A 57,671-nucleotide genomic window follows, 5' to 3' on the forward strand; every position below is an offset into this window, starting at 1 on the left:
ATGCACGGACGGGCAGGATTCCACCTCCTCCGCCACCGCATCCTCCTCCCATGACCACCACGGAGAGCTACCACCGAATGTGAGACAGAGCCGTTAGTTTTACAGTCCCCCGCCCGGCCCTCGGCGGTACGTCTGCGCGAACGCCTGGACAGCCTGGCCGAGCGGGGCGGCGGTGGGAGCGTGGTGGTCGTCGGCGACGGGCTGGCCGGCATCGAGACCGCCGAGGCCCGGCCCGGCCTGGCGGTGGCGCTGGCCGCCCGAGGCGAACTGGGCGCCCGGCTCTCCGCCGGAGCCCGGGGCCATCTGCGCAGGGCCTGCGACCGGTCGCCGAGGTTGTCGACCACGAACTCTCGTACATCGTTCCGGACTTCACGAACTCGACGGTGTGTCGGTTGGCGTACGGCGTCTCGTCGGTCAGTCCCTCGTGGACCTCGACACGGCCCTCGGCCACGACCGCGCACAGGTGGGCGATGTGCGCGACGAACTCGCCGCGATCGGCCATTCCCCGTCCGTACGTTGACGGTAGTCGGGGCGAAGTGCCGGTCGGCGGCTTCCTGGAGGCCGAGTTCCGGGGTGAGCGGGAGATCGGTGAGGGCGGCCGTGATGGTGGTATTGCTCATGATCATTCTCCGGGAGGCTTTGGTGCCCTACGGCGTGCGCCGCGCGCGAAGGCGGTGGGAACCGGAGGGGGCTACTTCCACATGATGAGGAGGAAGACCGGGACCAGGAGCAGGAAAACCCACGGTTCGATCAGGATCAGCAGCCCCAGGCCGGTGTACACGGCCGCCTCGGCCACACGGTGCTTGGTGGCCTTGCTCTTCTTAGCCCTGGCCCTGGCCTTGGCCTTGGCCCTGGCCTTGGCCTTGGCCTTGGTCTTTTTGGCCGTGCACTTCCCGGCGTCTTCGCGGGCGGACTCGGTGGATGCCCCGATGTCGTGTTTGGCGAGGGAGATCGGGGACCCGGTCGATGTGTCGGTGTGGTTGGTCATGGCGATCCCCTGTTCGGTGACGGGTGTTGGGTCGACGGTCCGTTTCGGGGCCGGGTTCGTTGCGGGTGGCCGGGTCGGGGCCACCGGCCGGCGGCGTCGGGTGCATCGATCGGCCCCTGCGCGGTGGCTCGACACATCCACGTGGGAGCGGGGGTGCCACCGGCGTTCGGTGCTTCGGGTGCCGAAGCCATCGGCGCAGTGAGTGGTCGAGCGCGTGGCGCAGATCGCGGGATACGGCGGCGACCGGCGCGCCGCTCCAGGGTTCGTCGGTACGGACCGTCATGACGCCGTCCTGCTCGCCCAACGTCCGGACGTGGGCGCCTTCGATGCCTTGCACCGTCGATGTTGCCGTGAGGGAAAACCGCACGACGGGGTCTTCGGCGCCGCCGGCCTCGATCGGAGGGAGGGCGGCGCTGGTCCGGCGTCGTAAACGGTGAGGTTCGTGCCCATGGCGAGAACTCCCGGGTAGGTTGCGGATGGCGGCGGGGTTGCGGGTGTGTCGTCTGCGGGCCGGGTCGAGCATTTCGGTGTGATTGACCACTCACAAGCCGGCGTGGAGCGAGTGGCCGGATGCGGCAGGTGGGCGTGAGCCCTGCGGCGATCCGGGGCCTCCGGGACTTGGAGGCTCTGGCCCCGCGCAGGGTGCCGATCTTCGGCGGACAGCAGACATTCAAGGGTGACCTGCATGTGAGTAGTTAATCACTCAGTAACTCTCCGGTCAAGGGAGGAGCTGCTCGTCGCCGTCGATCGCCAGGCGTCAGGGATTGACGCGATGTCATGTGAGTGATTGAGTACTCACATGAACATGGAACGTCAGAGGCAGCTCTCCACCGCCGACGAGCGCCGCGAGACGGTGCTTCGCACGGCGATCGGGGCGTTCGCGGCGCGAGGTTACTACGGCACGACGACCACGGAGGTGGCCAAGGCCGCCGGAATCTCGCAGGCGTACGTGTTCCGGCTCTTCCCGAACAAGGAGAGTCTGTTCGTGGCGGTCGTCGAGTACTGCTTCGTCCGGGTGCGGCAGAGTCTGGAGCGTGGTGCCGCCGTCGCGACGGACAGTTCGGCGGAGGCGGTGTTGTCCGCGATGGCGGACGCCTACGCTCTCTTGATCCGGGACAACGACCTGATCCTTGTACAGCTTCACGCGCAGGCCGCAGCAGCGTCCGAGCCGGCTGTCCGGGAGGCCGTGCGCGCCGGATACGCGCGACTCGTGGAATACGTGCGTGGCGCGTCCGGTGGCAAGGACCCGGAGGTCCAGCGGTTCTTCGCGACGGGAATGCTCTGCCACCTGGTGTCCGCGATCGGCGCCGACGAGGTCGACGCGCCGTGGACGCGGACGTTGATGACCGGCGTACGGCACTACTGAACGGGCGCGCTCGGGCACGGTTCGTCACGCCCCGCGCGCGGTCCGGTGGTCGGCCCGACCTCGGAGTCGGTGGTTCTCTGCCCACGGAGTGAGTGACTAGCCACTCAGTTTTGGGTGCCGTTGGTGTCGTACGTGCTCCCGTCCGGTTCCCGCGGCGGCCCGATGTGCCACGGCGTGGTTGTCGCTTCTCGGGAGGCACTTACCGGGGCGTCAAGGATGATTGATCAACCACACATGGACGGAGTTCTCATGCGAGACGACGACCGCTGTTCCGAACCCGCCACCGATTCCGCGACGAAGGCGCGCGCGGTAGGTCCCGGGGTGATTCTCGGTGTCCTGGCCTGCGCGCAGTTCGTCGTGGTGCTCAGTACCTCCATCGTCAACGTGGCGCTGCCGCAGGTGCGCGACGGTGTCGGGCTGTCGGGGTCCGGGATGGCCTGGGTGATCAATGCGTACGGACTGGCCTTCGGTGCGCTGCTGCTACCGGGGGGCAGGGCGGCCGACCTGGTGGGGCGCCGTCGCCTGTTGCTGGGCGGGCTCTCGGTGTTCGCGGCCGCCGCGCTGGCCGCGGCCCTGTCGACCAGCGGATGGCAACTGATCACGGCCCGTGCGGTGCAGGGCGTCGGCGCGGCCGCGATTGCTCCGGCGGCGTTGTCCCTCGTCATGCAGGTCTTCCCCCCGGGGCCGGGCCGGGGCAGGGCCCTGGGGGTGTGGGGCGCGGTGTCGGGGGCGGGTGGCGCCGCGGGGGTGCTGCTCGGCGGCGTCCTCACCGAAGAACTCGGCTGGCGCAGTGTGTTCTTCGCGAGCGCGTTCACCGCCGCCGCCGTGCTGGCGGCCTCGGGCCGGCTGGTCCGCGTCGGCGAGGCGACGGGACCGCGGCCGAGTCCGCGCGGCCTGGATCCGTTCGGGACGCTGACCGTCACCCTGGGCCTGGTGGCGCTCGTGTACGCCCTGACCGCAGCCGGGCGTTCGGGCTGGACCGACCCGTGGGTCCTGGCCTCGATGGCGACGGCCCTGGTGCTGCTGGCACTGTTCGCGGTCATCGAACACGGCCACCCCGCACCGCTGTTGGCGCCTCGGCTGCTCGCGGCGGGCAGCGTGGCGCCGGCCAATGCGGTGATGGCGTTGCTGGGCGCGGTGTGGGTGGGACTGTTCTTCTTCCTGCCGCTCTACCAGCAGCAGGTGCTCGGCGAGAGTGCGCTGACGGCGGGCGCCACCCAACTCCCGCTCGCCATCGCGAACATCGCGGGTGCCTCGGCGGCGCCGCGACTGGCGCGTCGATGGGGGCTCTCGAACACGCTCGCGATCGGTATGGCCGTGCTCACGGCAGGCTTCCTGTGGCTGTCACGAGTCTCCGCCGACGGCGGTTTCCTCCGCGATGTACTCGGCCCGACGGTGTTGATCGGGCTCGGCCTGGGAGTTGCGTTCGTACAACTGACCGCGGCGGCGGTCGCCGGCGTCGCGGCCGCGGACGCCGGGCTGGCCGGGGGGCTGGTCAACACCACCCGGCAGATCGGCGGCGCGCTCGGCCTCGCCGTTCTGGGCACCCTCGCCGCGTCCCGCACCGACTCGTTCCTTCCCGGGACGTCTCGCGCGGCGGCCCTGACCGAGGGCTATCGGACCGCCTTCCTGGTCTCGGCGGCGATCACCGCCGTGGGCACGCTGTTCGTCCCACTCGTGGCTGCCCGCGGCCGGGGCGGATCCCAGCCGACGAACGGGGCGGCCAGCGGCGGTGCCGAACCGAGCGTCGAACCACAGCCCGCCGCCCCGGACGGACACCGCAGCACCCATGTCACGACGCCCCCGGGACAGGAGAGCGCCACGTGAGCCGTGACGGAAACGGCGAAAACCCTGGTGGAAGAGGGAAGTCGGAGTCCAGCCGATTTCCCTGCGACGCGGGCACCGACGGTTTCGGACACGACCCCGGGGCCCTCGCAGGACCATCGCGCATCCGAGGCCCCACTCGCCGAGGACAGGCACCGTAACCGGTCCACCACGATCAACACGCCGAAGCCGATATCCCGAAGCCCGAAGTCGGAGTCGAAGTCGAAGCCCGAGAGGACCCACGAATGAACAAGCCCTACCTGGCCGGTCACTACACCCCGGTCACCGACGAGGTCACCGCCACTTCCCTGGTGGTCGAAGGCACCCTCCCGGCCGAGTTGACCGGTCGGCTGCTGCGCGCGAGTCACAACCCCAAGCCGGGCGTTGTTCCGACACACTGGTTCAAGGGCAGCGGCATGGTGCACGGCATCCGGCTGCGGGACGGGAACGCCGAGTGGTACCGCAACCGCTGGGTGCGCACACCGGCCCTGGACGGCGCGCCCTACATCACGGAGCAGGGCCCGGACTTCAGGGTCAGCACCGCCGGCACCCACGTCATCGAACACGGCGGGCGGTTGCTCGCGCTGTGCGAGTCCGCGCTGCCCTACGAACTGACGCCCGAGCTCGACACGATCGGCGCGTACGACTTCGGCGGCCGGCTCCACTCCGCCATGACCGCGCACCCGAAGGAGGATCCGGTCACCGGCGAACTGCACTTCTTCGCGTCGTCGCCATTCCCGCCGTTCCTCACCCACCATGTCGTCGGTGCAAACGGCGCTCTGGTGCAGAGCCAGGAAATCCCGGGCGCGTCGGCCGCGCTCAAGCACGACTTCGCGATCACCGAGCACCACGTCGTCTTCCTCGAGGGGTCGGTCACCTTCGACCCGACCGAGCACTCCGGCATCCCGTACGCCTGGAGCGATGCCCAGCGGTGCCGCATCGGGGTCCTGCCGCAGGGCGACGACGGCGCGGCGAAAGTGCGCTGGTTCGACATCGAGGCCGGCTTCGGCATGCACTTCGCCAACGCCTACGAGGACGTTCTCGGCCGGATCGTCATCGAAGGCGTCAGGGTCGACCGTGACGGCTGGCAGCGCTCGTGGAACTGGTGGGTGGGCGCACCCGGTCGCGGGGCAGAGCCGGTCTCCGGTTCCACCGGCCGCCGTTGGGTGGTCGATCCCGGCGCCGCAACCGCACGGGAGGAGCAGACCGACGACCTGAACGTCGAATTCCCCACCATCAACGAGACTCGCCTCGGCCGTGTCCATCGCTACCAGTACGCCCTCGCCTTCCCTGACGATCAGGGCATCGGCAACCACACCCTGGTGAAGTACGACCGCGTCACCGGGGAGCGCCGGTTGCGCCCCGTCGGGGTCGGCCAACTCCCCAGCGAGGCGGTCTTCGTCGGCGCCGCCGACGCGGTGGACGAGGACCACGGCTACCTCCTGACCGTCGTCAGCGACCTCAACTCCGACGATTCCCGACTCCTGGTCCTCGACGCGCGCGACCTGACCGCGACCCCGGTCGCCACCGTGCACCTGCCGCGCCGGGTCCCGGCCATGATCCACGGATCCTGGATCCCGGACCCGAATTGACGTGCGTCCCGCGTCGGTCGACGCCCCGTCGGCAAGGTCCGGCGGGGCTGGAGACCCGACCCGTCCCGTCCGTCCGGCGACATGGTCGGCTCGCCGAACACGGCCCGCGCACAGGCCTCGCCCTCCCGCCGACCGCACGGCCCGACTCACGTCAGCGGTTGGCCGCTATCCCGCGACGAGGGGCGCGGCCGGGGCGAGTGTCCCCTCGGGGCGGAGGCCGGGCGGATGGGTCATGATCCAACGCGATGCCCGCCGCGGCTTCGGCAGTGCCGGCGGCCGAGGCGCGGTCACGGCGCCTTGCTTGAGTCGGCGGATGCAATAGTTCACGGTGGCGCGGCCGCCGTGGAAGCCTTGGCCCTGGACCTCGCGGAAGAGGAGGCCGGCGTTGCGGTATCCCTGGGTGAACCGCTCGGGGAGGTACGGCTCGAAGTCGTCCGGCAGTGTCCGGCGCCGAGCGACCGAGGGGCCTCGCGTTTTTCGGACACGACTGTGACCGTCGATTCATGCGGCGAGTCGCAACCCTTCGAACTCGCTGTGTACCTCGCTTGGAGGGCGGAATCCCACCCCCTGTCGGCACCGCCCGCGATCTCTCCTGGGGCGGGCTGCAAGATCCGGGTGACCGGCACGCGGCGCAGCACGGGTGGCCGTCGACCACGCACCCGACGACGACACGGACAGTGCGGCCGACGGTGGCGCAGCGGTGGGCGTGGTGGAAGACGGCGCAGCGGCGAGCGGCGTGGGGGCGGGCGGCGACGGGGGTGGTGGCGCGGGGGTCGTGGAGGGCGGGGGCGGGTGGGGAGGTCCCGATGTGCCGGGCGGGGTGTGGAGGTCGAGACGCGGCCGTTTCTGCGGTTCTCCAGCCCGCGTGACCCGGCGGTGGTGGCGGACTTCGTGCGGCTGCGGGTGATCGACCTGGACGAACGCGACTGGATCCGCGGCTACCTCGCCGCCAGGCGCTTCCTCCGCGCGCACGGGCATATGAGGATTCCGCTCGACGCGCGGGACGAGCGCGACCACGACTATCCGATCGGGCAGTGGGCCGCGGTGCAACGCAGGGAGTACGCGGCCGGGCGCCTGGACGCCGGCCGGGTGCGCAAGCTCGTCATGCTCGGGATGTTGTGGTCCCACCCCGACGCGGCCTTCGACGACAGGCTCGCCGTCGCGCGACGGTATGTCGAGCGTGTGGGGCACCTCGCCGCGCCACAGGGCGCCGTCCGGGACGGCGTACGGGTGGGTCAGTGGCCGGCGAATCAGCGACGCCACGGCGTGATGGACGCGTATCCCGAACGCGAGGCGGCGCTCCGGCAGTTGGACCCGTGGTGGCGCCCCGACGGATGGACCACCGCATGGCAGAGAGCCGCCAACGAGGTCCGGCTCTTCCTCGGGCGCGGCGGGGCCCTCGACGAACTCGCCCCCGGGTACGTCGCGGGCGGTGAGGACATCGGCAGATGGGCGCAGCGGCACGCCACGCCCGCGGTCCGGGCCAAGCTGCTGCCCGGACAACTCGAACAACTCGACGCACTCGGCATCCGCCCCGAACACGGGCATGGGCAGGGCGCGGCGGCGGGCGAAGGTGACGCGCAGGGCGGTGTGGCGGGGGCTGTGGGCGGCGGCGTCGAGGACGGTGGGGCGGTGGCGGCCGGCGGCGGGGCCGGTGTGGATGGTGTGTCGGTGGGCGGCAACGTCGACGGGGCCCGGGCGCAGCGGCGTGGGCGGGGCGCGTGGGAGACGGCGTTCGCCGCAGCCGTCGCCTACCGCCAACGCGAAGGCCATCTCGAAGTACCCCGCGCGCACGTCGAGACCGTTCGGGTGGCGGACCGCGGCACGGCCGCGCCGGAAGGCGATTCGGGGACGGGTCCCGGCACGGCCGTGGCCGGCGGCGAGACGGTCGAGGTGCGGCTGGGCAAGTGGGTTAACAACCAACGCACCAGGCGCGGATCGCTCGACGAGGAACGGGTACGGCTGCTCACCGGACTCGGCATGCGCTGGTGAACCGCGGTGTCGGGCGGGGGTGTCCGGGTTCGGCGGGTGTGAGATTCGGAGTGGGATCGAGGGGTGGTTTCGGTGTCGGTGGGGGTGTCGGGTCGCTCCGGTCGGGGGTGGGACGACGTGGTCGTTCATGGGTCGGGTCGCCGGGTGCTACGGGGTGGACACCGATGACGTGTTGCCCGATTGGGTGGAGGCCGCCCGTCGCTCAGGGACGGCGCGCTGAAAGGGTTTGTCATGAGGTCGGACGTCGACGATGATCACCTCGTGACGACCAGAAAGGGCCATGCCGTATAGGCGCCCCGCTCTCCTCTCGGCCGCTCGCGCGCCGCCGACCGCCGCTCACCGCTGCGCCCGATGGCCGTGACCGCCCACCCAGGAGAGCCGGCCCGTGCAGAAGACTGCCCTCGTCCCCTACGCCCACCTTCCCCGAGCCCACCACGACCGCCACGTCCTGACCAGTACCGTCGACGTCCTCGGCGTCGCCCACTGGCTGCTCACCGAACGTGCTCCGCAGCCCGCCGGCGATCTCCCGCCCTTCGACGCGCTGGTCGTCTCCGTTCACCCGGGCGGCAACGTCGAACTCACCGAGCTGAGCGCCGTGCGAGCCCGTTGGCCGCGCCTGGACCGCCTGCCCCACGGCGGATTCGTCGTCGCCGCGCCTCGCGCCCGCCGATACGAGGACGCGAACCAGGTCCAAGTCTTCGACGCGCTCGGCCGCGAGATGTCGTCCTTCTCCGTCGGGGACGCCATCGAACACCTGCTCGTTGACGAGGACGGCTACATCTGGGTCGGTCACTTCTACGAGAACCCGGCCGGAATCCGTCGCTGGAGCGCCACCGGCCGGCTCGCCTGGACGTCGGACGGCGCCCGCATCCCCGGCCTCTTCGACTGCTACGCCCTGAATGTGTCGGGCACCACCGCCTGGGCATGCCCCTATACGGACTTCCCGCTCGTCGAGATACACCCCGACCGCCCCGACCGGGCCGTGCGGGTGTGGGCGAACCGCGTACGGGGCGCCAAGGCGGTGGCCGTCCACCGCGATCGGGTGGTTTTCTACGGCGGCTACGGCGAGGAGCGAGACCGACTCGCCCACGGAGAGCTCACCGAAACATCCGTCGAGCCGACGGACGCCGGTGTGCTCACGCTGCCCGACGGGCCCGCCCCTGGCCGCCGGCGGGTCGTCGGTCGAGCGAGCAGGATCTACGTCCAGGCCGAGCCGTTCACCGCGTGGGGTGTGTTCGACATCGGCGGCTGATCCCCGGCGGCCGGACCCGACGACGGCGCGGTGGAGGGCGGCTTTGGCCTCGGAGCGCAGGCGGCGGGCGCGGAAGGCTCGGGCGTGGAGCAGGGCGGCGAGTTATTCGGGATTGTCCGGTCGGACAGGTGCGCGGTGTCCAGGCGGCGGCCGTCTTGGATGGTGTGTGTTGGCGGATCCGGCGGCCGGTCGGTTGGATGCCCTGTCGGTGGGGCGCCGGCGATTAGAGTGGGGCGGTCGGATCGTCGTGAGGGAGGGGTGTGGGGTGACTGCCGAGCCCGAGTATTCGACTCCGGTGATCGCACGGCCGGAGTGCACGATCGAGGGTGTGCGTGCGGCGATCGCGTTGTTGGCGCCGCACTGGCTTCCCGAGATGGACCGGTCCCAGCGCGAGGCGACCGCGAAGGCGTTGGAGATCAACCGGCTCGACCCGTTGCGGGGCTGGTTGCGGCACTGGGCGGCGATCGCGGAGATCGAGCGTCACCCGGACCTGGCGTTCCGCTATCACCACGCCGAGCAGGTCGACACCGTCAGCGACGACCCCGGGGTGCGGGCCCGCGGTGTTCGGGTCGCCGGCGAGTTGTTGCGGGCCGCCTACGCCGCGGTGGGCGTGTGAGCTGGGGCTGGGAGTACGAACCCGACCAGGCGAGCGTGGTGGGCGGTGCGCCGGAGGCGTTCGTCGCCCTGGTCGAGACCGCGGTCGCGGAGATCGTCCGCGCGGCCGAGGCCCTGTATCTCGACGGGACGCTGTACGAGGGCCCCAATCCGCGTGCGGCAACCGCGTACTTCGACGACGGCATGTTCGTGTACCTGATCGTGGTACGCAGCGAACGCGTCTACGTCCTGCAGACGACGTACCTCCCCGCCCACTGACATCTTTACGTCCACACCCGGACACCTTGGGTGGCTTGTGTGTGGCCGGGCAGGGCGGTGAACAGCATCCGCTCCACGCAGCGGTTGAGGTTCTCGATACCGCCCTTCAGGTGCGGGTTGTAGGGCGGGAGGACGGTGATGTCGGCGTCCAGGGCGGTCAGCGCGGTGGTCACGGTGCGGGAGAGGAAGTCCCTGCCCCGGTCGAACCGCACGTGCTCGGGCAGTCCTCCGAAGGGCCCGTAGAGGTCGGTGCGCACGATCGCGGAACGCAACGCGGCCACGACCGAGGCCCGCGTGGGTAATCGGGCGTGACGGCGACACCGGTGACGACTTTCGTGGTGGTGTCGATGAACCAGGTGACGTACGGGTGGACGAGGTCGCCGTCGGCGGTCACGCGCAGGGAGGCTTGGACGTGGTCGGCCTCCCAGACGTGGTTGCGCCAGGTCGGGGGGCGCTTGGCGAACACGTCCAGCGCCCGGGCGGCTTCCGGGCCCTTGCGGTGGCCGACCCGCTCCCCCGCGGTCAGGTCCCGACGGAGCGCGCGCAGGAACGTCGACAACGACGGGAGTGGAATCAGCAGCGGGACGGCGGCCAGCGGCGCACCGCCCGGGAGCGGCGTCCCGCTCGGCGGGGGCGGTGGTGAGGCGGGGGCGGCGGGGTCGCCGGCCGGCGTCCCCGGACCGGTGGCCGTACGGGCGCGGGCGACGAGTTCACGGTGGACCGCGGAGGCGTTGCCGCGCCCATAGGCCAGCAGCACCCGAATGTCCGGGGTGATCTCGAACCGATCGCCGACGCGGGCGCCCGGCGAGACGGCGGCGGGTGTCGTGGTGGCATCGGCCAGCCAGCGCCACACCGTGCGGTCGGCATCGACCGCGGTCTGTCGGAGACGTTCAGCGGGGGTCCGGTGGTGGGCCTTGGTGCCCGCCCGCATCGGAGATGTCGGAAGTCGTGGAATCGCCTCTGCAGCGTGTCTATAGTGGCGCTATGACGTCGACGACGATCCAGGTACCGAGAGAGACCCGCGACCATCTCGCCGAACTCGCCAGGGAACGCGGACTGAGCATCGGCCAGCTGGTCGAGGCGTTGGCTGCCGAGCAGCCCACCGCCGCGCAGCGGGCCGAGCGCCTGGCCGCCGACCGGGAGACGGTGCGTTCGGTGATCGGTGTTCCGATCACCGACGAGGAATTCGACCAGGCGCCCGACATCCTCGCCAACATCCACCGCATCGCCGCCGACAAAGCCCGGAAGACCCACGCGTGATCATCCTGGACACCGGCGCCGTCAAGGCACTCGCCGCCGGCCACAAGACCCTGGGCCTCCTCGCCGGCAACATGGCCCGCACCCCCGGCGACCACCTGATCGTCCCCGCGCTGTGCCTCGTGCAGGCCGAAGCCGACGCGCAGGGCGCCGCCCATCGGGTCCTGACGCTGTCGAGCGTGACTGTCGACCCCCTCGAGACCGTGGCGTCCGTCGCGGTCGGCACGATGATCCGCGACGGCCTCGGCGGACCCGACACCTGCCACGCGCTGTACTGCGCCCTCCCCCGGGCCGAGTTCACCGGCATGTCCATCCTCCTCACCACCCGCGAGGACGCCTACCCACCCGGCATCGTCACCGTCGACATCGACGCCCCCGGCATGCTCGGCTTCTGACGGCGGGAGAACGACCACGACGGGAAACCGTCCCGGCACCTCGATCGAGGCGCCACATCACCACCACACGCACCGCACCCTCGAGCACGACACGCGCCCCGGAACCCGTCGCCCACCGGTGACCGGCCACGCATCCGGACACGAAGCCGGGCGACCGCGTCCCGCGTTCCCGATTCCCCCGCGCGTTCGCACCACGACGTGCCCGCTCCCGACGAACCGGATGTGAAGCAGTCGCCCCGTGGCTTCGGCCTCGACATGCAGGCGGCGGGCACACCGGGGCGGGCGCGGTGCGGCGACTCGTTCGGGGAGCGGCCCGCTCGGCCGCGGGGTGATGGGGACGACCGCTAGGAGGCACCGGTGGCGGGTTCGGGGGCGGCGGTGCGTCGGAGCGCCGCCGAACACGAGCACACACAGGGCGTTCAGGGCGTCGAGGAGCACGCCGTCGGCCGCGCGGGGGCCGTTCGTCAGGTGGGTGGCCGGCAGGCCGAACGCCGTGAGCAACGCGGCCCGCAGGTGGGGCAGGGCGGGTTTCACCGCGACCAGGGCGCGGTGTACCGGGACACGGCGCAGGACAGACGCAGGGCCTGGTGGAACGCGACCGTCCTGCCGTGTCCGGGGTCGCCGTACACGCACACGAACCCGCGGACGCCACCGGGTGGGCGAGCGCTTCGGCCACAGCGCCGAGTTGGCGTGTCGACACCGGGTGCGCGCCGGGTGTGTACAGGCGCGCGCCGTGGGCGAACGGCGACGGCCGGGTCGCGGCGGGGCCGGTCCCGGCCGCGGCCGGGGTGTGCTCGCCGGTGGGCGGTAGGGTCTCGCCGGTGGGCGGCAGGGTGATCCGGCCGGCCTCGCAGGCCGTGCCCGGGAGCGCGAGTTCGGCCAGGGCGCGGTCGTAGCGGTCCCGGTCGCGTCGGGTGTGCGCGGGTCGGGAGATCTCCAGGACACGGCCCGCGTGTTGCTCTTGCTGCACGGCGCGGTAGAGCGTCGCCGGCGACGGCAGGGGGTTCGTGGTCGGCGACGGCGGGGCCTCGTGCGGGTGTTCCCGCATCCAGTCGTGCAGGGCCTTCACGTTCGGGCCCGGGTCCGACAGGCGCGCCCACACCGCGTCCGTGAGCGTGAAGGAATGCCGCCGGGCGGGTTCCGCCCGTCCGGACTCGCGGGCGATCGCCAACCACCGCCACACCGTGCGCGGCGCCACCGAGGCCGCGGCCGCGGCGATCCGCACGTGCACCGTCTCCAAAGACTTGGCCTCGTCCAGCGCGAGAAGACGGGACACCACCAACCGGCGCGTCAAAGCACGGTCCCCAGACACCGACGCGGGAGACGACGCCTGCGCGGCAACGGCGGACGGCGGCGGCGTGCGGGAGGTACCCGGGACCGAAGAAACCGGCGGCGGAGACGACTTCACGCTCATACCCGCAAGCACACCCCGCCCTCGAGCCGGCCGACACAGGAATGCGCATCCCCACGACAGCCACACCACGCATGTGCCAGCCGCTGTTGGGCAGGCCACGACAGCGGTTCGCTCACCCCGTGACAGCCAACAATCCCGCGATCAGCCGGACAAAGCCCAGCTCAACAAGGGGAAACCGGACCCGGAACCGCTGACACCCAACCCGCTGACACCACACCACACACTCACACGGCCGGTGGCGTTCCGGTGCCGGTGGTGTACGGCGCGGCGGGCCGCAGGGCCGGAGGGGGTGGTTCGGGTGGTTCGGTACGCGGCGCGGCGGTGGGCGGGTGTGCGTGCGGCACGCGCGGTGGGGCCTGGACGCGGACGCCGACGGGGTGCCAGAACACCCGGACTTGCTCGAGGTGGCCGCGGCGCGGCGGCGGTGGGTGTGGCGCGGCGGGCGGCGCGGGCCGGAATCGATGCCGGGGCGGTGTTCGGGGTCGCGTGGGCGGTGGTGTGTCGGTGGCGGGAGTCGGCGCTGCACTGGAAGCGGGGGGATCTGGCCGCGTCGGTTGCGCGCGGTCGCGGGTGGGGACGCCAGGGGTGATTTCGCGTGGTGGCGGGTGGTCGGGGGGGACGCGGCGGTGTTTCCGGAGGTGGTGGCGGTGGTGGACGCGCTGCTGGATCCGGGCATGGCGCAGCGGTTGTGGCGCGACGGCGGTGCCGGGCGTCCTCGGACGTTGCGGGTGGACGGGGCGTTCTGCCGCGAGCTCGGGGTACGGGTCGGACGGCCGTGGCTGGGGCCGGTGATCGCGGTCGACTACGGCGGGCCTTTGATCGCGTGGATGGGCGCCGTCATCCGCAGGCGGCGTGGGGACGCGGGTCCGGGGTGGGGTTCGGGTGGGTGGATGACCCGTGGCGGGTACGGCAGGAGGATCGGCCGGTGTCGGTGGGTGTCATGTCCGGCCGTAGAGCGTGTGGAGGTCGACGAGGAGGATGTGGGGGTCGGCGTGGGCTGCGGCGCGGGCCTTGTCGTTGAAGCCGGCTCCGCTGAAGCAGACGAGTCGGGTGTGGGTGGTGTCGTAGCGTCCGGCGTGGCCGATGAGGGTGCGGATGGCGCGGAGGCGTTCGATGTGGGCGATGCCGATGATGTCGTTCCATTTTGCTTCGCCGATGGCGAGCATGGGTGGTTTGGTTCCGTCGGCGATGCCGATGGCGGCGACGTCGATCTCGTGGCCGGTGCGGGCCTTGGGGTCGTGGACGGTGCCGTGGCCGACTCGGGCGGGCAGGCCTCCGAGGAGGTCGGGGTCGGCGTGGTGCAGGGTCCAGTCCCGGCAGACTTGTTCGAAGTGGGGGCCCAGGACGTTGCCGGCGAAGCGGCGGCGGCTGGCCTGCCAGACCCGGGGGGCGCTCCCGGGGCGCTCCAGTTGGTCCCAGACCGGTCGCATGATGGCGTGGTGGAAGCGGATGAGGGGTTCGGCGATGCGGTAGGTGGGTCGGTTGTCGCGGAAGACGTCGGCGTCGCGGTGGAGGAGTCCGGCGTCTTCGAGGACGTTGATGGGGTGGGCGATGTCGGTGGCCTTGCGTTCGAGGTAGCCGGCCATGCCGCCGCGGGTGGCGTTGCCGTCGGCGACGGCGGCGAGGACGGACAGATACAGGGTGGTGTCGCGCAGGTCGGGTTCCTCGGCGAGGAGGTAGCGGCCTTCGCGGAAGAGGGGTGTCTCGGGGTTGAGGACGGTGCGCACGACCCAGTCGTCGAAGTCGTCGGGGCCGGTGGGGCTGTCGCCGCGGGCGAACTCGCGGCGGTAGGCGGGTGTGCCGCCGACGACGGCGTTGACGCGGAGGGCGAGGTGGGGGTCGGTGATGTCCCAGAAGTCCGCGGCGAGGCGGTAGTCGAGGGGGCGGACGAGCAGTTCCAGTCCTGCGCGGCCGCGCAGGGGGGCGTTGCCGGACAGGAGTTTGCCCATGAAGGACAGGGCGGAGCCGCACAGCAGCAGTCGCGCGCGGGAGGCGGTGCGCTGATCGCGCAGGGGGCGGAATGCCTCCTGGATGACGGACGGCAGTTCCGGATTGGCCTTGGCCAGGTAGGGGAATTCGTCGATCACGACGGGCACCGGCCGCTGCGCTCCGAGGGCGAGGAGCGCGTCGACGACCTCGAACCAGTTCTCGAAGTGGTGCGGGCTGGCGGGTCGGGTGTGGGCGGTGAGGCTCGCGCTGATCCGACGCAACGACTCCGCGTCGGCGGCCTCGGTCGCGCCGAAGTAGAAACCCCCGGCGGCACGGCAGGCGGCGTCGAGGAGGAACGTCTTGCCCTGACGTCGCCGTCCGGAGACCACGCCGAGACTGGCCCCGGGTTGCTCGTCGGTGATGAATCGGGTGAGCGCGGACCATTCGTAGTCGCGATCGAACATCTCGGGGGGCTTGTCCACAGAAGTCCTCACAGAGATAGAAGTACAGTTCTATAAACCATACCTCTATCTAGTATGCTGCGGTTGGAGCCGACCGGAACCCGAGACCACGACGACGCCACATCACGCGCTCCGACGAAGCCCAGCGGGATGAGCGGCCGGTCGTGGCGGTCGGCGCGCAGCGTGTGTTTTCGCGGTGGGTGGTGGCAGGTCGTCGGCTTGGCCGGAGCGCGAATGCACCCGGCCCGAGAGGCCCGGGAGGACGAGGTGGTGCTCGCCGGCTCTCTGTTCGCCGATCCCGGGTTCGCCGTATCGCAGGGCGAGCAACCGCAGGCGCTGCCGCGGTGGGGGCTGTTCGAGACCCCCCCCGGCCGCGGCGCGGGAGAGGGCGTCGGCGTGGCAGCGGCACATCCGCGAGATCGAGACCGGAGTGGCCGGTGTCGGTGGTGGCGGGACGCCGCGGCCGGAGTACGACCCCGAGCGGTGCACCGTGGCACAGCGGGAACGGGCCAAGGCCGAGGAGATGCGGGCGTCGGGGTGGGCGGGGGTGAGTGTGGCGACGGTGCAGCGCATGCGCGGCCGATACCGATGGCAGGGGCTGTGGGGTTTGGTCGACCACCGCGCCACACGCGGCGCGAACGCGACCGGGCGCAGCGACGAGCGGGTGGTGGTGGCCGTGTTGGAGGTGTTGCGGCGGCAGCGGGGGCGGTCGAAGGGCACGGTGGAGGGGTTGCGGCGGTGGGCCGGGGAGATCCTGGAGCAGACGCACGGACCGGGTGTGGTGGCTTTGCCGTCGCGGGCGACGTTTTATCGGTTGGTGAATGCTCTGGCCGATCCGGCGGAGTTGCCGGGGCGGCCGGCGCGGACCGCGAGCGCGACGCCGCCGCCGTTCGCTCCCGTGGGCGCGTCACGGCCGGGTGAGCAGGTCCAGGTCGACAGCAATCCCAGTACATCCCACAACACCCGCGAAACCCGATACGAGTGCGAAAACCCCAGCTCACAACCCCACCCGAGCCCACCCCAACACCCCACACCACACCCCCGAAAACCCACCCACCAACCCCACGCCCGGAACAACCATCCCGACACAACAGCGAAACCCCCGACCCACACACCCCACCACGCCCCCACAACCAACAACCAACAACCACTCACAATCGGGGACCGGCGCGGGTTCCCGAACTCTTCGGTCTTCACCAGGTTCTTCCGCCATCGCACGGGCGAGACCCCGGCCGGCTTCCGGGCCCGCGCCCACGGCAGCGGGACGTAGCGGTACGAGCGCCTCGCCACGACCGGGCCGCGACACCACCACCTCGCGTCCCGCTCCGCACCCGATGCCATCACCGCGATCCCGGCACCACGCCAACCACGACGCCGACGACGCCGACGACGCCGACGCCGACGCCGACGCCGACGCCGACGCCGACGCCGACCAGTGTCACCACCGAGCCCGCCATGGCCCCGAGAGCATGGACGGCGACCCGGGGTAAAACCCGTGGTTCGTCGTCCTTTTGATCGAGATCGCCGTGGTGCCCGCGACCACGGCCCCGGGGTTCGCGTTGACCGTGAAGGGACCTGCGGCAATCGCGGGTGCCTCCCTGCTCACGGGGCCGCCGCCGTCCGAGGTCTTCCCATCCGGACGCACGCGGCGGCGGAACACAGGCTCGCCATGGGCGTTCACAGGCGCATGGCCTCGACGAATGTTCGGATCCGACGATCCGACACATGGAACGGAAACGCCGTGCGACGCATCCTTCTCATCGCCAGTGGCAACAACGGCCTGACCCAACGCGCCGACCTGGCTCTTCGGGCGGCCGGCCACACGGTGCGACTCGCCGTGGTCGCCGATGAGTCGGACATTCTGCAGGCAGTCGCCCCGGCGGATTTCGACGTCGTCATCTGCCCGTTCCTGAAGACGCGCATCCCGTCGTCCGTCTGGAAGGCCTGGCCCACGGTCGTCATTCATCCGGGCGCGGTCGGCGATCGCGGACCCTCCTCGTTGGACTGGGCCATTGCCGACGGTGAGCCGCTCTGGGGCGTGACAGCCCTGTCGGCCGTGGAGGACATGGACGCGGGGCCCATCTGGGCGACGCGCACGTTCGCGACGAGCGACCCTCCGGCACGCAAGTCGGCCGTCTACAACGGGCCCGTCGCCGACGCGGCCGTCGCATGCGTTCTCGAGGTCGCCCAGAAGGCCGGGGATCCCACATTCCTGCCCGTGCCCGCGGAGCGATACCCGAAGGCGGTGCCCTCGGCTCGCCTGCGCCCGGCGATGTCACAAACGGACCGCGCGTTCCGGTGGGACTCACCGGGGCCGGACATCGTGCGATCGATCGCGGCGGCGGACGGATTCCCGGGGGTGCTCGCGAACATCGGTTCCGGGTCCGCCTACCTCTACGACGCGCGCTTGGACGGCCCGGTCGCCGGAGCGCTCCCGGGCACGATCGTGGCACGCCACCACGAAGCCGTGCGCGTGGCCGCCCGGGACTCCAGCGTATGGATCGGACACATGCGCGCCAGGACCGAACGCACGGCCCGTGCCTGCAAGCTTCCCGCACTGCAAACGCTGGCGCGCGGCAGTTACGGGGTGGACGTCGCGGCCCTGCCCGAAGCGACGTACTCGCCGTACACCGATATCGAGTACCGCCGCGAGGGTGACATCGGATACCTCACATTCGACTTCTACAACGGCGCCATGAGCACACGCCAGTGTGAACGACTCCTGTCCGCGCTGCGCCAGGCAACGGCCCGGGACACCAAGGTGCTGGTCCTGCGGGGCGGTTCCGAGTTCTTCTCCAACGGCATCCATCTCAACGTCATCGAGGCCGCCGATCGACCGGCGTTGCAGGCGTGGCTGAACATCACGGCCATCAACGCCGTCTGCCGCACCCTCCTCACCACCACCGGACAGGTCCTCGTCGCGGCGTTCGAGGCCAACGCGGGCGCGGGCGGTGTGATGCTTCCTCTGGGGGCCGACGTGGTCGTCGCCCGGCCGGGCATCGTGTTGAACCCGCACTACGCGACCATGGGACTGACCGGCTCGGAACTGCACACCTACACTCTGCCCCGGCGCGTCGGCGACGCGACGGCCCGACGACTCACCACCGACTGCAGGCCGATCGACGCGCAGACCGCGCTCGCCATCGGCCTCCTCGACCGCATCGGCCCCGCCGGGAAAACCGACTTCGACAGGTGGTTGACCGACCTCGCCCGGGCGGAAGTCGAAACACACGAGCAGACCATCGACACCAAACGCAAGACCCTGTCCGTCGACGGCGCCCTCAAACCGATCGCCGCCTACGAGGCCGAGGAACTCGAGGCCATGGCCCACGACATGTTCGCGGACCGCCAAGGCTTCGCACACAAACGCCACCGCTTCGTCTTCAAGCTCTGAACCCCCACCGACCCACCCCCCACCCCGCCATGGGGGCTGGGGGACCGTGCCTCGTCCAGGACGAGGGCCCGGGGGCGGGCGGGGCGGCGAGTTCGGCCTCGAGGAGTCGGTCGAACTCGCCGACGCAACACGGAGGCCGGCCCGGCAGTTCCAGGGCGGCGCGCAGTTCCCGGCGCACCGCGCGGAGAGTGCGGCGGATGGGGAAGGCGATACGGCGGACGTCCTGGTCGGGCACGAGTTCACGCAGGCAGCCGGCGACCGCCACCGGTGCGCCGGTCGCGCCGGGGCCGGGAGCCGCCCCGGACGACACGAGGGACGACGGACGCACTGTCCGCGGTGGCGTTCGGGGACCCGGATCCGGTGACGGAGTTCCCGGTCGTGCCAGTACGGCGGTGGGGCCGCGAAGGCGTCGAAATCCAAGTGGTCGGCAACCCGCCAGGACCCTCACAACGAAACCGAGACCTCCGCCCGGGCCGGATGCGCACCCGTCACCCCGCCGAGATCGAATGTCGTGTCTGTGGTCTCGTCTTTTCGGTCAGGGTGAGCCGCCCTCCGAGTCGGGGTGGGGATCTTGGAATGTCGGCATCCGCCAAGGCGCCGATGCGGTGCCGTCGGGTTCGATGCCGTACCGACCCACACAGCCGGTCGGTTTCCAGTTGGTGAGGAAGCCATAGTCGATCAGAGCCCGCGCAAGCCTCCATTCCGCAGCGGTGTCGCCTGCGGCCGCCCGTCGGCTGAGCATCTCCTTCAGGGGGCGCGGGTTGCCCAGGTCGGCGGCCCGGTGGGCGAGGCGTTCGGCATCCGCACGCCTGGTGTGCTCGCGTGCGGTCACCAACAGACCCAGTGGGACGTGGTCGTTGGCATGAGCGGCTCGGAGGGCGAGCCCTTCTGCCTCCGCCGACCGTGCAGTGCGTTCCAACAGCAGGCAAAGTTCGCCCGACGCTTGTGGTTCGTGCCGGTCGACGCCCTCGCGCAACAGGTCTTCGACCTCGGCGCAGTCGCCCAACCTCAGCCGGGCTTTGGCCAATTGCACGAAAACATCGTGTTCGCCCAGTTCTGCGGCACGGCTGGCCAGCTCTCGTGCTGTCATCATGTCGTCACGCGCCAGAAAATCCAGGGCCAGATCGACGAGAGCCTCCGGGACGCCGAGATCGGCAGCCGTGCGCAAGACACGGAGCGACGCTTTCCGATCACCCGCCACGGCTCTCAGGTGTGCGTGGTGAGGGAGGACGCCGATGTCGCCGAGTTCCGTCGCCTTGTGGGCGAGGGTCTCCGCCATCGGCCAATCGCCCGCCTGCTCGTGCGCGGCGATCACGTCCCGCAGGGTATGGGTGCCGTGCCGGCGGTCGGTTTCGATGGCCAGGCATCGAGCCGAGGCGAGATCTCCGGCGGCGATGCGGTCACGCACGAGGGTCGCGAGAACCCGGGTATAGCCGTGGTCGGCGGCCTGATGCGCAAAGCGTTCGGCTGCGGCGTGGTCGCCGGCCGCGACACGGGCTTGTGACAGGTCGTCCAGAGCGAGGAAGTCGCCGTTGTCGGCGGCGACGAGCAGGTACTCGTCCGCCCCTGCGCGGTCGCCCCGGTCGAGCCGTGCCCGGGCCAGGTCGCGGTAGGCGTCCGTGATGTTGTGTTGCAGGCCCTGTCGGGCGTAGTCGAGCGCGCCGGCCTCGTCGTCGTCGAGCCTGAAGCGGGCGAGGGTGCCGTAGGACCAGTCGATTCCCAGCTCCAGAGCTTTGCCGACGAGGGCTTCGGCCCGTTTCCAGTCGTCATGGTCGATCCAGGCGTCCACGACATCGTCGATGAGGCCGCCGTTGTCATGGCTGCCCGCCCGGAGGGCGAACTCCTCGGCTTGGGCCACCTCGCCGGCCTCGATGCGTATCCGCACTTGCTCTTCCAGCGCCTGCGGATGGCCGAACTCCGCCGCCGCGGCACGCAGACGCCCTCCGCGCCGACCCCGAGGGGCAAGACACCACAGCGCGGTGGGGTTTCCCCGTGTCGCCGCGGCGAAGGCGAAGCTTTCCGCTTGCTCGGCGTCGCCGATATCCGCGTGTATTCGCGACAGCGCCGCGAGGGCCTCGGTGTCGCCCGCGTCCGCCGCCGGTCGATACAGCAGGGCGGCGTGCCGCAGCCGGCACCGCTCCCGGGCCGCGGCAGCCAGGGCCGAACGGTCGCCCCCTCGGGTATGTTCGACCGCGCTGTCCCAGAAGGACGTGGGTGGGCACACTCCCCGGCGGGCCACCATCCCGTGTTCGTGGAGGACGTCCGCGAGTCGGTACACGCCACGACCGGTTTCATTGCCGGGTCCGCGTGGTCGGATCCGAGCCAGGGGCGCCGTGGCGCCGTGGCAGGAAAGCGCGCACTCTTCCAACGCGCGCTCGTACCAGTCCTCGGGTAGGGCGTCCCACTCGTCGTCGTCGATGTAGTCCGTGGCGGCACGGGCAAGGAAATCGTGGGCCAGGGCGGTGCCGTGGCCCAGGCGCCGTGCGTCGACGGCCGCGTCCAGGACCGCCCGCGTGGCCACGGGGGCGTTGCGGTGGCGCGCCAGCAGGTCCGGGGCGCCCGCCAGGTACTGGGCGATCCGCGTCGGGTCTTCACGGTTCAGGGCTGCCACGAGACGCGGATCGTCAGCGGCTTTGGCCCATGCGCCCTCGACCTCCGCGCCCGTGAAACGGGAGTCCACGCGCAAGGCGGTCCCGGACAGGAGCTTGCGCGCGTGCAGATGACGATCATCGTGTCCTTCCCGGCTCCCAGGCGGCGGGACGGTGAGGCGGGCCCAGTGGTCGGGCCACATCGTCGCCAGCAACAGGACCGGGTGTCGTCCCGGCTCACGGATCAGATCGCGCAGAAGCAGGGCTATGCGTTCGGAGCGCAGGTAATTCTGGGCCTCGTCGAGCCACACGACGGTCCCGGGGCCCACACGGTCGAGCGACTCGGCCGTCGTCTCCCGGTCCAGCGGGTGCCACAGGCGCCAATCGCGGGGAAGGCTTCGAACGGCCTCCCAGCAGGCGCGTGTCTTGCCCGTCGACGACTCCCCGACCAGGGTCACCAGCACACTGCGGCCCTCGACGGCTTCGAGGGCCCGCTCATGCAGCGCGCCGTCGAGCGCGCGAGTGACATAAGCGGGCAGCACCGACAAGGCGCCACGCACGTGTTCCGGCTCCTCGATCGCGGGATGCACGCCGAACACCAAGGCGTCCTCGTCCACCAAGTCCGCGATCGGGCGCCCCGGCGGCGCCGGCCGACGAGGACGCGTCGATGTCGGCGGCGCTCCGCCGGTGTGCTCCCGACCTCCGCCGGACGCGACCCGCTCCTCACCGGAAGACGTGGGCACATACGCGGACACGGCACTCGCCTCGCGGACGCCACGCGCTCGCGTGCCCGTCTCACGTCTGCGCTCCTGTTCGGCCGCCCGGCGCAGCCGCGCAAACGAGGGGCCCTTCCAGCCGGGCGTCCTGGAGGCGGCCGACGCCTCGAGGCACGCGACGAGGAAGGCGAAGGCGTCGCCGTCCTTGGGCACCGTTTCACCCGCGAACCACGTACTGAGCGAGGACTTCGACAATTTCAGCGAGGGCCGGTGCCGGCGGGCGGCGGCACCGAGCATGCCCCAAGACGGATTACCCGCATCGCGACGCAGCGCCGCCAGTGCCTCGACCAGGGCACGGCCACAAGGTCGATCCGCATCGACCACGGTCACCGGCCCCACGTCGTGTCCGGCGTTCGCCGCGAACGTTCGTCGAACGATTCCTTGTTCACCACCCGACCAGCGTAGACGTGCCGTTCGCCCGGAAGCGCCGGTGGCCGAACCCGACGGCGAACCCCCGTACTTGCCCCCATCGGACCACTCCGCACGAGATCGCCGACCCAAGAGGGGACATACCCGTGAACGCAAACCGACCGGACGCGACGAATCCGTCACCACGCCCCGAACGCCACCCGCACCCACAGCTCGACCGAGTCCGAACGGCGGTGGCCACAGCCGTGATCTCGGCAGCCGCTCGCGCACTCCTGAACCGAATCCTGGAGGCCGTCGCCGACAACGGATGACCGAACCGCGCGCCCGGACCACACCGCGCCGCGCCCCTCACCCGACCCAGACGCGGACATCACGACGCGACCCGGCCACGCACAAGGCAACTGCGGAGCGGGCGGGGCCGGCCGACGAGGCCCCGGACCAGACACACGGACCGGGTGCAATGGCCCACGCCTCCGGGACCCCGCCGGCCCCGAAACGGATGTGAGCGGCTCCCGTCACGGCGTATGGGTACATGCCGATACCACCGACCGGCACCGACCACCCCGAACCGGTGCCGGAGCGCCTTCAGGCCGATGGCGAACACGGGATCCGCACCCACCACCACGAGGGTCCCGGGCCCGCTTCGCGGGCACCTCCGGCATCGCCACCCGGCACGGGAAGTCGGAGGTCCATCACAACCCCCACGACGGCCGCCGGGTGTGGATCCGACCGCCCGACGGCAAGTTGACGCAGATCCCCCGGATCCACCGCGACCACACCCACCACCCGTTCGACGACCGCACCCGGCGGTACGTCAAAACGGCCACCGCCCGCCACGCGGACCGCGACCGGTACGAGGCCGACCTCGCCGATGCGCTCGACCGGCTCATGCGCCGCGCCCACACAGGACACTCCACCCGTGCCGAACAACGCCTCCTCACCCGCGGCACACCCACCCGGACTCCCCCGCCGGCACGCGCGGTACGCGAAGAGTGGGAACAGGACCTCGACGACACGGTCTGCGGAAAGGACGAGGACGGCCTCGACGAGCTCGACGACGGTTGCGACGAGTCCCCGCTGCCGGACACCGGCGAAGACGAACTCGACTCCCCCGCCCCGCCGTACCCGGGATACGGGCTCTACGACGCACACGAGGAGACCCTGAAACGGTGAGCCCCGGCGTGCACTCCGGCGACGGCCCAGCCGGCGAGGATGCGGACACGACGGAACAGTCCCGGCCGGTCACCACCTCGCAGGGCTGGCAGAACTTCGCGACCACACACCCCCCGACGCCACCCGACCCCGGCGCACCGCCACGCAGCCGGGAGGAACGCCCGGCCTACCACTCCGCGTTCGTGACCCTCCGCACCCCGACCATCGACACCCACGCCACGAACACACGCACCCCGATGCTCCCGGGCCCGGAACCGCCGGCAAAAGACCACCGCCCGACCGACGTCGATCGCCGGCGGCCCCGCCGCCGCGGGCAAGACCACCACCCTGCACCCGCGCCGGACGCGCCTGCCGCCTCGCGGAGGCCGCCCGACACGGCGCAGGGGGTGGAGGGTTGGAGGAGTGGGTGCCGGTGGCGTACGTCCTCGTACCGCCGGGCGCGACCGCGAAGGCCCTCGCCGCCGAGTTCGCCCGCTATCTCGGCGTCCCCGTCACGGCCCGGATGACGCAGGCCCAGATCACCGAGGCCGTGTGCCACACCCTCGACCGCGCAGACGTCCGCCTGGTCCTCATCGACGAAACCCCGCCGCCCTCGACCCGCGCACCACCACCGGCGCGGAAACCGCCGACCTGCTGAAGGACCTCACCGAACGCATCGGCGCGACGTTCGTGTACGCGGGCATCGACGTGGTGACAACCGCGTTGTTCGGTGGGGTACGCGGCGCGCAACTCGCCGGACGGGCCTCGCCGGTCGAGTGCGGGGCGTTCCCCACACGGCTCGGCACACGCGAACCGTTCAAAGAGTCGATCACCGGAGTGGAAACCGCCCTCGACCCGAACGCACATCGACCCGGGACACTCCCCCGCCTCGCGCCCTGCCTCCACCGACGCACCGCCGGACGAATCGGAAGCCTCACCCGCCTCATCCGCCAGGCCGCCATCACCGCCATCGACGACGGCACCGAACGCATCACCAAAACCGGCCTCGACGCGATCCGCCTCGACCACACCGCCGAAACCCGACACCGCCCCACTACCACCGGGCCCCGCGCACCCGGGCGGTAGACCGCCGTCCCACCTCTGCGACCCAGATCAAAACGCTGTGACCAGCACAAACACGATCCGGGCATTTACACGGACGAGGTATGTGCAATACCCCCGCGAGTTCTCAACGAAACCGCCACACCCCCAGGTCAGGCCCCCACGGAGCCCGCTCGGACGGCCCTGAGACATTCTCACCCAACCCGCGACACCCCAACCCACACCACCACCCACACACCAAACACCACCCCCGGAATCACACCCCAGCCCACCCCTGGCCGTTCTATACCTACGCCCGGAAGTCACAATCCATATTTACCACGGGAGAGGTTCATCATCCGTTGTATTTTCCGAAGCACTGTAGGACTGCCAGTCAATACCGGGCGCTTCTAGCACCCAGGTAAGCTGTTCTGCATGCCTCGCCCCCAAAGTTATGTCGTATTCGACGGACCCTTCTCGGACGGGAGAAACCAGACCGATCCACCGACCTCCCGCGACAATTCGGGAACCTTGAGCAGGCCAGCGCCATTCCTGGTAAAATAGAGCGCATTCTCCGTGAGTCAGAATCCACTCAAGTGGAACATTCGTGGCGGTTGTTGCTTCGGGTGCGCCAAATACAGCCTCCAATACCGTCGCATGAATAAGAAATTCCTCCAATGTTTCGCCCGTTTCTCGCCACGGCGTCGGCTTGCCGGTGGCATCCTGATCGTAGACTGCATGGCCGTCTCCGTTCGGATCGAAAGCCCAACTCCAGTTGCCTTGACTTTCAGCCCAGAATTCGATCAGCCCGCCATTTTTCTGAAGCCGTTCAAGTGGAATAGCATAATTCTGCGGAGTAATTTGCCCATTCCATTTCGAAGAAATCCGATGCCATTCAACAAGCTTTCGAGGAGCGATTTGATCCTCGATCGGCACACATGGGGATGCATTGGGGGTCCCGTACCATTCCTCGAGGAAACGGTCCAAGTCGATCCAATTCTTCGGAATCAAGGTGCTCATGCTCCAATTATGCAGCAAGCTTGGGGCGTGCCGCCAGCATGTCACGCGTGGGTGAGTCTGGCGAGATATAGCCTCGCGCTTTCAGGAACCCGGGCCGCGCACTCCGACAAGGAGGGCGCCAACCCGGAAGAAGACGTTCAGATTCCACACGCTGTGGGCGTTTGCTGACCCCGGGGCGAACGGTGTGGGCCGACCATACCGAGATCACCCGCCAAGCCCTCGCGCAACTTCCGAAACGGCACCAGCGGGGTCGAAACACACCGAAATGGAACGGAATCGGCGGGCGGCACTCACGAGTTCCTCGCTTGCTTCTCCGGGCAGGGTCGGTGGCTGTCGTCCTTGGTCGGGTTCACGATCACCGACCGGATCCACGCGGCGTCCTCCACGCACCGAGGGGAGCATGCACCCGGCGTACGACGCCCACCTCTCCCGTGTGTGGGCGTATGGGTCGCAGACGTCACCGACATGCTCGACCCGTCAGCCTGGCCGAAGGGCATGCGGGTGTTCGTGCGCACGGAACGCCCCCCGGCGCGCAGTCGCGGATATTCACGTCGACGGCAACTGCGGCGTCGCCTTCGTCACCAATATCCGCCGCCCGTCCACACCGGTCGACGTGTCATCGTCCCCCCGCCGAAGCTAAAGCCCTGGGCCCGGCACATCCTCGACGGCATCACCCGGCTCGGGGCTCGAAGGGCCCATGCCATTCGAGCTGTGCCGTAGCAAATCACAGTCGGGAGTTCAAACACGCATCTAACGCTCGACTCCCGATCCAAATCCTTTGCTCGCGCGCCGTCGAACCTCGGCTCTCAACTCCCCCAGCGACGCCGGACGCATCCGGCCAAAATACGGCCGAAAGAACCAACGAATGGCGCTATTCAAGACGTCGTCAAAACCTCCGGCAACTTTCAGTCCGGAAGACCCACGTATCTCTTGGTAATACCTTCGGGAGATACCACCCAGAGCTGAGTCTTTTCCGGCAGCATTGCAGGCAGAGTTCGGTCGCAGACAGTGCAAGCGCCTCCTGGGTAATCCACATAAAGTACCGCTTTGTGAATCCCCGGGTTGATGCGCAGGAATGCAGAAGTATTTCCTTCAACATGTGTTTCAAACCCGGGCCTACTCCCCGGGACACGCACCCCGTTGAAGAGCTTATATTGGTCTGCTTGAGATCGTCCGCCCTGGCTCCCACTGATCATCGGAAGCTGATCGTGACCCACATCAAGAACACCAACAGTGCGATTGGGCTTATCTTTTGGAAGTTGCGATAGAAACGACCCGCAGTTCACATTGTGAACTAGAATCGACGCGCGCCCCGCATATACGTAATAGGTGTGATCGGCATCGACGGTCAAGTCGTGCGTGCGCTGCTGGAGATGGAAAAGCCGCACTGCAGCAACTCCGAGCAGAGTTCCCGTGGAAGACTGCAGCGGTTGGCCGGGTTTGATGTCCCCAGCGTCAACCCACTGCTTCAGGTCCGGCGCCCAGAAGGGGTGATTCGTTGTGGCAATGACGGACGCGTCACCCTGCTCCGTCCTGACTGTGAGGTCGACGAAGTCCTTGTCGTCCTCTGTGGTGACGGCTGCCAGGACACTCCGGGGCTTGGACTCGCCGGTTTCGGGGTCGGTGGCCAGGACTTCGTCGCCGGGTTGGACGTCCTGGATCGGTTTGGACGATCCGTCGGCCATCTGGACTTCGGTGTCGGGGACGAAACTGTGGCAGCCCGCTCGGAGCTTGTTGAAAAGCGCCTGAGTTCCGCCGCCGGTGATGGCCCCGAGGCCCACGTCGGTGAAGCCGTCGATGAGTTGCTGGGCGAGGCTGCGTTTCCCACCCGGGTCCACGGCCTCGCCGACCGCGCTGTAGGTGGCGGCACCGAGGGCCCCGCAGGTCGCGCCGACGGCCACGCCCCCGGCCCCGGCGGTTACTGCGCCCGCGGCACCGGCGGCACCGAAGCAGCCGACTTCCGCGAGGACCGATGCCACCGCGGGTGCCAGCCGCTTCCACATCGGCAGCTCGGGCTTGGGCTTCGGCTTGGGCTTGGCAGCGGTGGGGCAGTTCCCGTGGCACTGGTACGTATAGGTGGGGGCCTCGTAGTCGCTGGTGATCGTCTCTGTGACGGTGATCTCTGTGGTGACAGGGGGCGTGTTGTCCGGGGGCGGGTTCGAGGGGGCGCCGTTCGGTCCGCCGGCTCCGCCCCGGCCGCCGTGGTAGTGCTCGTAGGGGTCGTATTCGGCGAGGCCGGTGGGGTCGCTGGCAGTGGTGGGGTTGTTGCTGCTGTAGGTGTAGCCGTGCATCTGTTGGGCGTCGGTCAGATCCATCAGCGGGTCGACGCTGATGAAGCGGCCCAGGCTGGGGTCGTATTCGCGGGCGCCGACGTGGGTCAGGCCGGTGGCGTCCATGGGCTTGCCGAGGAAGCCCTTGTCGTCGGGCCATTGGCCGTTGGCCTGGGTGGGCTGGGGGCCGCGGGGCTCGCCGAAGGGCTTGGACTGGCGGCGGGTTGCCGTGAGGGTGGCCGCGTCGAGGGTGCTGCCGGGGGTGCCGTGGTGGTCGGCCGTCATGTACACCAGCGCGCCGTTGCCGCTGCGGACGACCGTGGCACCGCCCGCCGTCGGGTAGTGGCGCGTGCCGACGACCGGACCGGACTGGTCGGTGTTGGTGGTGAGTTCGTCGGTACCGAGGTAGAGGGTCGTCTTGCCGGCTTCGCGGCGGATGATGCGGTTGCCGTCGGCGTCGTAGACGTACTCGCTCGTCGTTGTGGCGGAGGCGACCTTGGTGAGCTTGTCCTCTTCGTTCCAGGTGAGGGTCTGGAGGTTGGCGTCGCCGCCGGGGCGGGTCTTGGTATTGCCGGCCGGGTCGTAGGTCAGGCCCGTGGTAATGGCCTCGCGCGTGCCGGTCTTGACCGTGACCGTGTCCAGGCGGTGGGTGCGGTCGGTCGGCTCGGTGCCCGGGCGGTAGCCGTACTCGGTGGTGACGTTCTTCGTCGGGTCGTTGGTGGGGTCGTGCTCGACGAGCTTGGTGCGGTTGCCGACGACGTCGTAGTCGAAGGACTGCCAGTACGGGTCCGGGCCGCCGACCGTGGACGGGGTCGGGGTCTGCGTGGTGCAGCCGCCGATGCCGGGGATGCTGGGCGCGGGAAGCGTGGTGGTACCGGCCGTGTCGGTCCAGGCTTCCTTCAGGCGGCGGTTGGCGTCGTAGGCGAAGCACTGGGTGTCGGTGGTGGTGGCGTCGCGGACGGTTTTGATGGAGGTGACGTCGCCGCTGGGCTTGTAGGTGTAGGCGGTGGCGTCCACCCGCAGGAACGTGGACAGGCCGGTCTGCTTGTCCCAGACAGTGGAGAGCAGGCGGCCGGTGGCCTGGTCGTAGGTGGCGGTGGAGACGGCCTGGCGTGGGCCGGCGCCCAGGTAGGTGCGGATGTTGCGGCCGTGGACGTCGTAGTCGGCGCGGCTCAGGTAGGGGTTCTGGCCGGTGAGGGCGCCGAGTTGGCCGGTGGGCTTGTAGCCGTAGGCGATCTCCTCCTGGGGCAGGCCGCCGTGCGCGGGCAGGTCGGAGTATCTGGGCCTGCCGGTGACGGTCTCGTACTCGGTGGTCGTCTCGTAGACGCCGGCCAGCTTGCCCTCGGTGGCGGGGATGGTGACGCGGGTGCCGGTGGGGCGGTAGGAGTCGGTGTCGAAGCCGGTGATCTCGCTGACGTACCGGTCGCCGGTGGCGCCGCCGACGTAGCGGGTGGAGCCGTCCGGTTGGCCCTTGGCGAGGCGGTCGTAGGACCACGAGGCGAGGAGGTTCGCGGGGTTGGCGGTCTCGCCGCTGTACATGCCGGTCTTGCGGCCGAGTTTGTCGTATTCGTAGTGGAGTTTCTGGTCGCGGGCGTCGGTGGTGCCGACGACGCGGCCGACGTTGTCGTAGGTGGTGTCGGAGGGGCCCTTGTCGGGGTCGGCGGTGTGGATCTTGCGGCCGAGGAAGTCGTAGGTGTAGGTCCAGGTGTTGCCGCCGGCGTCGGTGACCGTCTTCAGTTCCTCGCGGGGGCTGTAGGTGTAGGTGATGGCGGAGAAGTCCGTGCCGGTGGGCTGCGGGGTCCTGTACTCGCGCAGTTCGGTGGGCTTGCCGCGGGCGTCGGAGATCGACAGGGTCGCGGTGCCGCCGGCGGGGGGTGTCACGGCGACCTGGTCGGCGCCCCGGTATGCGGTGCGGGTCTCCCATTGGGGGACGGTGTACGAGGAGAAGGACTCGACGGTCTTGCGGCCCATCCCGTCGTAGGCGACGGAGCTTTGGGCCGGGACCTCGTTGTCCTTGGCGATGAAGAGGGACTTCGTGGGGCGGGTCGTGTCGTCGTAGTAGGGCTGGTTGGTCTTGGTGACACGGCCGAGGCTGTCGTAGAAGGTGTCCGCGATCAGGCGCCCGACGGCGCCGTTGGCGGTGTCGGTCTGGGTCTGGCGGGTGTGCAGGAAGGCGTCGAGGATGTTGTACGACGTCGCGTAGGTTTTGTCGACGCGCATGGTTTTGGTCGTGACGACCGAGGCAGCGGTCTTGTTGACGTCGTAGGCGAATTGCAGGTCGGCGTTGCCGGTCTTGGCGTGTCCGGGTTGCCAGACCGCGATCAGGCGGCCGAGGGCGTCGTATTCCTGCTGGACCACCAAGCCGTTGGCGTCGATGGCCTTGACGGGGAGGTTGCGCGGGCCGGCAAACTCCTTGACCGCCGTCCAGCCGTTGGCGTTGGTGGTGGTCGTGCGGGTGGGCAAGGTGCCCGTGGCGGGCTCGTAGGCGGTGGTGGTGACGTTGTTCTCGGCGTCGGTGGCCTTGATCACGCGGCCGTAGACGTCGTACTCCGACCTACCGGTGACGAGCCAGTGCTGGGCGCCGCCGACCTTGTAGTCGACGACCGCCTCCGTCGCGGTGACGTCGCCGATCGCGCCGACCTGTCCGAACCCGAGTCCGTCGTAGTACGTACGCGACTGGGCGTAGACGGTGTTGTAGGCGGGGACGGTCGCGCAGTCGCCGACGACGGAAACGACCTCCGTGGGTTTGCCGATGATCCACGCGGTGGTGTTGTGCGCGTAGGTCGTGGTGGTGCAGAACGTGTCGAGGTTGTCGGCGAGGTCCGCGACCGTGGTGGGCAGCCCATAGGTGGGGTCGTACGTGGTTTCCTTGCTCGTCTTGCGCCAGCTGTCGTCGGCCAGGAGGCTGCGGTTGAGCGTGCGGTCCGTGCGCGTCATGCGGGCGGTGAGGTCCGGCAGGTTGCGGACGCGTTTGTGGGTCGCGGTGATCGCGGACATCCACGGCCGCGACGAGCTGGTGGCGACGATCTTGTTGCCAACGTCGTTACCGTCGAAGGTCTGCGTCTCGTAGGCGAACCCCGCGAGTTCGTTCGCGTCGGTGATCGCCGTGCCGGCGGCGTCGGTGACGGTGACCGCGCGCTTGGTGCCGTCCTTCTTGACGTCGGCGTCCATGCCGCGCAGGTACAGCGACTTGGACTTCGTCACCTTGTCCGTGCCGGCGCCGGATCGGGTGATCACCTCGGCGTAGCCGCGGTAGTCGTTCCAGGTGCGGCGGTCCTTGGACTTGGGCTTGGACGCCTCTTTGTCCTCGGTGAGTTCGGCGTCGTCGCGGTGCCAGGCCGCGCCGCCGAGGTATTCGTAGGAGGTGGAGCGGGCGGTGGTGTTGGTGGTGGGGTCTTCCTCGGTGACCTGGGCGACGGTGTATTTGTGGAACCAGTGCTGGACGGGTTCGGAGTCGCCGTAGCTCCACCAGACGGGGTAGCAAGCCTTGGTGTTGCTGTCCGGGGTGGGCAGCGTGCTGGGGGCGCATTCGGGGTCGTTGTAGCGGAAGGTGGTGTTTCCGCCGGTCTCGTTGACGATGTGGGTGATGCGGCGTCGGTTCATCGGCGGGGCCATGTCACCGCCGGCGTCGACGCGGTTGGGCATGAAGGCGCCGGTGAAGTCGACGGAGGGCATGTCGATCTTCTTGGTGCCGTCGTAGCCGGTGTGGGTGATCGAGTTGAGCCACAGGGTGGCGGTGGAGCCGTCCTGGGGGTCGGGGTAGTCCTGGTCGAGCGTGTATTCGTCGACCGTCTGGTAGGCGGCGCCGACGCGGGCCTGGGTGACGATCTTGGTGAGGCGGCGGGTGGAGAAGAACGTCTGGCCGTACTGCTCGCAGGTGCCGGTGGCGGCGCAGACCTTGTCGACGGGCACGTCGGGCCATTTGGTCGCGTTGGCCTTGGTCATCTTGGCCGGGTCGCAGTCGAAGCCGTCCTTCTTCAGGCAGCGCTCGGCCGTGTCGAAGAGGACCTGGGCGGTGGGTTCGGTGGTGTCGGTGGTCTTGGAGCCGTAGGTGATCCTGGCGAGGGTGCCGCCACGGGTGTAGGGGGTGAGGGTGCCGGAGCCGACGAGGACTGCGCCGCGGGTGTAGTTGTTCTTCTCCTCGTTGTAGATGAAAGTGACCAGGCCGCCGCGGGCGTCGACGACGTGGTCGAGGTTCCAGCGCCAGGCCTGTTGGCACCAGGAGGCATCGAAGCCGGAGGGCTTGTTGCAGGGTTCGCCGGTGTCGTTGCCGTAGACGGGCGCGGTCCAGGTGGCGTTGGTGGCGGGGCCGGTGTTGTTACTGCCGGGCTTGTGGCCGGCGCCGAAGTGGTACTGGACGCCGTCGGTGGTGATCAGGCGCCAGTGTTCGCCGTCGTCGTCGCCGTTGTTCGCGCCGGTGAGGAGTTCGATGCGGGAGCCGTCGTCCTCCTGCAGACGCCAGGTGTTGGCGACGTCGTCGCGCAGGAGGGTGGAGGAGCGGCCGTTGAGGGACAGGGTGAGGGAGTTCTGGTTCGACCAGCACTTCTCACCGGACTTGTCCTGGCCGTCCTTGGCGCACGCCTGGTAGGAGCGTTCGACGAAGCCGGGCGAGTAGTCCCAGCCCTCGCCGACCCACGACGCCTGGTTGTTGGTGGAGGTGCCCTTGCCGTCGACCGCGCCGGAGTTGTAGGCGAGGCTGACCTGGGGGGCGGTGCCGCCGATCGCGGGCGGGACCGGGATCGGGTGACTCCAGTTCATCGAGCCCGAGTTGCCGCCGGCGGTCCACGAGCCCGAGGGGGTCAGGGACGTGGCGGTGAAGTCGCCGGAGGGGGCCGCGTCCGCGGCGGCGGCGGCCAGCACCGTGCGGCCCGCGGCGGGCGCCGCGCCCGAGCGGGCGGTGGGTGCCGCGGTCGCGGCGAGGTCGACGTCGGCGGCGACGGTGTGGGCGCGGGCGTCGTTGCGGGATGTGGCGAGCGGGGTCCTGGTGCGGCACTGCGGGAGCTCGGGAGTGGTCAGCGCGCACTCGGGCAGCGCGAACAGGGCCAGGCGCGTGGACCAGTCCGCGCCGAAGGCGTCCCGGAACGCGGCGTAGTCGAGCGAGACGGTGACCCGGCCGGTGTCGGTGCGGCCGTCCGCGCGGGCGACGCTCAGCAGGACGCCGTCGACGCCCGCGCGGTCGGTGGCGGTGCGGTCGGCGACGGTGACCTTGACCCTGGCCGGCGCGGCGGCGGTGTTCGGCGCGGCGGGGGCGCGGGTGCGGAACGGGGCCGGGGCTGCGCCGGGGGTGGTGATCCGGATCGGGCCGCCGTCGACGCGGCCGTCGGAGGGGGCCGCGTACAGGGCCGCGATCGCGGACGAGCGCGGGGTGGTGGTCTCGGTGGCGGGGACGGCCTCGGTGTCCAGGGGTCTGGGCCACTGGGTCTTCGCGGGCTTCCATGCGGCGTGTCCGTCGCCGGCGGGGGTCTGGATCCGCGGTTTGGGGGCGGTGGTTCCGGAGACGGGTTTGGTGTGGGGCAGTTCGCCCGGGGATGCGGTGGGCATGGAGTCGTCGGTGACGATCCAGGAGGGCTGTGCCTGCGCGGGGCCGACGGCGGCCAGGAGGGCGAACACCGTGCCGACCATGACCGCGCCTCGGGTCCTCCTCCACGCGTGTCCGGTCCTGCCGCCGGTCCCCCACGTCCGTACGCCCATGCCAGCCACCCTGCGTCCCGCCGTTCCCGCCCCCGAGGAACGGGCGAAAGAGCAAATGAGAGGCGCAGGCTATGGGCCAAGTGCTTTGTTGACAATGAGAGTTCCGGATGTGGAAGTGATTTGGATCACTACAACGAAAAGGTGCTGCGGATGGTCGTGGGGCCGTGAGAAGTCGCGATCATCCCTTGCATCCGAAACGCATGCCAGCGCAAATGACGGATGGTGATCGCTCGATTGCGAGCGGGGAGCGTGTGAGTCGGGTCACAGAAACTTATTGGTTGTGATCACTCGCCGTGACCCGCTACTTTCCCTCCGCCTATGCGCAGTCGCGCCGGGCTCCCCGGCCTTGCAAGGAGCAGCCGCGATGGGGCTTCCACCCCGCCACGCCCGAATACGTCCCCGAGTCCCGGCCGCCGTGTGCACTCTGGTCGGCCTCGCCCTCACGTGCGGCGTGCTCGCCCCCGCCGCCGGCGCCGCTGCCCCCGGCGCCTCCGGGAACACCCGGGCCTCCGCCGCTCCCCGGGCATCCGGGGCTGCGGGGGGCTCGTCGGGGGCGAATGCCGCGGGCACTTCGACGGAGCCCGCTCCGCCGGGCAGGCCGCCGGCGCAGGCCGAGGAGAGCGCGGCCGCGTTGGCGCAGCGCACGGGAACACCCGTGGCGGTCCCGTCCCGAACCACCGAGACCGACACCGTCACCGCGATGCCCGACGGCACGTTGTCGCTCAAGCGCACGGTCGAGCCGTCGCGGACGAACAAGACCGGGGCCTGGGTCGACCTGGACCCGACGCTGAGGGTCTCCGCGGACGGGAGGGTGCGGCCAGCCTCCACCACGGGGGACCTGGTCCTGGGTGGTGGCGGGGACAACGTGCTGGCGTCGATGACCAGCGAGGGGCGCATGCTGGCGCTGACCTGGCCGACGATGTTGCCCCGTCCCGTGCTGGCGGGGGCGGGGGCGCTGTATCCGGGGGTCCTGCCGGATGTGGACCTCCAGGTCACCGCTACCGGGCAGGGCGGTTTCTCCCACACGCTGATCGTCAAGACCGCCCAGGCCGCGGCGAATCCCCTGCTCGCGTCGCTCAAGGTCGGTACCTCCACCCGGGGCGTCGCCCTGGTCGCCGACGCCGACGGATCCCTGGTCGCCCGCGCCGACGACGGAAGCGCCGCGTTCCGCGCCCCGACACCCACCATGTGGGACTCGCGCACCACCCCCACCCCCCACTCCGGCTCCGCCTCCGGCTCCGGCTCCGGCTCCGGCTCCGGAAACACTCCCGCGGCCGGGTCCACGCTCGCCGCGGGGGCGGGGGGGGACGCGCCCGAGGGCACGGCAGGCGTTCCGCAGATCGACCTGGTGTCCACGCCCGGGGGCCCGGGCGTGTTCGCGCGCACCGCGGACCTGGGCACGACGGTGGGCCCGGGATCGCTGACGTTGACGGCGAACGCGAGCATGCTCGCGTCGGCCGAGACCGTCTTCCCCGTGTTCATCGACCCCAGTTGGACGCCGGTGCGCAAGAACTCCGTCATGTGGAACTGGGTCCAGGAGGCGCACAAGGGCACGCCCGGGCGCAGCAACACCGGCAACTTCCAGCCCGGTGTGGGCTATCAGCAGTGGCCGCCGGACGAGACGGGCCTGGAGCGATCGTTCTTCCGCGTGCCGATCGCTCTGGACGGCAAGGTCGTCAAGTCGGCGACGTTCAACGTCAAGCAGGTGTACTCCGCAGTTTGGGAGTGCGAGAAGAACCCGCAGCCGGTGTACCTCAAGGAGGTCTCCGACACCCTGACCGAGCAGACCAACTGGTACAACCAGCCCGCCGTCGTCTCGCAATGGGCCGCCGGTTCGTTCACCGGTTCCAACACCGACGCCAAGTGCGGGGACAAACTCCTCGACTTCGACGTCACGAGCCAGATCTCCGCGCGCACCCACTGGAGTTGGGTGACGTTCGGTCTGTACGGCAACGAGGCCAAGAACAGCGGCAACAACGGGTTCAAGCGCGTCTCCCGCGAGGCCGCGGACACGTTCCTGTCGGTGGTCTACAACACCCGCCCCAACCCGCCCTCCAACCTGCGCACCGACCCCGCCCCGGCGGGCGACGCCGGGTCCGGCAAGTGCGGGTACATCGGCCGCCTCGACCCCCAGGGGGGCCGGCTGGATCTGATGGCGAATCGCAACGACCCCGACGGCGACGACGGGGACCTGTGGTTCGCCCTCAACGACCTGAGCGACGGCGGAAAGGAGGTGTGGAACAGCGGCTGGGTCGCGTGGGGGCAGAACGGCGCCACCGGCCACGGCTACGTCCCCGCGAGTGTGCTGGTGCCCGGGCACGACTACCGGTGGAGCGTCAAGGGCGGCGACGGCAACGGCGGCATGGAGTCCGCCTGGTCCGACAGTTGCGTCTTCACCGTGGACGGCACCGTCCCGGAGGTCGCCTCGGTCACCAGCACCGACTATCCCGAACACGGCGGCGGCAACCACGCCGACGGCAAGGGCACGTTCACCGTCACCGCCTCCGACACCGGATCCGGCGTGGACCGGGTCGAATACGTGCTCAACGCGAGCATGCCCGTCGGGAACGCGAACCAGGCGGTGTGGAACGAGTCCGAGCGGACGTGGAAGATCGTCGACCTGCCGGTCGGCGAGTGGTCCACGAGCACGCTCACCGTGCGCGCCGTCGACCGGGCCGGCAACCGCACCCAGCCCTACCTGTACCAGTTCTTCGTACCCGGCAACCCGAACGCCACCCGCACGCTGGGCGACATCAGCGGCGACGGCCGCGTCGACATGCTCACCGTCGCCGACAACGGCGACCTGGTCATGTACGACCCCGGCACCGACCCCAGCGCCGGCGGACGCCTGACGTCGATGGCCGCGAACGCCCCCGCGAACCCCGTGACGGGCGCGACGACCTGGACCGGGACCGTCCTCGCGCACCGCGGCGGCGCCGGCAGCCGCGACGACCTCCACGTCTTCGACGGCACCACCGTGCGGACCTACTACAACGACGAGCGGCCCGCCCCGCCCGCACCCGGCCAGACCACCCCACGCACCCAGTTCTACGTCTCGGGCGAGAACGTCGAAACCAATCGCCCGCGCCGATGCGTGGCGGGCTCCCTTCCCTGCCCGGCGAGCATCTCCTTCGACGCGCAGGGTTGGACCCACATCACCCAACTCGTCGCGCCCGGCGACGTCGACGGCGACGGGAACCTCGACCTGATCACCGTCGAGAACGGCGCCCTGCTGCTGTTCCCGGGCAACGGCACCCCGGGACAGTACAAGTCCACCGCGTACCTGTTGGGCACCGGGGACTGGACCCAATACGACGTCGTCGCGCCCGGCGACGTCACCGGTGACGAGCGCCCCGACCTGTGGGCCCGCGACCGCCGCGACGGCAAGCTCTACCTCCACCCCTCCAGGAAGACCCCCACCGGCACCGACCCCACCGCCCTCGCCGACTTCGCCACCCGCGTGGAGATCGCCACCGGCATGACCCTTGCCGCCTACCCCCGGATCCACGCGGACGGCGACCTCAACGGCGACGAACGCGCCGACCTGTGGGCCGAGGGCCCCGGCGGGAGCCTCTACCTCATCCTCGCCAACGAACCCGCCAGCGCCACCAGGTTCGCCGACCCGCGCCTGCTCGCGAACAGCACCACCCCCCAGACCACCTGCCAACCCTTCCCCTCCGCCACCCAACGCACCACCCCGAACGCGGTCAGCCTGTGCGGACCCGTCCTCGCCAAATACCTCGCCTCCGGGGGCCTGACCGGCGAACTGGGCTACCCCGTCACCGGGACCGTCCGCGACGCCGACGGCGTCGGCTGGTGGGCCGACTTCGAAGCCGACAGCCACAACGCCACCGCCGCCGCCTCCATCAACTCCTCCCCCTACACCGGTGTGTGGATCGTCCGCGGCAGCGTCCGCGACAAATGGCTCGCCGGCGGCGGCACCCGAGGCGTCCTCGGCTACCCCATCAGCGACGAGACACCCATCGTCGACGGCGCCGGCACCCGACACGGCGCGATCAGCCGCTTCGCCGGCACCCCCGCCACCGGACCGGGCGCCATCACCGCCGGCGACGCTGGCGTCCACGAACTCCACGGCGACATCTACCGCCGCTGGCAAGCCCTCGGCGGCCCCCGCGGCATCCTGGGCATGCCCTCGACCGACCAGATCAACACCCCCACCAAACCGGGCGCCTACACCCACTTCCGCTTCCTCGGAGCCACCGCCAACCACGCCTCCATCTACTGGTCCGCCACCACCGGCGCCTGGTCCGTCCAAGACAACAACCGCGACCGCTGGGCCGCACTCGGCTGGGAGAACGGCTACCTCGGGTTCCCCACCACCGACGAACTCGACATCGCCGCCGGCAAACGCTCCACCTTCCAGGGCGGCTACATCCACGGCAGCACCTACGCCGCCACCATCGACGTCGCCTTCGCCAACAACCGCCTCACCACCGCCGGCGACTTCACCGGCGACGGCCGCCCCGACCTCGTCTCCGTCGACACCAACGGCTCCCTGTGGCTGCGCGCCGCCACCCCCGACGGCACCGCACTGCAGGCCCCGATCGGCATGTGGCACGACCTGCGGTTCAAGAACGTACGCGCCGTCACCGCGGGCGACTTCACCGGTGACGCGAAGGCCGACCTCGTCGCGCTGGGCAACGACGGCGTCATGATGCTGTACCGGGGCGTCGGCGCCGGAAACCCGGGCGACGCGTTCCTCGCGCTCGACGCGAACGCCCCCGACCGCACCATGTGGCCCGACACCAAGTTCTGGGACGCCCGCCTGATCGTCGCCGGCGACTTCACCGGCGACGGGAAAACCGACATCGGCGTGCTGTGGCAGGGCGGCAACATCACCGTCCAGGCCGGCGACGGCACCGGGAAACTCGGCCCCGGCGAAATCGCCTCCGTCCCCGGCTACTTCGGTTTCACCGACGCCACCCACCTGTTCGCCGGCGACTTCACCGACGACGGCAAACCCGACCTCGGCGTCATCCGCACCGGCGGTGCCATGTACGTCCACCCCGGCGACGCCGCCGGACACTTCACCGACACCACCGGCGCCATCGCCTCACTCACCGGCACCGACTTCCACGACGCACGCCAAGTCTTCACCGCCGACTTCACCGCCGACGGCAAAAGCGACCTCGGCGTCGTCTGGCCCAACGGCAGCATCTGGACCCACCCCCACGACCCCCAAGGCCACATCCTCAAAACCGGCAACCAACTCGCAGCCCGCGACACACCCCCCGCACTCCCCTAACCCCCCACCCACCACACCCGACCACCACAACCAGCCACCACAACGACCACACCACCGCGGCCCCGCACCCCCCACGCAGTGCGGGGCCGCGCCACACCCGGACCACCCCTCGGGACACGACACACGACCCGACCACGCGTGTCGACCGCGCGTTCCGACAGGCACGGGTCGTAGGCCACGCGCCGCACGCGCACCGCGGCGCCCTGGACGCGCAACCACTCGCCGACCTGCCCCGAGGATCGACCTCCGTCGGGACGCCCGGGCCCGGTGGGGAGCGGCGGCAGGGGACTCTCCGTCGAGGCGGCGGGTTCCACCGGCGCGCCGTGGTGGTGGGTACCACCAGGATGCGCGGCGGCGACGTCGTCGCGACGGGAACGTTCACGAACGGGTTCCGCGGTTCGGAGTCCGAGTCCGCACAGCCCGCCGTCGCGAATCCGATCACGACCGCGGCCACCACTGTCCTGCCCAGCACAATGCCCGCCCCTCGCCACACAAGGACGCTCACGGTAGCGGGGTGGGTTCCGTCACAGGGCCCGATCGGCGCATCTCAGCGGCCCCTTCTCGCGTCTCCCCCTCGCCGGTGACTGCTCTGGCTGCCACGGCCCTCACCGCCACGATCAACACACCCCTCTCGTGCCGAGCCGGGTCGGGAGCAACGTCACGTGCGCGGTTCGGGCGCCGGTCCGGCTTCGATCGAGGCCTTCCATCGCCGGGTCGGTGACCGCCGGTCAGCTCGATCCCGAATGCTCCCGGCGGTCACCCGAGGTGTGCGGCAGTAAACGATCGAATTCAGGAAACGATCGAGAAATCGAGACAAGATCGGAGCCCGCTGACGATTCTCTGGCAACTCCTGCCCGCAGCTTGCATTCTTGTGCCAACCAACGGTGACGAGCACTCGTTGGGCAGCATCGTCACGCCATCCTGGAGGAGCCGTGAGGAAACCCGGAATTCTTGCCGCCTTGATCCTGGCGCTCGTCGCCGTGCTGAGCCCCTTCTCGACCGCACAGGCAGCACAGGAACCCGCTCCACCCGACGTCGTCGTCCAACCCGGCACCACCCTGCAGCCTGCGGTTCCCGTTCCTACGAGTACGGCCCGCACTGACGAAGCCTGCAGCCAGATCTTCGGGCCGGACGGTCCGGCCGACGCTACCTACCTGTGCGGAACCAGAGTTCAACCGGTCGGGTGGTCAGACGGGCGGGTCGAGTTCTTTCTCATCGGAACCGACCGCCAGGTGTGGCACAGCTATCAGTACAGCACGGGTGGGGCATGGTCCACCTGGGGCACCCTCGGCAACAGCCACGACGTGCGCGACGGCGTCGAGGCGTGGTTCTCGGGCGCGGATCTCGTCGTGCAGGTACTCGGCGGAGACAACCGGTATTGGTGCAACGTCTACAGCGGCGGCTGGAGCAATTGGCACGTCTGCACCTGATCGGTCCGCCGTTGTCGGCGTCGCGTGAATCGTGCTCCACTTTCGGCGGATGAAAAGTGACCCTCTTCGTGATCTTGTGATCAGTCTGGCTCCTGGGGAGTCAGGAGGAAGAGGTGATCGAGGTGGAGGACTGGGCCGAGATTCGGCGACTCCATCGTGGCGAGGGCATGTCGGTGCGGGGTATCGCCACACCTCCACCGGCATCCGCGCCACCACGGTACGCACGTCCCCGTCGGTCCCCTCCCACTGCTCCGACCAGTACTGCGGCAACGCATCGACCCAGGCCTCGTGCAACACCTTCGCGCCGACACCGTCGTCCATCCCGCCCCCTTCCCCGAACCCCCACGCCCCAACACGACGACCCTCCACACGCCCGCACGCACACCCGCCCGTTCGCGCAGGCGGCCGCACCACCGCACCGCACCGGAACCGGCGGGTGCGAAGCATAGCCGGCGCCACCGACACCCGGCGTCGGACCGCAGGGCTCCTCCCGGAGGTCGTTGTCGGTGGCCGCGCAGGCGAGAACCGAGAACGCGTGTAGGCCGCGCATCCTCGCCCAGGACGACGAAGAACTGTGTCCGGTCCGCGCGTTCCGAGACTGGCGCGCGGTACTCGCCGCCCACGACCAACCCATGACCGGGCCGCTGGTCCGCCGGATCGACAAGCACGGCCGGATCGGGGATGCCGCCTCCGGCCGCAGGCCGAAGGACCCGCGCCGCGCGGGCGGGGTGTCCGCCGAGACGATCCGCGCGATCATTCGGGACGCGGCCGAGCGCGCCGGGCTCAACCCGCGCCCCGAAGCCGAGGAAGCCAAGCCGCCGCCGCGGCCCGCGCCCGCGCCGCGGAGGATGTCGCGCTCGCGGCGGCCGTCACCCACGCCGAGCAGGACGCGATCCTGGCCGCGCGCCGGCGCCGCGAACGCGCGGCCAGGCAGAACTACCGCCGCGTCACCGGGCACCCTCGCCCTCGCGGACGCCGAGTTTCGCACCACCCTGCCCCGCCCGGTGATACGGACGTCCGGGGTAGGGGCGTTGCGCCCGGTTCACGCGACCGGCGGGTGGGTCGCCGCGGTCGGCCGGTTGTCTCCGGAGGTGGGGGCGTCACTCGGCTGCCGACGAGCGATGACTGCCTTCGTCAGGGCGCGCCTGCCTGTTGGCGTGCTCGGCCGAGGCCAACGCAGTCTTGGCTTGCCGCAGGCTGACGCCCGCCGCGGCCAGAGCCACAACCCCGGACCCGGGGCCACCCACATCTCCGCACCCATGGAAGGAACTTGGCGGAGTTGCCCGACATCGCCGACGTTGGCGAAAGCACCGCGTTCACCGCGCCGAACTCGCCCGGGGACTCGGCGTCGGGAACGGCGCTGGACGCGAATTCGTCGGCGGCTCCGGGCTCGGAGCAGGGTCACCACCGTGGTCGCCGGGCACCACGCCATCTTCTCTCGGAGGCAGTCTCGACACACGCGCCGACATCGCCGCAGGCACGTGGGCCCAGGGGCTCAGTCGGTCCTCGTTGGTTGACGCCTTTACGGGATCTGCTTGAGGTACGTGGTGCTTCTCTGCACTCCACCCGAAGGCGTGAATGGAGCGTGTAGCCGTGTCGGCGGAGCGCCGCACCGGGTGGATGCGGTTCACGCCAGAGTGACGTTCATGCCGCCCTCGGCCAGGACTTGGAGAGCCTCGGCGAAGAGGTCGTACCGCTGACCATTCGGAGTCAGCCGCTGGGACAGGTGCGCGCGTGCGGTCCCGGCGTTCCGCCAGAGCAGGGTTGCCGGGGCGGTGTAGCCGAACGTGCCGCCCAGGCAGTCGTCGAGGGCATCCAGGCAGCCGCCGAAGTAGCCGCCTGGACCGTTGACGGCCTCGCCGAGCGCCAGGTACAAACCAGGCTCATCGGTGATGTTCCGGCCGTCGAGTTCGTAGGCATGACCGGCTGCCCGACCATGATGAGTACGCCGACAGGCCCGCTGCTGGACGAGGTCCAGCCACGCCCCGCGTTCGCGGGTGCCCATGCCCGTCCAGGCGGCCGGCGCCTCCGGTGGCCCCGTGAACCACCGCTCCCAGATCGGTCGGGCGTGCTCGGGAACCAGCGTGTGGTACCTCCCGAGTTCCAGGTCGATGAGACCAATCCCGTGCGGGGACGGGCCCCAGGCTTCGACTTTCGCCCACAGGACGCAGTCGACCAGCGGGTCGCCCCGGTCGTCCTTGATCTCCAAGGAGACTTCCTCGAGGTCCAGGGCCTTGCGGGTGCCCTTCGCCAACACCGCCCGCAGTTCATCACCTGGGGCGAGCCCGCGCAGCACGAGCGGCGGCAGCGCCCGGACGGTCGGCAGTACGCGGGTGAACTCCCGGCAGGAGCCCAGCCACCGGTGCCCGTCGTGCGCACGAACGGGTCCTCGGTATCCCTCGGGCGGCCCTTCGTAGTCGTCCTCGCCGGCGAGGACGAGACTGCCTGTCTTCGGAAGGGGCCGGAGGGTCTCGGCATCCCCGAGCAGCCAGGGGTCGAGCGTCCCGTCTTCCGGTACCAGCCACGCCCGGGGTCCGACCCAGCCGTGCGGCCCGGCTCCTTCCGGTACCCAGCCGAACAGCTCGTAGGTTCCCCGCGCGGGTTCCGTGAACAGCCCGTCCACCACGGAGCACACACCCCACGTGCGGCCGTGCTCGGTGTCCGTCAGCGTGAACCGGCTGCGCCCACGATGATCCCTGTCCTCATCCACGAGGGAATCATGCCCGGACCAGCTGTTGCACAGAAGCGTGCCCCCGGTCGAGGCGTCGCACGGCCGCGCACACTTGTCAGCGTGGGGTTGAACTCCTCGGGTCGGGTTCAATGACAACCTGCGACCGACTTCCGGGCTCAGACGGTGATCGTCCTTGCCGAGGTGTAGACGCGTCGTGGCCGTCACCGGTCACTCCTTCGGATCGTGGGCAGGCCGAGCTCGACTGTGGGGCGCTGCAGGAGCCGTTCGGCTTCGGAGCGTTTGGCCTGGCGGAAGGCGAGGGTTTGGTTGATGCCGTCGATCTCGCCGAGCCAGCCTTCGGCTTCGGCCTTCATGCGGCGAAGGGCCAGGTCCTTCTCCAGTTCGTCGAGTCGGGGGATCATTTTGGGGTTGACCTGGAGGGCCGGGCAGCGGATGCAGGCGTGCTCGTGCTGACACGGTGTCCGTAGGGGCGGGCGCAGTTACCCAGTTCGACCTTGCGTTTCTCGAAGTGCTCCTCGAACTCGGCCCACTCTTCGGGTGTGACGGTGACGTACTCGCCATCGGGTCGCAGCGAACGCCGGTGGTCCAAAAACCGTTGGTAGTGGTGGACGACGTCCTCGGAGAAGACCGCGACGTAGCCCTGAGTGGTCTGCAAGCACAGGTGTCCCAGCAAGGCGGGTATGGATCGGCAGTGTCGCTGGTTCCTGAAAACTGACCCCCAGGAGGCTCTTGGGTTCTAACGCTTGTCGCAACACTCTTTGATCATGATGGGTGTGTCGATGGCGAGGCGGGGCAAGAAGCGCAGGCTGGACCTCGAGGCCGAGTACTGGCGTCGGGTACGGGCACGGTTGAGGCGTGCAGACAGCTGGGGATCGGCCGGAAGACCGGCTACCGCTGGAGGGCGGAGAGCGGTGGCGTCGTGCCGGTTCACCTCCCGGAGGTATCCCGCTCGGACCGCTACCTCTCGCTGCCGGAACGCAAGCGGATCGCCACCCTGCGCGAACGTGGCCTGGGGATCCGCGAGATAGCCGGACGGATCGGCCGGGCGCCGTCGACGGTCAGCCGGGAACTGCGCCGTAACAGCCGTTCGCACGACGACGGCATCTACGACGCCGACCTGGCCCACCAGCGTTCCAGGGAGCGCTTCCGGCGCCTGCGGCGAGTCAAACTTGCGGCCGATCCCGCGCTGAAGGCCGAGGTCCAGGCCAGGCTCAACCAGGACTGGAGCCCCGAACAGATCGCCGCCCACCTCCGTCGCCTCTGGCCCGACCGGCCTGAGCGGCATCTGTGCCACGAGACCATCTACCGCTCCCTCTACCAAGGCGTCAGAGGCGGCCTGAGCAGGACGTTGACCAAGAGGCTCCGCACTGGTCGGCCCCTGCGCAAACGACGTCGACGCTCGGAACAGCGGGCCGCCCGCTTCATCGTCCCGCCTGTCCTGATCGACCACCGGCCGCCGGTCGTCCGGCTGCGGACGCGTCTGGGCGACTGGGAGGGCGACCTCATCGTCGGGCCCGCAGCCAGTCCGCGGTGGCCACTCTCGTCGACCGCCGCACCCGCTACCTCCGCCTGGTCGCCCTGCCCGACGGGCATGCCGCCGTCCACCTGCGCGACGCGCTCATCGCTGCCTTCGGCACGCTGCCCGAACACGCCCGTCAGACGCTCACCTGGGACCAGGGATCCGAGATGGCCCGTCATCACGAACTCGCCCCGTACTTCACCGACGGCGTCTTCTTCGCCCACCCCGGCAGCCCCTGGCAGCGCGGCACGAACGAGAACACGAACGGGCTGATCCGCCAGTACCTGCCCAAACGCACGAACCTCTCCCTCCACACCGCCGACGACCTCCGCGAAATCGAAGACCGGCTCAACAACCGACCCCGAAAGGCCCTCGGCTGGCAAACCCCGGCACAGGCATTCGCCGCCGCACTGACACCATGAGCCCTGCAACGTTGCGACGATCGCGCGAATCCGCCTTAGAACCCAAGGACCCGCAGGGGGTCAGTTTTTCAGAGAGCGTTGACAGGCAGGCCGCCGTTGACGACCTCGGTCGCGAAGAGCCGCCGGAAGTCGTGTGGGGTGAAGGTGGCATCGGCGAAGTCCGGAATGGTCCGACCGAGCTCGGCGCAACTGGCTTGGAGCATCCGCACGATAGTGCCGTGGTTGATGACCGCCCGGGAGGCCCCCATCTTGCGCTGGAACAAGAAGGGCAGGGGCGCGGACCAGGTGCGCTCGTGTGAGTCGTAGCGCGTGATCAGCGGAATCGTCCGGCTGGTGCCGGCGTGTCGGCGAACGACCTCGGCCAGGACGTGGAACACCTCCGCCGACATGGGGATGACCCGCTCTCGGTCAGTCTTGGACGGCGCGATGACCAGGAGCGCGATGACCTCGCCGTTGGGGCGGTTGATACTGCCGGATGCTCAGGTGGGTGAGCTCGCAGAGTTCTTCGATCCGGATGCCGGTGTGTCGCAGCGTCTGGACGATGACCCACTTCCCAGAAGGCGCTGTCTTCGGCCTTGGTGAGGTCGAGAATCGCGCCGGTTGGGGTCTGGATGCGCACCCGCGGGTCTTCACCACGCGCTTCCCTGCGTTGCGCATCACGAGAGGTCGTGCGCTGGTAGAGCTGCGAGTCGTCCCTGAACTGCCCACCGAGCGGGACCTGTTCGGCCGGCGCCAAGAGTCCGCGATAGCGGAGGTACCGGTCCTCGGTGTGGGCCAGGAGCGCGGGTAGGAGCGGCTGGCGGACGCGGGTGCGGTCGGCCATCCGCTGGTTGATCGCGCGCCGTCGCTTCGCGAAGCCTTTCAAGTCCCGCAGGGTCCAGGAGCAGACCGAGGCCGGGCCGTCCTGGTGCCGGGGCATGGTCGCCGACTGTCCGGCGCGTTAGGTCCTTGGTGCATGAACGTGGAACGGTTCCGAACCGCGCGGGCGATGCGGTTCGGAACCGTTCTCGTGTCGTCACGCGGGCCCGGCGGAGGGGACGGCCGGGCCCGTGAACGAGGTCAGGCCTGCTCGCCCCGGCGGATGCGATCCACGATGGTCTCGATCTCCCGGTCGAGCAACAGGTCCATGGTCGCCACGAGTTATGGGTCCAGGTCCGGGAGCAACAAGCCGGGGACGAGATCGCGCAGGCCGATGTGCCGGCCGGGGGTGTGGAAGCCTTCGAGGCGTTCGACGACGAACGCGTCCAGGTTGGTTTTCAGAACGCTGTTGACGGAGTCGAGCGCGGGGTCCGGCGACTGTTCGGCGACGTGTCGCAGTCGGCGGTGCATCGCCCGGTGTTCCTCGTCGGAACGAGCTGCGGCATCCTCGGTCATCACGGCCCGGCAGGTGTGACCGTCGTCGTCCGTCCATTGTCGAAAGACTCGACGACTGCCTGTCCCCGCAAGTGGCGGCCATGGCCCGCAAAGTGGCAGAAGCCCTCGAGGAATCGCGTCCCGCCGTCGTGTGAAACCGCAACAAGGCAACGCGCAGGGTCCGCGTGTTCGGGAGGGTGGCCGCCGGTCAACGGCGGTCCCAGCAGCGGATCCGACCAGCGCGCTCCCACGCGCCCAACGACGTTCATCCCAGGAAACGCGTCGACACGCGCGGTCCGGTCGTCGGGGTCGGGTGTGCGCGTCGTGGGGTGGCTCCCAGTGCCGCAGGCCGTGTCCTGAGGGGCGTCGAATCGTTGGGGAGTTCGGCAGCACGATCGACGCCTCGGTCCCAGCTCGCCCGGTCCCGTGGCCGGGTGGGTGCCGAAGGACCGAAGACGCACCGCGTCGTCACGCACCCGTCGGATTCCCGGTCTGCTGCCTTCCGGTCCCATGGCGTGCGGGTCACGGGACCGCACGCCTGAAAGAGCGATCGTGTCGTCGAACCAGGCCCGCAAGAACCAGACCCGCCGCCTCGCCGCGCGGGAGGGTATCCGCTACCAGGAAGCGTTGCGGCGGCTGCGCGCCGAGCGATCCGGAGACGCCGCGCACGCGTTCGTCCACGAGGTCCGTACCGCGCAGTCGTGGGAATTGTTGTCCAAGGAGGCACCCGCGATCGCATCGGGTCTCGCGGCGGCCTGGGCGTTGGACGGGCACCGGGTACTGGCGGTGACCTCGAGGTCGGATCGGCGCGCGGACGCGTGCACGCCCGCCGACACGTGGTGGACGCGAACGATCGCGGTACCCGGGTCCGGCGTCCTGGACGTGCTGGTGGCGACGCTTCCCCCGGCCGGGCTCCGCACGACGGCGGACCCGGATTCCGCTCCCGGTTCCGCCCTCACGCGGACGATCGATGCCGCCCTGCGCGACTACGACCATGTCGTGCGCATCGGCGACGACGCCCGCTGTGTCCCGCCGACGACCCACAACACGGTGATCATGACAATCCCCCGCGCGGAAATCGCCACCCACGGGTGGCGTCTGGACATCCCCATCGACGAACTCGGCCGTCTGGACTCGACATCGCGCCGGCACCGCCTGGACCTGACCCCCGCCCAGAGCTCCGTGCTGTTCCGGCAGATATTCGCGAACCGAATCGTCATGCAGCCCTGCGTCGGGCTGGTGACGACCGTCGAGGACGACGCCGACCCCGACACGAACCGCGACTTCCACGATGCCGTCTACCGTGACATCGCCGCCAGCGGACTCCCGGTCCTGGCGGAACTCCCCCACACCTGGCGCGCACGCCCGAAGCAACGCGTCGACGACCGTGTCCTGGACCTGCCCGACGGCCCGTTCGCGAACGCGTACCGCCACGCCGCACGCGAAGTACGCGCCGCGGCGCAACTCCGCCGCGCCGATCGCCTCGGGTGAGCACAATGTCGGTCGGCGGGTCTTCGGCGTGCTCGGTCCCGAACGCAGCCGCGGGTGCGGCCGAGCACCGACCGTCGCGGTCTCGCCGTCGCTCGTCGTATCGCGTCATGCTCGAAGCGTCCTTGCTTCCGAGGACGTGGAGGCCCCGTCGTGGGTGACCACAGCTGATCGGCCGGACAGCTCCTAGTCGGGCGGGTCGGGCGTGCGCGGTCGGGCGTGCGCGGCCGGGCGTGCGCGGCCGGGCGTGCGCGGCCGGGCGTGCGCGGCCGGGCGTGCCAGCGTTCGCCGGCCAGCGCCCGCGCCACCAGGTCGACGGCGCGCTCGGCGGCGGCGCGGGATCCCTCGTACTCGTACATCCTCAACACCCCGTCGATCGCGTGCACCGGGACGGCGTCGCGCAGGTCCAGGCGGGCGGTTCCGTACCCGTCCCGCGCCGCGGCGAGGGTGGCAGCGACGTGTTGGCGGGCCATCCGGGCCAGGATCACCGGGAACGTCCGCAGCACGTCGTGATCGCGGTAGCCGGGCGGCACCTGGTCGAACAGCCACGCCACGGCGGTCTCCTCCCAGCCCGCCTCGCCGGGCGGACTACCCCTCGGGGCCACCCGGGCGAGGCGATTCGTTCGCGGGATCGGCGTCAGCGGTAGCTGCGAGCATGCGGATCATGAAGCAATCCGACGATCTCCTGGCCGGGCTGGATGACATCGACTGGGCAGCCCTGGGGCACGCCTACGGCAGCGCCGAGGACGTGCCCGACCAGCTCCGGGCGGTGTGCGGGCCGGACGAGGAGGCCCGGGAGGACGCCTTCCGGAGCCTGTTCGGCAATATCTTCCACCAGGGAACCCGATACTCCGCCTCCCCGTACGCCGTGCCGTTCCTCGCCCGGATCGCCGCGACCGGCCCGCCCGGCGCGCGGGGCGACGCGCTGCTGCTGCTGACCCGGTTGGCCGTCGACTGGCACGACGAGTACGACCTCCCGCTCGGCATCGATACCGCCGCCTGGCGCGCCGCGGCCGTCAGCCCCGAGGAGACCCTGCGCTGGTACGACGAGGAGATCGCCGCCGAGACCGACGAGCAGCGGCTGCGGGGCCTGCGCGAGGCGCGGGCATATTGCGCGGCGGGGCACCCGATCGACGCCCGCGAGGGCGCACTGCGCTCCTACGACGCGGTCCGCGCCCGACTCCCCGCGCTGTTCGACCTGCTCGGTGACCCGGACCCGGAGATCCGCACCCGGACCGCGTACCTCCTCGGCTGGTTCCCCGAAGAGGCCGACACAGCCCTGCCCCCGCTGCTGGCCCGCCTCGACCGCGAGCCGGACCCGATTACGGCCGCCACGGTCCTCGTCGCCGTCGGGCTGCTCGCCGATCACGACCCGGACGGCCGGCTCCGGCGCCACCTCGACCACGGGCACCCCCTGCCGCGCTGGGCCGCCGCCACCGCCCTGGCCCGCCTGCGGATCGCCCACCCGACCGCCGCACCCGGCCTGCCGCCGACCGAGCGCATCACGGCCGAGCTGGCCGCCTTCGGCGCCGGCCCCGCCCCCGAACCCGCCACCGCCCACCACAGGGGCGACCTACACAGCTACACCGTCCGCAGCCTGCTGAGCCTGATGCGCGCCGCCGAGGACCCGGACGCAATCCTCCGGAGGATCGCCGCCGTCCTGCCCCACATCAAGGAGACCCGGGTCGTCCCCCGCCCACTCGCGTCCCGCACCCAGAACCTGCTGGCAGCACTGTTCGACCCCGCCGACACCGCACCGGTGTTCGCCGATCTCTCCCCCGGACGCCGGGAACTGCTACACGTCCTCGCCGACCTGCTGACCGCCAAGGACTTCCAGACCTGGCCGTTCGGCTCGGACCTCCACGAGCGGTTCACCGAGCGCGGCCTCCCCGGCACCCGCCCCGCCCTGCGCGCCTGGGTCGGCCTACCCACCGAGGGCGAGGACCCGACGGCACCCCTCCCCGACCCCTGGGAAGCGTTCCGCACCCGCTGAGGCCGCAGCCCTTCACCGCACATCCGCAGCCGGGCAGGGCGGGTACCGATCAACGCCGGCGGGATGTCACGCTGGGGTCGTCGGATCGTGGCGGGAAACGAGAGGGTATCGATGGCCGAGGGGTACACCACCGTGGTCCGCGGTGAACGCGTCGAACTGCCGAACACACTCGGCAAGATCCGCGCCGCGCTGCCGGAGGAACGGCGCGCCGCGTTCGACGAGGAGATGTACTCCACACCGCTGGATCAGATCCAGGCGCGCGCCCTGTTGGGGTGGGCGTTGCCGCCGGAGGCGGACGTCGAGGACGACGAGGAGGCGGCGCGGGCCCGGGCGGGTGAGAGGTTCGGGTTCTTCGACCACGAGGGAAAGCCACGCGAACTGGGGGACTGAAATGGCGTATCTCGTGCAGTACGCGAGCACGGCCGAGGCGGAGTTGACCAAACTGAGCGCCTCGCGACAGCGCGAGGTCCGCTCCGGGATCGACGGCTCCATCGGCCGCGACCCCTACGGCTGCGGCTCCGCCCCGGTCCGCGGCGACAGGGATCGCCGCGAGGTGTCCGTCGCCGGCGTCGTCCTGCGCTACGAGGTCAGTCCCGGCGTTCTGATCGTCACCGTCCTGCGCCTGGTCGCGCCCTTCGGCTGACCACGAACTCGTGACGGCAGGGGGTCAGGTGCCGGCGGCGCCCGCCGTGACGAGGGCGCGGGGCAGGTCTTCGTCGGGTTGGGGAATCTCGCCGTAGTCCTCGTCGTCGCCCTCGACGCGCAGCCGGTTCACGACGGCCTCGAGGGCGTGGGGCAGGCGGGGCAGGTCGCCGCGGCGACATTGTTCGAGAATCGCGGCGCGGGCGTGGTCGGGTAACAGGAGTCGGTCGCGGTTGTCCTGGTGGTCGGCCGGGGGCGGTGTGCGGGCGAGTTGGTGGGCCTGGTCGAGCCAGAAGTGGGCGTCGCCGATCTCGCCGCGGGTGCGGTGGTCGAGGTAGAGGCAGTAGGCGGCGGTGTGGCTGCCGGCCCCGGCGGCGAAACGCCACCAGAAGCCGGCCGCCTCGTCGCGTCCGGTGATGTGCAGCAGGCAGGCGAACACCAGGGCTCCCCGCGGTTCGATGCGGCGGTCGTTGACCAGCCGTGACAGGCGGTGCGCCGCGTAGGGGGAGTTGAGGATCATCACGTCGGTGGAGCCGAGTTCGCGGGCGGCGCGCTCGTGCCGCGACAGGTCCAGACCCCCGGCCGAGCATCCCGAGCCTGGACACGTCCACGCCGTGGGAGACCATCCCCGACGCACAGGGAAGCCGGGCTTCCCGGCTTCCCTGTGTCGTGTCGGGCGCGGACGGAACGCTCTGGCGGCACGGGACTGTCGCCGTGCGTCCACCAGACATTACGATCCGCACGCGTGGGTCGCGTGTGCGCGGCTGCGCGCCATGGATCGACGTTCGGGGGAGAAGTCGTGTTGTCGTATTCGAGGGTCCGTCGTGCCCACGCGGCCGCCGCAACCGCCGCGCTGCTGTTCGGGATGACCGCCTGCGGATCCGACGGCGGCTCCCTCCCGCGCCCGCACCGCACCCAGGCCCCGCCGACACCCCAGTTCGCCCGGACCGTGGGCCCTTTGACCCAGGATCAGGCGCGGCGCAGCGTCCTGACCCCCGAGGACGTCGGTCCGGGCTGGAGCGCGGGAGCCCTCGAGGACGGCGTGCCCGATCCCGGCGACGAACCGTTTCCGAAGTCCGCCGGGAGCCGGGCGTGCGACAAGGCGCTCGACGATACGCGGACCGGCGCCACCCGCGTGACCGTCGGTGCGGAGCGCGAGTTCGAGCAGGACGGGACCGGGGTCAAGGTGATCGTCTCCACGCATGTCCATTCGGGGGACGGCGCGGTGGTCCAGCTCCGCTGGACCCGCGCGATGGTGGAGAGCTGCGGGGATGTCGATTTCCCTGTGGCCGATGGTGCCGCCGCCGTCCGATACCGTGCCATCGCCGCCCCTGTGGTCGGGGACGAGGCTGTGGGCATGCGGATGGTGATGCGCCCGGGCGTCAACCCGGGTACGGCTGCCACGACCGGGGACATCATCACCGTGCGGGTGGGCCCCAACACCGTCACCGTCCTCGTCGTCGGCGACGCCGGCCTCGACCCCGTCGTCCTGGAACGGCTCGCCCGCCGCGCCGGCGAACGTCTGGTGACCGCCACCCGGGAGTGAGCGACCACACCCTGCCCCGGACGCGGCGCCCCCGACGAAATCCGTTGCGCCCGGGACGGCCGTCCAGTGGGTCACGTCACCGCTCCCGCCCTGTGTGCTGTGCCTGGCGGCCGGTACATCAGGGGCCGCGCCATATGGGCGCCGGTTCGTGCGGGTCCGCCCCGTGCGGGAGCGGGGTGCTCGGGCGAACGAGCGTGCGGGCGTGGTGGATCGCGACGGCGCCGCGGGTGCGGTGGTCGGTGGTCTTCGTCGGTTTCGGTGTCGTGGAGGGTGGGGCGCGGCCAGACTGGGTCGCGTCGGGGGCGTGTCGATCGGGAGGAATCGTCGCGTGTTCGTGGAGTCCGAGGTCGATTCCGTGGTCATGTCCGGATGGGGTACGGCAGTGACCGCCGGGCTGCTGGAGGTCCACGAGGCGGTGCGCGAGGTCGCCGCGATGCCCGCGGTGGCGTGTGTCACCGGGGCACCCGGGGTTGGGAAGAGCACCGCCGTCGCCGACGCGTTACGCGCCGAGCGTGGTGAACGCGGGCAGGACGCGGTGTGGTTGACCTTCCGCTCGCGCCCCACGATGGCAATGCTGCGCGACGCCCTGTGGCAGCGACTGTGGCCTGGGACGTTGACCCCGCGCTCGCGCACCGATTTCGAGCACGGCGTCACCCGGGCGTTCGAACGCACCCGCCGCACCGTGGTCCTCGACCGCGCGGACGTGCTGCCGCGCGAGGCGTTGGAGTACTTCGCCGCCCTCGCGGAGGATCCGCGCGTCGACGTCGCGCTGATCGCGATCGGCTCCCCCGCCTGGGGCGCGGCGCTGCCGCAACGCGCCCCGAACCTGCACTCGTTCACCTACCGCCGCATCCGCCTCGAGCCGTTGACCGACGCCGAGGCCCGCACGGTCGTCCCCGGCCTGCACCCCATCTGGGCCGACGCCACCGCCCACGCGATCACCGACCTCAACCACGACGTCGCGGGGGCCTTGCGCGGATGGCAACGGGTCACCGCCCACCGCCTCGCCACGCCGGGCGCCGATCGCACGTGACGCCCGAGGACAAGCCGGGCTCGTACCGGCCGTGTCGGTGGGGGCGTGTACGTTCGCGCGTGGCCGCCGGAGACGATCGGCCCGCCGGCCACACGTGCGCACCCCCCTCCCCCACCGCATGATGTGGGACATCCAGAACGTGTTGGACGAGATCGCAAACGGCGACGGTGACGCCCGAGCGATCCAGGCCGAAGTGATCAAGTACGCCGGTCTGCTGCGGCAACACCTGGTCGACCACGCCGTCGGGCGGCTCTGACCCGACCCGCGGTCGCGCGCGGGAAGCGTTCGTCGGGGAACGCTTTCGGGGGACGGCGGTCTCGGCCGTCCCCCGATCGTTGCCCTCGCTCTCGCGCAACCGCCCCGCCGCTTCACCGACGGAGCCACGTCACCTCGTCCGGTCGGAGCTCAATCGACCACGACCACCCCGGGGACTTCGACGAGATCAGGGCCAGCCCTTCGTGTGATCGTCGGCATGCGGCGAGCCGGAAGGTGAGCGGCGCCTTGGCGGTCAGGTCCACAGCGCGGGCCTGCAGTTCGTCGGCTTCGGGGGTGCGGTGTACCTGGTGGCGCTGCGCAGGGTATCGAGGCGGACCGCGACGAAGGCCGACTGCATGCCGGCGCTTTCCAGGGCCAGGGGCCCGGCGGCTGCCGCACGTTCCGGCTGGTGCTCGTCGATCAGGGCCGCGCCCATCTTGCGCCCACCGCCGAGCCGTCAAAAGGGCGGGTCGTCGGCGCATCCCTCGGATTTCCTCGAGGGGCTGAGGCGCAAGGCGTCGGGATCGAAAATCCGCTGCAGGGTATGGGTCAGTCCGTCGCCGTAGTGGTCGATCTGTGTCATCCAGGGCATTGAGGCCATCGAGCGGGCGAGTTCGTGGGTGACGCAGTCGTCGAGGGCGGTGCGCAGGGTGTCGGGGACGGGGTCGTCGACCAGGCACAGCCATCCAAGGGCGGCGCTCACCCGCACTTCCGCCGGCCGTCCCGGGTCCGCCCAGCATGTCCGCATCCATGCGACGGCCCCCTCGTCCGGGTGTTCCCGGGCCAGTTGGGCGATGGCCAGGACCAGGCACGCCCGCACCCGCGCGACCCCCTCCACGCGCAGACGATCGTGCAACGCCGCGACGATCCCGTCGACTTCGCCGGAGGCCGCGGCAAGGACGTAGGCCGCCACGCAGCGCACCTCGGGGTCGGGGTCGTCGAGCAACGCCGTCACGATCCCCGCGTCGGCGGTGATCGCATCGCGCGCCGCGGCGATCGACCAGTTCTGCAGGTATCCGCAGGCGGGGAACGCCCATTCGTCGTCCGCGTAGCCGACCAAGAGCAGGTCCCCGCGCCCGAACTCATGGTTGTGCACGCGGCGGGCCACCCCGCCGACCAGCCACAACACCTCCGACCGGTGATGCGTCGAGGGATCGGCGGCGAGACGCAGCAGGAACGGCACCGCCAGCGCCCCCGGCGCGGACGGCTGCCCCGCATGGCACACGCAACCCCACAAGCCGCGGATCACCGAAAGCACGGTCGGGGCATCCGCCGACCGAAGCCGCCCCAGCTCCTCGGCGATTTCCTCGCCGGGCCCGAACACGTGCGGAAATCGCGACCACGGCACCCGATCGAACTCGAAGCCGTCCCACACCTCGACCGGCATCCGCGCCATGACCACCCGCACGTCCCGCTCGGTCCCCCGCCACTCCTCCGACCAGGTCTCCGGCAACGCCCCACCCATCGACCCCTCCGGCAACTGCCCACCGTTCCAGGCCTCGCGCAACGAATCGGTCCAGGCCTCGTGCAACGCGTTGACGTCGAAGTCGTCGTTCATCCGCCCCTGTCCCCAAGGCTCGTGCCGGTCGCGTCCGCAGCCCCCGTACGAGGCCTTAGCGCCGAACGCAGGGCCGGCTGTCGCGGAGCACGCCGCACCCCACGACGTCGGACACCGGAAAGCACCCGGCCCCGGTTGGGGAAGCGAGGTCTCCGGTCGCGTCGGCACGCTATCGGTCGCCACCGACGCGCTCGCGTGGTGTCCGGGCGGGCCGTCGGGTCAGGTCTGTTGCAGGCGGTGCAGTTCGGCGAAGAGCCCGTCCTGTCGTACGAGTGCGTCGTAGGTGTCGTCCTGGACGATGCGGCCGTCGTGCATGACCAGGACGCGGTCGGCGACGCGGGCGTTGGCGAGGCGGTGGGTGATGAACACGGTGGTACGGTCGTCCGCGAGTTTCAGCAGGGACCGGAAGACGGTGTGTTCGGCGCGGGCGTCGAGCGCGGAGGTGGGCTCGTCCATGATCAGCAGTGCGGTGTCCCGGTGGAACGCCCTGGCAATGGCCAGGCGTTGCCATTGGCCGCCGGAGAGGTCGTGGCCGCCCCACCAGGAGCGGGCGAGGCTGGTGTCGAGCCCGTGCGGCAGGGCCGCGATGACGGCGTCGGCGCCGGACGCGCGGGCGGCGTCGTGGATGGCGTCGTCGCCGCGTTGGTGGGGGATGCCCAGGGTGATGGTGTCGCGAACCAGGAACGGCCAGTCGTAGGCGTCCTGGGGGACGAGGGTGACGTGTTCCCACAGGCTTTCGGGATCGGCGTCGGCCAGGTCCAGCTCCCCGGTGGGGCCGCTCCAGCGCACCCGGCCGGACTGGGGGAGGTAGAGGCCTGCGATGACGCGGGCGAGGGTGGTCTTGCCGGAGCCGTTCTCGCCGACGAACGCGATCGTCTCCCCGCGTCGCAGGGTCAGCGTGACGCGGTCGAGGGCGGGGCGTTTCGCGCCCGGGTAGGTGAACGTGACGTCGTCCAGGTGCACGGCCGTCCACTCTGCGGGGAGTTGCCCGGCCCCGCGGACAGGGGCTTCATCACCGGCGCCGGCGCCGGTGGTGAAGCGGGCCCAGTCGCCGACGTACAGGCCGTGTTCGAAGAGTTCGCCGCAGGCGTGGACGGCGTCGGTGAGGGCCATGGTGGCGGTGCGGATGGCGACCGCAGCGCCGGCTGCGGTGGCTGCGGGAAGGGTGCCTCGGGCGGTGAGGTAGATGAGGGTGGCGTAGACGGCGCCGGTGCCTAGCCCCGCGACGGCCTGCCCGGCCAGGCGTACCAGGGCGGTGGAGCGGCCGGCGCGGGCGGCTTCGTGTTCGATGCGGTCGGAGACCTTGCGGTAGCGGTCGAGGAGGTAGCCGCGCATGCGGTGCACGCGGACCTCGGGGGCGGAGTCCTTGTAGGTGAGGTCGCCCATCAGGACGTAGCGCCAGCGGCGGTCGGCCAGGAGTTTGCGGGCGCTGCGGTGCTGGATGCGGGCGGCGACCACGCTGGCCGCGGCGTGTGGCAGGACGGCGAGCAGGAGCAGCGGCAGCAGGATCGGATGCAGGGTGGCCAGGACTCCGGCGGCGGCGACGACTTGGAGGGCGGCGGCGCTGGTGTGCATGGCGGCTTCGAGGAGGCGGTGGCCGCGGTCGGCGCCGTCCTCGGCGGCGCGTTTGGCGTCGGCCCAGGTGGGGTCGTCGTAGGCGACGAGGTCGGCGCGGGTGACGGTGTCCAGGAGGCGGGCGGCGGCGTGGCTGTCGACGCGTGGGCCCAGGCGGGCGGAGGCGGCGGAGATGACGGCCTGCAGGATCGCGTGCACGCTCGCGGCGGCGACCAGGAGCGTCAGGGCGGGTGCGGCGGCGCGGACGGTGGTTTCCCAGGCGCGGTCGTTGAGGGCGAGCAGCGGGGTGAGGACGTCGGTGGTGGCCAGGAGTCCGAACGCGGTCGCGGCGGCGGCCCCGAGTTGGGCTGCGGTCATCACGAGCAGGGTGCGCGGGTCGATGTGCCAGGCCAGGCGTGCGGTCAGGGCCAGGTCGGACGGCACGCGGGCGGCGATGCGGCGCAGTGAGGTGTCGGCGAAGGCGTTGTCGTGGGAGCGGTCGGGGGGTTCGGTGTCGGGGACGAGGATGTCCCCGGGGCGGGTTTGGCTTTCGGTCACGGCCTGAGAACGAGATTCCCCCGAACGAGTTACCTCGTTCGGGGGTGGCGAATCCTGGCGCGGCCGGATTCCGGGGCCGCAGTCGAACGCGCAACTCGTGCTCGGGCCGGCCCTGTTCGCAGGTTCAGAGGGTGTGGACGGGGTGCAGTTCGCGGTCGAGTTCGGCTTGTTCGCCGATGATCCGGTCGCCGGTGGTGGTCCAGGCGTGGAGTTCGAGGGGGTCGAAGCGCGCGCCGAGGACGAGGTGGGTGTGGCGTCGGTGTGCGGCGGCGGCGAGCGTGGTGGCCAGGGCGGTCTCCAGGCAGGCGACGCGGCCGGGGTGCAGGCGTGCGGCGCTTCGGACCGCGGCGCGGTGGCGCACTGCCTCGTCGCAACTCGCCGGGCGGCGGGCGGTCGCGTGGCGCAGGGCGCGGGTGACGGTGAGGCAGTGTCGCAGCGGCAGGGCCTTGAGCAGGATGGTGGCGGTCCACAGGGCCAGGTGGCCGCTCGCGCGTTCGGCGCGGGTGAGGTCGACGGGGATGGGGGCTTCGGCCATGACGACGGTCATCGGGGCCTCCGCGCGCGGGGTCGGGTGATCAGGTGGGCGGCGTCGGCCTGGTGGAGAAGTTGGGTGATGTCGGCGCCGGCGCGTTCGTGGGGGATGTGGTGGGTGGTGGCGAGTTCGGTGGCGAGGGTGTCGGTGTCGGTGCCGTCGGTCAGGCGTTGCCACATGTGGGCT

39 protein-coding genes and 2 pseudogenes (1 of these 41 running past the window's edge) are annotated in these 57,671 nt (G+C 70.5%); 23 read left to right on the forward strand and 18 right to left on the reverse strand.

The window, feature by feature from the left end:
- Nucleotides 1-114: 114 nt before the first annotated feature.
- Nucleotides 115-324: pseudogene (locus ACIBM5_RS44465) on the forward strand (oxidoreductase); the annotation flags it as partial.
- Nucleotides 325-691: 367 nt separating this feature from the next.
- Here ACIBM5_RS44465 and ACIBM5_RS44470 read toward each other — a convergent pair.
- The gene (locus ACIBM5_RS44470; protein WP_396012393.1) at nucleotides 692-988 is read right to left on the reverse strand and encodes a hypothetical protein; all 297 of its coding nucleotides are present in this window, start codon (nucleotides 986-988) and stop codon (nucleotides 692-694) included.
- Between the two features lie 799 nt (nucleotides 989-1,787).
- On the opposite strand from ACIBM5_RS44470, the gene ACIBM5_RS44475 reads away from it, so the two are divergent.
- The 7 genes from ACIBM5_RS44475 (at nucleotide 1,788) to ACIBM5_RS44505 (ending at nucleotide 9,887) form a co-directional block, all read left to right on the forward strand.
- A complete protein-coding gene (locus ACIBM5_RS44475) occupies nucleotides 1,788-2,354 on the forward strand; it encodes a TetR/AcrR family transcriptional regulator (protein ID WP_396012394.1) in 567 nt (188 codons plus the stop codon).
- Between the two features lie 249 nt (nucleotides 2,355-2,603).
- A complete protein-coding gene (locus ACIBM5_RS44480; protein WP_396012395.1) occupies nucleotides 2,604-4,181 on the forward strand; it encodes an MFS transporter in 1,578 nt (525 codons plus the stop codon).
- A 242-nt stretch (nucleotides 4,182-4,423) separates the two neighbouring features.
- Entirely contained in the window at nucleotides 4,424-5,770 is a 1,347-nt protein-coding gene (locus ACIBM5_RS44485; protein ID WP_396012396.1) for a carotenoid oxygenase family protein, read from the forward strand.
- A gap of 822 nt (nucleotides 5,771-6,592) precedes the next feature.
- Nucleotides 6,593-7,762, forward strand: coding sequence for a helicase associated domain-containing protein (locus tag ACIBM5_RS44490; RefSeq protein ID WP_396012397.1), 1,170 nt, complete (start codon nucleotides 6,593-6,595; stop codon nucleotides 7,760-7,762).
- Between the two features lie 385 nt (nucleotides 7,763-8,147).
- Nucleotides 8,148-9,014 carry a hypothetical protein gene (locus tag ACIBM5_RS44495; RefSeq protein ID WP_396012398.1) on the forward strand — a complete coding sequence of 289 codons (867 nt, stop codon included), beginning with the start codon at nucleotides 8,148-8,150 and terminating at the stop codon, nucleotides 9,012-9,014.
- Between the two features lie 265 nt (nucleotides 9,015-9,279).
- Nucleotides 9,280-9,630: a hypothetical protein gene (locus ACIBM5_RS44500; protein WP_396012399.1), complete on the forward strand. Its 351-nt coding sequence runs from the start codon at nucleotides 9,280-9,282 to the stop codon at nucleotides 9,628-9,630.
- Entirely contained in the window at nucleotides 9,627-9,887 is a 261-nt protein-coding gene (locus ACIBM5_RS44505; RefSeq protein ID WP_396012400.1) for a hypothetical protein, read from the forward strand. The genes ACIBM5_RS44500 and ACIBM5_RS44505 overlap by 4 nt, the downstream gene beginning before the upstream one ends.
- Nucleotides 9,888-9,892: 5 nt before the next feature.
- Here ACIBM5_RS44505 and ACIBM5_RS44510 read toward each other — a convergent pair whose 3' ends face one another.
- Complete coding sequence (locus tag ACIBM5_RS44510; protein ID WP_396012401.1) at nucleotides 9,893-10,060, reverse strand: hypothetical protein; 168 nt, start codon at nucleotides 10,058-10,060, stop codon at nucleotides 9,893-9,895.
- Complete coding sequence (locus tag ACIBM5_RS44515; protein WP_396012402.1) at nucleotides 10,057-10,818, reverse strand: hypothetical protein; 762 nt, start codon at nucleotides 10,816-10,818, stop codon at nucleotides 10,057-10,059. Before ACIBM5_RS44515 ends, ACIBM5_RS44510 begins: the two co-directional genes overlap by 4 nt.
- Nucleotides 10,819-10,871: 53 nt before the next feature.
- Here ACIBM5_RS44515 and ACIBM5_RS44520 point away from each other — a divergent pair, with 53 nt between their 5' ends.
- Together ACIBM5_RS44520 and ACIBM5_RS44525 are read left to right on the forward strand one after the other, a co-directional pair.
- A complete protein-coding gene (locus ACIBM5_RS44520; protein ID WP_396012403.1) occupies nucleotides 10,872-11,147 on the forward strand; it encodes a hypothetical protein in 276 nt (91 codons plus the stop codon).
- Nucleotides 11,144-11,539, forward strand: coding sequence for a hypothetical protein (locus ACIBM5_RS44525; RefSeq protein ID WP_396012404.1), 396 nt, complete (start codon nucleotides 11,144-11,146; stop codon nucleotides 11,537-11,539). The genes ACIBM5_RS44520 and ACIBM5_RS44525 overlap by 4 nt, the downstream gene beginning before the upstream one ends.
- A gap of 2,352 nt (nucleotides 11,540-13,891) precedes the next feature.
- On the opposite strand, the gene ACIBM5_RS44530 is transcribed toward ACIBM5_RS44525, so the two are convergent.
- Nucleotides 13,892-15,364 (reverse strand): ATP-binding protein, encoded by a 1,473-nt coding sequence (locus ACIBM5_RS44530; RefSeq protein ID WP_396012405.1) that lies wholly within the window; start codon nucleotides 15,362-15,364, stop codon nucleotides 13,892-13,894.
- 1,720 nt (nucleotides 15,365-17,084) lie between these two features.
- Between ACIBM5_RS44530 and ACIBM5_RS44535 the strand changes: the two genes are divergently transcribed.
- On the forward strand, nucleotides 17,085-18,737 hold the full coding sequence (locus ACIBM5_RS44535) for an enoyl-CoA hydratase-related protein (protein ID WP_396012406.1): 1,653 nt from the start codon (nucleotides 17,085-17,087) through the stop codon (nucleotides 18,735-18,737).
- 535 nt (nucleotides 18,738-19,272) lie between these two features.
- Here ACIBM5_RS44535 and ACIBM5_RS44540 read toward each other — a convergent pair.
- Entirely contained in the window at nucleotides 19,273-22,431 is a 3,159-nt protein-coding gene (locus tag ACIBM5_RS44540) for a hypothetical protein (protein ID WP_396012407.1), read from the reverse strand.
- 783 nt (nucleotides 22,432-23,214) lie between these two features.
- Here ACIBM5_RS44540 and ACIBM5_RS44545 point away from each other — a divergent pair.
- Both ACIBM5_RS44545 and ACIBM5_RS44550 read left to right on the forward strand, forming a co-directional pair.
- Nucleotides 23,215-23,643: a hypothetical protein gene (locus ACIBM5_RS44545; RefSeq protein ID WP_396012408.1), complete on the forward strand. Its 429-nt coding sequence runs from the start codon at nucleotides 23,215-23,217 to the stop codon at nucleotides 23,641-23,643.
- Between the two features lie 412 nt (nucleotides 23,644-24,055).
- A complete protein-coding gene (locus ACIBM5_RS44550; protein WP_396012409.1) occupies nucleotides 24,056-24,280 on the forward strand; it encodes a TniB family NTP-binding protein in 225 nt (74 codons plus the stop codon).
- 719 nt (nucleotides 24,281-24,999) lie between these two features.
- On the opposite strand, the gene ACIBM5_RS44555 is transcribed toward ACIBM5_RS44550, so the two are convergent.
- Nucleotides 25,000-25,683: a hypothetical protein gene (locus ACIBM5_RS44555; RefSeq protein ID WP_396012410.1), complete on the reverse strand. Its 684-nt coding sequence runs from the start codon at nucleotides 25,681-25,683 to the stop codon at nucleotides 25,000-25,002.
- 905 nt (nucleotides 25,684-26,588) lie between these two features.
- The gene (locus tag ACIBM5_RS44560; RefSeq protein ID WP_396012411.1) at nucleotides 26,589-33,644 is read right to left on the reverse strand and encodes an RHS repeat-associated core domain-containing protein; all 7,056 of its coding nucleotides are present in this window, start codon (nucleotides 33,642-33,644) and stop codon (nucleotides 26,589-26,591) included.
- Between the two features lie 364 nt (nucleotides 33,645-34,008).
- Between ACIBM5_RS44560 and ACIBM5_RS44565 the strand changes: the two genes are divergently transcribed.
- A complete protein-coding gene (locus ACIBM5_RS44565; protein ID WP_396012412.1) occupies nucleotides 34,009-38,910 on the forward strand; it encodes an FG-GAP-like repeat-containing protein in 4,902 nt (1,633 codons plus the stop codon).
- A gap of 932 nt (nucleotides 38,911-39,842) precedes the next feature.
- Nucleotides 39,843-40,340, forward strand: coding sequence for a hypothetical protein (locus tag ACIBM5_RS44570; protein ID WP_396012413.1), 498 nt, complete (start codon nucleotides 39,843-39,845; stop codon nucleotides 40,338-40,340).
- Nucleotides 40,341-41,967: 1,627 nt separating this feature from the next.
- Here ACIBM5_RS44570 and ACIBM5_RS44575 read toward each other — a convergent pair.
- From ACIBM5_RS44575 to ACIBM5_RS44585, 3 genes are all read right to left on the reverse strand, one after another.
- Nucleotides 41,968-43,050: a barstar family protein gene (locus ACIBM5_RS44575; RefSeq protein WP_396012414.1), complete on the reverse strand. Its 1,083-nt coding sequence runs from the start codon at nucleotides 43,048-43,050 to the stop codon at nucleotides 41,968-41,970.
- A gap of 182 nt (nucleotides 43,051-43,232) precedes the next feature.
- A complete protein-coding gene (locus ACIBM5_RS44580) occupies nucleotides 43,233-43,433 on the reverse strand; it encodes a recombinase (RefSeq protein WP_396012415.1) in 201 nt (66 codons plus the stop codon).
- Nucleotides 43,430-43,687 (reverse strand): hypothetical protein, encoded by a 258-nt coding sequence (locus ACIBM5_RS44585; protein WP_396012416.1) that lies wholly within the window; start codon nucleotides 43,685-43,687, stop codon nucleotides 43,430-43,432. The genes ACIBM5_RS44580 and ACIBM5_RS44585 overlap by 4 nt, the downstream gene beginning before the upstream one ends.
- A gap of 264 nt (nucleotides 43,688-43,951) precedes the next feature.
- On the opposite strand from ACIBM5_RS44585, the pseudogene ACIBM5_RS44590 reads away from it, so the two are divergent.
- Nucleotides 43,952-44,973: pseudogene (locus tag ACIBM5_RS44590) on the forward strand (IS30 family transposase).
- A 68-nt stretch (nucleotides 44,974-45,041) separates the two neighbouring features.
- On the opposite strand, the gene ACIBM5_RS44595 reads toward ACIBM5_RS44590, so the two are convergent.
- Complete coding sequence (locus ACIBM5_RS44595; protein ID WP_396012436.1) at nucleotides 45,042-45,440, reverse strand: tyrosine-type recombinase/integrase; 399 nt, start codon at nucleotides 45,438-45,440, stop codon at nucleotides 45,042-45,044.
- 673 nt (nucleotides 45,441-46,113) lie between these two features.
- A complete protein-coding gene (locus ACIBM5_RS44600) occupies nucleotides 46,114-46,302 on the reverse strand; it encodes a hypothetical protein (RefSeq protein WP_396012417.1) in 189 nt (62 codons plus the stop codon).
- Nucleotides 46,303-46,878: 576 nt separating this feature from the next.
- Between ACIBM5_RS44600 and ACIBM5_RS44605 the strand changes: the two genes are divergently transcribed.
- From ACIBM5_RS44605 to ACIBM5_RS44620, 4 genes are all read left to right on the forward strand, one after another.
- A complete protein-coding gene (locus ACIBM5_RS44605; protein ID WP_396012418.1) occupies nucleotides 46,879-47,817 on the forward strand; it encodes a hypothetical protein in 939 nt (312 codons plus the stop codon).
- Nucleotides 47,818-48,478: 661 nt separating this feature from the next.
- Nucleotides 48,479-49,807 carry a HEAT repeat domain-containing protein gene (locus ACIBM5_RS44610; protein ID WP_396012420.1) on the forward strand — a complete coding sequence of 443 codons (1,329 nt, stop codon included), beginning with the start codon at nucleotides 48,479-48,481 and terminating at the stop codon, nucleotides 49,805-49,807.
- Nucleotides 49,808-49,918: 111 nt separating this feature from the next.
- Nucleotides 49,919-50,197 carry a hypothetical protein gene (locus ACIBM5_RS44615; protein WP_396012421.1) on the forward strand — a complete coding sequence of 93 codons (279 nt, stop codon included), beginning with the start codon at nucleotides 49,919-49,921 and terminating at the stop codon, nucleotides 50,195-50,197.
- Nucleotide 50,198: 1 nt separating this feature from the next.
- Nucleotides 50,199-50,450: a hypothetical protein gene (locus ACIBM5_RS44620; protein WP_396012422.1), complete on the forward strand. Its 252-nt coding sequence runs from the start codon at nucleotides 50,199-50,201 to the stop codon at nucleotides 50,448-50,450.
- 24 nt (nucleotides 50,451-50,474) lie between these two features.
- On the opposite strand, the gene ACIBM5_RS44625 is transcribed toward ACIBM5_RS44620, so the two are convergent.
- Nucleotides 50,475-50,969, reverse strand: a complete 495-nt coding sequence (locus tag ACIBM5_RS44625) for a hypothetical protein (RefSeq protein ID WP_396012423.1) — start codon at nucleotides 50,967-50,969, stop codon at nucleotides 50,475-50,477.
- 279 nt (nucleotides 50,970-51,248) lie between these two features.
- Between ACIBM5_RS44625 and ACIBM5_RS44630 the strand changes: the two genes are divergently transcribed.
- From ACIBM5_RS44630 to ACIBM5_RS44640, 3 genes are all read left to right on the forward strand, one after another.
- Nucleotides 51,249-51,995 (forward strand): hypothetical protein, encoded by a 747-nt coding sequence (locus tag ACIBM5_RS44630; RefSeq protein WP_396012424.1) that lies wholly within the window; start codon nucleotides 51,249-51,251, stop codon nucleotides 51,993-51,995.
- A 328-nt stretch (nucleotides 51,996-52,323) separates the two neighbouring features.
- The gene (locus ACIBM5_RS44635) at nucleotides 52,324-53,028 is read left to right on the forward strand and encodes an AAA family ATPase (protein WP_396012425.1); all 705 of its coding nucleotides are present in this window, start codon (nucleotides 52,324-52,326) and stop codon (nucleotides 53,026-53,028) included.
- Nucleotides 53,029-53,146: 118 nt separating this feature from the next.
- Nucleotides 53,147-53,284 (forward strand): hypothetical protein, encoded by a 138-nt coding sequence (locus ACIBM5_RS44640; RefSeq protein ID WP_396012426.1) that lies wholly within the window; start codon nucleotides 53,147-53,149, stop codon nucleotides 53,282-53,284.
- Between the two features lie 252 nt (nucleotides 53,285-53,536).
- Here the strand turns inward: ACIBM5_RS44640 and ACIBM5_RS44645 are convergent, their stop codons facing one another.
- The 5 genes from ACIBM5_RS44645 to ACIBM5_RS44665 all read right to left on the reverse strand — a co-directional run.
- Entirely contained in the window at nucleotides 53,537-53,719 is a 183-nt protein-coding gene (locus ACIBM5_RS44645; RefSeq protein ID WP_396012427.1) for a hypothetical protein, read from the reverse strand.
- A gap of 21 nt (nucleotides 53,720-53,740) precedes the next feature.
- Nucleotides 53,741-54,841, reverse strand: coding sequence for a hypothetical protein (locus ACIBM5_RS44650; protein ID WP_396012428.1), 1,101 nt, complete (start codon nucleotides 54,839-54,841; stop codon nucleotides 53,741-53,743).
- A 219-nt stretch (nucleotides 54,842-55,060) separates the two neighbouring features.
- Complete coding sequence (locus ACIBM5_RS44655) at nucleotides 55,061-56,953, reverse strand: ABC transporter ATP-binding protein (protein ID WP_396012429.1); 1,893 nt, start codon at nucleotides 56,951-56,953, stop codon at nucleotides 55,061-55,063.
- A 124-nt stretch (nucleotides 56,954-57,077) separates the two neighbouring features.
- Nucleotides 57,078-57,500 (reverse strand): lasso peptide biosynthesis B2 protein, encoded by a 423-nt coding sequence (locus ACIBM5_RS44660; protein WP_396012430.1) that lies wholly within the window; start codon nucleotides 57,498-57,500, stop codon nucleotides 57,078-57,080.
- Nucleotides 57,497-57,671: the 3' portion of a PqqD family protein gene (locus ACIBM5_RS44665; RefSeq protein WP_396012431.1), read on the reverse strand. It continues 98 nt past the right edge of the window; 175 of the gene's 273 nt are visible here — the last part of the coding sequence; the start codon falls outside the window, past its right edge — the gene reads right to left on this strand; it ends in the stop codon at nucleotides 57,497-57,499. The genes ACIBM5_RS44660 and ACIBM5_RS44665 overlap by 4 nt, the downstream gene beginning before the upstream one ends.

It is taken from the genome of Embleya sp. NPDC050493 (assembly GCF_044458105.1).
Taxonomy (GTDB): Bacteria; Actinomycetota; Actinomycetes; order Streptomycetales; family Streptomycetaceae; genus Embleya.

Bases quoted from the DNA above. Each gene is read 5' to 3' on its own strand.
- ACIBM5_RS44470 (WP_396012393.1), bottom strand. From the start codon at position 988: ATGACCAACCACACCGACACATCGACCGGGTCCCCGATCTCCCTCGCC.
- ACIBM5_RS44475 (WP_396012394.1), top strand. From the start codon at position 1,788: ATGAACATGGAACGTCAGAGGCAGCTCTCCACCGCCGACGAGCGCCGC.
- ACIBM5_RS44480 (WP_396012395.1), top strand. From the start codon at position 2,604: ATGCGAGACGACGACCGCTGTTCCGAACCCGCCACCGATTCCGCGACG.
- ACIBM5_RS44485 (WP_396012396.1), top strand. From the start codon at position 4,424: ATGAACAAGCCCTACCTGGCCGGTCACTACACCCCGGTCACCGACGAG.
- ACIBM5_RS44515 (WP_396012402.1), bottom strand. From the start codon at position 10,818: ATGCGGGCGGGCACCAAGGCCCACCACCGGACCCCCGCTGAACGTCTC.
- ACIBM5_RS44520 (WP_396012403.1), top strand. From the start codon at position 10,872: ATGACGTCGACGACGATCCAGGTACCGAGAGAGACCCGCGACCATCTC.
- ACIBM5_RS44555 (WP_396012410.1), bottom strand. From the start codon at position 25,683: ATGAGCACCTTGATTCCGAAGAATTGGATCGACTTGGACCGTTTCCTC.
- ACIBM5_RS44560 (WP_396012411.1), bottom strand. From the start codon at position 33,644: ATGGGCGTACGGACGTGGGGGACCGGCGGCAGGACCGGACACGCGTGG.
- ACIBM5_RS44565 (WP_396012412.1), top strand. From the start codon at position 34,009: ATGGGGCTTCCACCCCGCCACGCCCGAATACGTCCCCGAGTCCCGGCC.
- ACIBM5_RS44580 (WP_396012415.1), bottom strand. From the start codon at position 43,433: ATGATCCCCCGACTCGACGAACTGGAGAAGGACCTGGCCCTTCGCCGC.
- ACIBM5_RS44600 (WP_396012417.1), bottom strand. From the start codon at position 46,302: ATGCACCGCCGACTGCGACACGTCGCCGAACAGTCGCCGGACCCCGCG.
- ACIBM5_RS44610 (WP_396012420.1), top strand. From the start codon at position 48,479: ATGAAGCAATCCGACGATCTCCTGGCCGGGCTGGATGACATCGACTGG.
- ACIBM5_RS44615 (WP_396012421.1), top strand. From the start codon at position 49,919: ATGGCCGAGGGGTACACCACCGTGGTCCGCGGTGAACGCGTCGAACTG.
- ACIBM5_RS44620 (WP_396012422.1), top strand. From the start codon at position 50,199: ATGGCGTATCTCGTGCAGTACGCGAGCACGGCCGAGGCGGAGTTGACC.
- ACIBM5_RS44625 (WP_396012423.1), bottom strand. From the start codon at position 50,969: ATGATCCTCAACTCCCCCTACGCGGCGCACCGCCTGTCACGGCTGGTC.
- ACIBM5_RS44640 (WP_396012426.1), top strand. From the start codon at position 53,147: ATGATGTGGGACATCCAGAACGTGTTGGACGAGATCGCAAACGGCGAC.
- ACIBM5_RS44645 (WP_396012427.1), bottom strand. From the start codon at position 53,719: ATGGGCGCGGCCCTGATCGACGAGCACCAGCCGGAACGTGCGGCAGCC.
- ACIBM5_RS44650 (WP_396012428.1), bottom strand. From the start codon at position 54,841: ATGAACGACGACTTCGACGTCAACGCGTTGCACGAGGCCTGGACCGAT.
- ACIBM5_RS44660 (WP_396012430.1), bottom strand. From the start codon at position 57,500: ATGACCGTCGTCATGGCCGAAGCCCCCATCCCCGTCGACCTCACCCGC.